The 57,338-nt window shown below is 70.3% G+C and carries 52 protein-coding genes (2 of these 52 cut by a window edge); 19 read left to right on the forward strand and 33 right to left on the reverse strand.

The genetic code is table 11. From position 1 onward, the window contains the following. The 12 genes from Pph01_RS18980 to Pph01_RS19035 all read right to left on the reverse strand — a co-directional run. Positions 1–50: the beginning of an HNH endonuclease family protein gene (locus Pph01_RS18980; protein WP_204074454.1), read on the reverse strand. 697 nt of this gene lie to the left of the window's left edge; the window shows 50 of its 747 coding nt (coding positions 1–50); the start codon lies at positions 48–50; its stop codon lies beyond the left edge, outside the window. Between the two features lie 391 nt (positions 51–441). Further along, entirely contained in the window at positions 442–1,386 is a 945-nt protein-coding gene (locus tag Pph01_RS18985) for an ABC transporter substrate-binding protein (RefSeq protein WP_204074455.1), read from the reverse strand. Between the two features lie 131 nt (positions 1,387–1,517). Then, a complete protein-coding gene (locus Pph01_RS18990; protein WP_204074456.1) occupies positions 1,518–2,498 on the reverse strand; it encodes an ABC transporter substrate-binding protein in 981 nt (326 codons plus the stop codon). Then, positions 2,495–4,420, reverse strand: coding sequence for an ABC transporter permease (locus Pph01_RS18995; RefSeq protein WP_239116834.1), 1,926 nt, complete (start codon positions 4,418–4,420; stop codon positions 2,495–2,497). The genes Pph01_RS18990 and Pph01_RS18995 overlap by 4 nt, the downstream gene beginning before the upstream one ends. After that, complete coding sequence (locus tag Pph01_RS19000; RefSeq protein ID WP_239116835.1) at positions 4,420–5,496, reverse strand: quaternary amine ABC transporter ATP-binding protein; 1,077 nt, start codon at positions 5,494–5,496, stop codon at positions 4,420–4,422. The genes Pph01_RS18995 and Pph01_RS19000 overlap by 1 nt, the downstream gene beginning before the upstream one ends. A gap of 555 nt (positions 5,497–6,051) precedes the next feature. Further along, the gene (locus Pph01_RS19005) at positions 6,052–6,813 is read right to left on the reverse strand and encodes an SDR family NAD(P)-dependent oxidoreductase (protein ID WP_239116836.1); all 762 of its coding nucleotides are present in this window, start codon (positions 6,811–6,813) and stop codon (positions 6,052–6,054) included. 78 nt (positions 6,814–6,891) lie between these two features. After that, a complete protein-coding gene (locus Pph01_RS19010) occupies positions 6,892–9,174 on the reverse strand; it encodes a tetratricopeptide repeat protein (protein ID WP_204074457.1) in 2,283 nt (760 codons plus the stop codon). A gap of 89 nt (positions 9,175–9,263) precedes the next feature. Beyond that, positions 9,264–10,031 (reverse strand): SCO6745 family protein, encoded by a 768-nt coding sequence (locus Pph01_RS19015; RefSeq protein WP_239116837.1) that lies wholly within the window; start codon positions 10,029–10,031, stop codon positions 9,264–9,266. A 159-nt stretch (positions 10,032–10,190) separates the two neighbouring features. Then, the gene (dapF, locus tag Pph01_RS19020) at positions 10,191–11,003 is read right to left on the reverse strand and encodes a diaminopimelate epimerase (protein ID WP_204074458.1); all 813 of its coding nucleotides are present in this window, start codon (positions 11,001–11,003) and stop codon (positions 10,191–10,193) included. 58 nt (positions 11,004–11,061) lie between these two features. Beyond that, the gene (gene miaA, locus Pph01_RS19025) at positions 11,062–11,967 is read right to left on the reverse strand and encodes a tRNA (adenosine(37)-N6)-dimethylallyltransferase MiaA (protein ID WP_239116838.1); all 906 of its coding nucleotides are present in this window, start codon (positions 11,965–11,967) and stop codon (positions 11,062–11,064) included. A 28-nt stretch (positions 11,968–11,995) separates the two neighbouring features. Beyond that, the gene (locus Pph01_RS19030) at positions 11,996–12,526 is read right to left on the reverse strand and encodes a methylated-DNA--[protein]-cysteine S-methyltransferase (protein WP_204074459.1); all 531 of its coding nucleotides are present in this window, start codon (positions 12,524–12,526) and stop codon (positions 11,996–11,998) included. A 50-nt stretch (positions 12,527–12,576) separates the two neighbouring features. After that, positions 12,577–12,816, reverse strand: coding sequence for a hypothetical protein (locus Pph01_RS19035; RefSeq protein ID WP_204074460.1), 240 nt, complete (start codon positions 12,814–12,816; stop codon positions 12,577–12,579). Between the two features lie 121 nt (positions 12,817–12,937). On the opposite strand from Pph01_RS19035, the gene Pph01_RS19040 reads away from it, so the two are divergent. Then, complete coding sequence (locus Pph01_RS19040) at positions 12,938–13,678, forward strand: TetR/AcrR family transcriptional regulator (RefSeq protein WP_204074461.1); 741 nt, start codon at positions 12,938–12,940, stop codon at positions 13,676–13,678. A gap of 35 nt (positions 13,679–13,713) precedes the next feature. Here the strand turns inward: Pph01_RS19040 and Pph01_RS19045 are convergent, their stop codons facing one another. Then, complete coding sequence (locus Pph01_RS19045; RefSeq protein ID WP_204074462.1) at positions 13,714–14,370, reverse strand: CGNR zinc finger domain-containing protein; 657 nt, start codon at positions 14,368–14,370, stop codon at positions 13,714–13,716. A 121-nt stretch (positions 14,371–14,491) separates the two neighbouring features. Between Pph01_RS19045 and Pph01_RS19050 the strand changes: the two genes are divergently transcribed. Further along, positions 14,492–15,196 carry an SDR family oxidoreductase gene (locus Pph01_RS19050; RefSeq protein ID WP_204074463.1) on the forward strand — a complete coding sequence of 235 codons (705 nt, stop codon included), beginning with the start codon at positions 14,492–14,494 and terminating at the stop codon, positions 15,194–15,196. A 619-nt stretch (positions 15,197–15,815) separates the two neighbouring features. On the opposite strand, the gene Pph01_RS19055 is transcribed toward Pph01_RS19050, so the two are convergent. Beyond that, a complete protein-coding gene (locus Pph01_RS19055; protein WP_204074464.1) occupies positions 15,816–16,460 on the reverse strand; it encodes a DUF4190 domain-containing protein in 645 nt (214 codons plus the stop codon). A gap of 152 nt (positions 16,461–16,612) precedes the next feature. Between Pph01_RS19055 and Pph01_RS19060 the strand changes: the two genes are divergently transcribed. Together Pph01_RS19060 and Pph01_RS19065 are read left to right on the forward strand one after the other, a co-directional pair. Continuing rightward, positions 16,613–16,978, forward strand: a complete 366-nt coding sequence (locus tag Pph01_RS19060; protein ID WP_204074465.1) for a hypothetical protein — start codon at positions 16,613–16,615, stop codon at positions 16,976–16,978. A 456-nt stretch (positions 16,979–17,434) separates the two neighbouring features. Then, positions 17,435–18,358: a ribonuclease Z gene (locus tag Pph01_RS19065; protein ID WP_204074466.1), complete on the forward strand. Its 924-nt coding sequence runs from the start codon at positions 17,435–17,437 to the stop codon at positions 18,356–18,358. Positions 18,359–18,372: 14 nt separating this feature from the next. Here the strand turns inward: Pph01_RS19065 and Pph01_RS19070 are convergent, their stop codons facing one another. Beyond that, entirely contained in the window at positions 18,373–19,377 is a 1,005-nt protein-coding gene (locus Pph01_RS19070) for a GlxA family transcriptional regulator (protein ID WP_204074467.1), read from the reverse strand. 98 nt (positions 19,378–19,475) lie between these two features. Here Pph01_RS19070 and Pph01_RS19075 point away from each other — a divergent pair, with 98 nt between their 5' ends. Further along, complete coding sequence (locus Pph01_RS19075) at positions 19,476–19,883, forward strand: hypothetical protein (protein WP_204074468.1); 408 nt, start codon at positions 19,476–19,478, stop codon at positions 19,881–19,883. Between the two features lie 12 nt (positions 19,884–19,895). On the opposite strand, the gene Pph01_RS19080 is transcribed toward Pph01_RS19075, so the two are convergent. Continuing rightward, positions 19,896–20,612, reverse strand: coding sequence for a class III extradiol dioxygenase subunit B-like domain-containing protein (locus Pph01_RS19080; protein ID WP_204074469.1), 717 nt, complete (start codon positions 20,610–20,612; stop codon positions 19,896–19,898). Between the two features lie 221 nt (positions 20,613–20,833). Between Pph01_RS19080 and Pph01_RS19085 the strand changes: the two genes are divergently transcribed. Then, positions 20,834–21,619 (forward strand): hypothetical protein, encoded by a 786-nt coding sequence (locus Pph01_RS19085; protein WP_204074470.1) that lies wholly within the window; start codon positions 20,834–20,836, stop codon positions 21,617–21,619. Positions 21,620–21,645: 26 nt separating this feature from the next. Here Pph01_RS19085 and miaB read toward each other — a convergent pair whose 3' ends face one another. Further along, positions 21,646–23,157 (reverse strand): tRNA (N6-isopentenyl adenosine(37)-C2)-methylthiotransferase MiaB, encoded by a 1,512-nt coding sequence (gene miaB, locus Pph01_RS19090; protein WP_204074471.1) that lies wholly within the window; start codon positions 23,155–23,157, stop codon positions 21,646–21,648. Between the two features lie 302 nt (positions 23,158–23,459). Between miaB and Pph01_RS19095 the strand changes: the two genes are divergently transcribed. The 6 genes from Pph01_RS19095 to Pph01_RS19120 all read left to right on the forward strand — a co-directional run bounded on the left by Pph01_RS19095 (position 23,460) and on the right by Pph01_RS19120 (position 29,586). After that, positions 23,460–24,215: an amino acid ABC transporter ATP-binding protein gene (locus Pph01_RS19095; RefSeq protein ID WP_204074472.1), complete on the forward strand. Its 756-nt coding sequence runs from the start codon at positions 23,460–23,462 to the stop codon at positions 24,213–24,215. Between the two features lie 55 nt (positions 24,216–24,270). Continuing rightward, complete coding sequence (locus Pph01_RS19100) at positions 24,271–25,143, forward strand: glutamate ABC transporter substrate-binding protein (protein ID WP_204074473.1); 873 nt, start codon at positions 24,271–24,273, stop codon at positions 25,141–25,143. Positions 25,144–25,208: 65 nt separating this feature from the next. Beyond that, a complete protein-coding gene (locus Pph01_RS19105) occupies positions 25,209–25,877 on the forward strand; it encodes an amino acid ABC transporter permease (protein WP_204074474.1) in 669 nt (222 codons plus the stop codon). Continuing rightward, positions 25,874–26,755: an amino acid ABC transporter permease gene (locus Pph01_RS19110; protein WP_204074475.1), complete on the forward strand. Its 882-nt coding sequence runs from the start codon at positions 25,874–25,876 to the stop codon at positions 26,753–26,755. The genes Pph01_RS19105 and Pph01_RS19110 overlap by 4 nt, the downstream gene beginning before the upstream one ends. A 101-nt stretch (positions 26,756–26,856) precedes the next feature. Next, positions 26,857–27,633: a type 2 periplasmic-binding domain-containing protein gene (locus tag Pph01_RS19115; RefSeq protein WP_204074476.1), complete on the forward strand. Its 777-nt coding sequence runs from the start codon at positions 26,857–26,859 to the stop codon at positions 27,631–27,633. 39 nt (positions 27,634–27,672) lie between these two features. Then, the gene (locus Pph01_RS19120; RefSeq protein ID WP_204074477.1) at positions 27,673–29,586 is read left to right on the forward strand and encodes a S9 family peptidase; all 1,914 of its coding nucleotides are present in this window, start codon (positions 27,673–27,675) and stop codon (positions 29,584–29,586) included. Positions 29,587–29,653: 67 nt separating this feature from the next. On the opposite strand, the gene rny is transcribed toward Pph01_RS19120, so the two are convergent. The 9 genes from rny to Pph01_RS19165 all read right to left on the reverse strand — a co-directional run bounded on the left by rny (position 29,654) and on the right by Pph01_RS19165 (position 37,259). Continuing rightward, on the reverse strand, positions 29,654–31,279 hold the full coding sequence (rny, locus tag Pph01_RS19125) for a ribonuclease Y (protein ID WP_275412847.1): 1,626 nt from the start codon (positions 31,277–31,279) through the stop codon (positions 29,654–29,656). A 288-nt stretch (positions 31,280–31,567) separates the two neighbouring features. Next, entirely contained in the window at positions 31,568–32,281 is a 714-nt protein-coding gene (gene recX / locus Pph01_RS19130) for a recombination regulator RecX (RefSeq protein WP_373315677.1), read from the reverse strand. Between the two features lie 146 nt (positions 32,282–32,427). Further along, positions 32,428–33,528, reverse strand: a complete 1,101-nt coding sequence (gene recA / locus Pph01_RS19135; RefSeq protein WP_204074479.1) for a recombinase RecA — start codon at positions 33,526–33,528, stop codon at positions 32,428–32,430. Between the two features lie 185 nt (positions 33,529–33,713). Then, entirely contained in the window at positions 33,714–34,796 is a 1,083-nt protein-coding gene (locus tag Pph01_RS19140) for an ABC transporter permease (protein WP_204074480.1), read from the reverse strand. Next, positions 34,793–35,668, reverse strand: a complete 876-nt coding sequence (locus Pph01_RS19145; RefSeq protein ID WP_204074481.1) for an ABC transporter ATP-binding protein — start codon at positions 35,666–35,668, stop codon at positions 34,793–34,795. The genes Pph01_RS19140 and Pph01_RS19145 overlap by 4 nt, the downstream gene beginning before the upstream one ends. Then, positions 35,661–35,969, reverse strand: a complete 309-nt coding sequence (locus Pph01_RS19150) for a winged helix-turn-helix domain-containing protein (protein WP_204074482.1) — start codon at positions 35,967–35,969, stop codon at positions 35,661–35,663. Before Pph01_RS19150 ends, Pph01_RS19145 begins: the two co-directional genes overlap by 8 nt. Further along, entirely contained in the window at positions 35,966–36,400 is a 435-nt protein-coding gene (locus tag Pph01_RS19155) for a hypothetical protein (RefSeq protein WP_204074483.1), read from the reverse strand. Before Pph01_RS19155 ends, Pph01_RS19150 begins: the two co-directional genes overlap by 4 nt. A gap of 102 nt (positions 36,401–36,502) precedes the next feature. Next, positions 36,503–36,697 (reverse strand): DUF3046 domain-containing protein, encoded by a 195-nt coding sequence (locus tag Pph01_RS19160; RefSeq protein WP_204074484.1) that lies wholly within the window; start codon positions 36,695–36,697, stop codon positions 36,503–36,505. Positions 36,698–36,770: 73 nt separating this feature from the next. Next, positions 36,771–37,259 (reverse strand): VOC family protein, encoded by a 489-nt coding sequence (locus tag Pph01_RS19165; RefSeq protein ID WP_204074485.1) that lies wholly within the window; start codon positions 37,257–37,259, stop codon positions 36,771–36,773. A gap of 134 nt (positions 37,260–37,393) precedes the next feature. Here Pph01_RS19165 and Pph01_RS19170 point away from each other — a divergent pair, with 134 nt between their 5' ends. Continuing rightward, the gene (locus Pph01_RS19170) at positions 37,394–42,286 is read left to right on the forward strand and encodes an ATP-dependent helicase (RefSeq protein ID WP_239116839.1); all 4,893 of its coding nucleotides are present in this window, start codon (positions 37,394–37,396) and stop codon (positions 42,284–42,286) included. A 128-nt stretch (positions 42,287–42,414) separates the two neighbouring features. On the opposite strand, the gene Pph01_RS19175 is transcribed toward Pph01_RS19170, so the two are convergent. Genes Pph01_RS19175 through Pph01_RS19195 form a run of 5 tightly spaced genes read right to left on the reverse strand, consistent with a single transcriptional unit; the run spans position 42,415 to position 48,655 of the window. Further along, entirely contained in the window at positions 42,415–43,665 is a 1,251-nt protein-coding gene (locus Pph01_RS19175) for a 2-oxo acid dehydrogenase subunit E2 (protein WP_204074487.1), read from the reverse strand. Then, positions 43,658–44,653, reverse strand: a complete 996-nt coding sequence (locus Pph01_RS19180) for an alpha-ketoacid dehydrogenase subunit beta (protein WP_204074488.1) — start codon at positions 44,651–44,653, stop codon at positions 43,658–43,660. The genes Pph01_RS19175 and Pph01_RS19180 overlap by 8 nt, the downstream gene beginning before the upstream one ends. Continuing rightward, entirely contained in the window at positions 44,650–45,570 is a 921-nt protein-coding gene (locus tag Pph01_RS19185; protein ID WP_204074489.1) for a thiamine pyrophosphate-dependent dehydrogenase E1 component subunit alpha, read from the reverse strand. Before Pph01_RS19185 ends, Pph01_RS19180 begins: the two co-directional genes overlap by 4 nt. Further along, complete coding sequence (locus tag Pph01_RS19190; RefSeq protein ID WP_204074490.1) at positions 45,567–47,156, reverse strand: condensation domain-containing protein; 1,590 nt, start codon at positions 47,154–47,156, stop codon at positions 45,567–45,569. The genes Pph01_RS19185 and Pph01_RS19190 overlap by 4 nt, the downstream gene beginning before the upstream one ends. Further along, entirely contained in the window at positions 47,153–48,655 is a 1,503-nt protein-coding gene (locus tag Pph01_RS19195) for a class I adenylate-forming enzyme family protein (protein ID WP_239116840.1), read from the reverse strand. Before Pph01_RS19195 ends, Pph01_RS19190 begins: the two co-directional genes overlap by 4 nt. Before the next feature lie 530 nt (positions 48,656–49,185). Here Pph01_RS19195 and Pph01_RS19200 point away from each other — a divergent pair. The 3 genes from Pph01_RS19200 to Pph01_RS19210 are packed head-to-tail and all read left to right on the forward strand — an operon-like array spanning position 49,186 to position 52,681. After that, a complete protein-coding gene (locus tag Pph01_RS19200; protein WP_204074491.1) occupies positions 49,186–49,422 on the forward strand; it encodes an acyl carrier protein in 237 nt (78 codons plus the stop codon). Next, entirely contained in the window at positions 49,419–50,693 is a 1,275-nt protein-coding gene (locus tag Pph01_RS19205; RefSeq protein WP_204074492.1) for a condensation domain-containing protein, read from the forward strand. The genes Pph01_RS19200 and Pph01_RS19205 overlap by 4 nt, the downstream gene beginning before the upstream one ends. Beyond that, positions 50,690–52,681, forward strand: coding sequence for a N,N-dimethylformamidase beta subunit family domain-containing protein (locus Pph01_RS19210; protein ID WP_204074493.1), 1,992 nt, complete (start codon positions 50,690–50,692; stop codon positions 52,679–52,681). The genes Pph01_RS19205 and Pph01_RS19210 overlap by 4 nt, the downstream gene beginning before the upstream one ends. A 54-nt stretch (positions 52,682–52,735) precedes the next feature. Here Pph01_RS19210 and Pph01_RS19215 read toward each other — a convergent pair whose 3' ends face one another. Continuing rightward, complete coding sequence (locus Pph01_RS19215) at positions 52,736–53,419, reverse strand: M15 family metallopeptidase (protein WP_204074494.1); 684 nt, start codon at positions 53,417–53,419, stop codon at positions 52,736–52,738. A gap of 16 nt (positions 53,420–53,435) precedes the next feature. Then, the gene (locus tag Pph01_RS19220) at positions 53,436–54,599 is read right to left on the reverse strand and encodes an ROK family transcriptional regulator (protein ID WP_204074495.1); all 1,164 of its coding nucleotides are present in this window, start codon (positions 54,597–54,599) and stop codon (positions 53,436–53,438) included. 213 nt (positions 54,600–54,812) lie between these two features. On the opposite strand from Pph01_RS19220, the gene Pph01_RS19225 reads away from it, so the two are divergent. The 3 genes in view from Pph01_RS19225 to Pph01_RS19235 are tightly spaced (at most 6 nt apart) and all read left to right on the forward strand, a layout consistent with a single transcriptional unit that may run on beyond the window. Beyond that, entirely contained in the window at positions 54,813–56,138 is a 1,326-nt protein-coding gene (locus Pph01_RS19225) for a sugar ABC transporter substrate-binding protein (protein ID WP_204074496.1), read from the forward strand. A 6-nt stretch (positions 56,139–56,144) separates the two neighbouring features. After that, positions 56,145–57,161 carry a carbohydrate ABC transporter permease gene (locus tag Pph01_RS19230; protein ID WP_204074497.1) on the forward strand — a complete coding sequence of 339 codons (1,017 nt, stop codon included), beginning with the start codon at positions 56,145–56,147 and terminating at the stop codon, positions 57,159–57,161. Then, a protein-coding gene (locus tag Pph01_RS19235) for a carbohydrate ABC transporter permease (protein WP_203882723.1) crosses the window boundary here: on the forward strand, positions 57,158–57,338 show its 5' end (the start). 671 nt of this gene lie beyond the right edge of the window; only the first 181 of its 852 coding nucleotides appear in the window; its start codon is at positions 57,158–57,160; its stop codon lies beyond the right edge, outside the window. Before Pph01_RS19230 ends, Pph01_RS19235 begins: the two co-directional genes overlap by 4 nt.

Below are 57,338 nucleotides of genomic sequence, written 5' to 3' on the forward strand. Positions count from 1 at the left end.
AGCCCCTCCGTGGGCCCGCATCCGGCGAGAACGGCGATCGCCACCGACATACCGACGAAGATCCGAGATCCGCGCCCGCCCACAGCCACCCCTAGGTCATGAAATTTGCCACCTAGGTATAGCAAATGCCCAAGGGAAGGCAAATAAACGCCCAATCCCCCTCGCCGTGATCATGCACACATTCGTGGAAGACGCCGATGACCCGCCCGCCCGCTGCCCGTGATCACGCACGGATTCGGCGATACGCCGCCTGAGCAGCGCGGACACATTTCGTGATCATGCACAGATTCGGCGCGACCCGCCGCGACCTCGAACGACGCCAACCGTGATCATGCAGTGGTGGCGCGCGGCCGATCGGCGACCTTCCCGCATGATCACGTACCGATAGCGACCAGGTCGTACGCCGTCTTTCCGAACCTGTGCATGATCACGGCCAAGCCGTCAGGCGGCGGGGATCCAGTCCTGCCAGACGATCTTGTTCTGCTCGACCCACTTCTGGGCCGCGGCCTGCGGGCTCAGCTTCTGGACGGCCATGTCGTACGCCACGGAGTTCTGGTCGTCGTTGGTCCATACGAAGTTCTTGATCAATTCGTATGCCTTGCCGCCCTCGGCCGCGAACTTCTTGCTGACGATCTTGTCCAGCAGGTAGGGCGGGTAGTCGCAGGCGACCTTGGCCGGGTTCGCGTCACAGCCGATCGCGTACGGCGGAAGGTTGATCTTCACCAGCTTGAGCTGGGAGAACAGCCACTGGGGCTCGTAGAAGTACATGAGCAGCGGCGTCTTGTTCTTGTCCGCGTCCTGCGCGGCCTTGATCAGTGCGTCCTCGCTGCCGGCGTAGACCACCTTGAACGGGAGGTTGAGGTTCTTGATCAGCGCCGCGTCGTTGGTGACATAGGAGGGGTCGCCTGCGAGGAACTGCCCCAAGTTGCCCGACTTCGCGGTCTGGAACAAGGACTTGTAGGTGGCGAGCTTGTGATAGTCCGTGATGTCCGGATACTGCTTCGCCATCCACTCGGGGACGTACCACCCGATGACGCCCTTGTTGCCGTCCTCGCCCGCCGTCAGGGCGACCTTCTTCTCGTCGATGTACTCCTTCTTCAGCTCCGGGTGGGCCCAGTTCTCGAGAATGGCGTCGACCTTGCCGTTCTCGAAGCCCTTCCAGGAGTCCGCCTCCGCGGCCTCCACGCGCTCGACCTTGTAACCCAGCTCGTGCACGAGCAGGTACTCGACCACGGCGGCGCTCGCCTCGTAGCCGATCCAGGGGTTGACGGCCAGGCGCACCGTCCCGGCGCCCCCGCCCGGGCCTCCCGCGTTGTCGGAACTCCCGCTGCACGCGGTCAACGCCAGCGCGATCGTGAGCACCCCGGCAAGAAGTCGGACCCTCATATTGACCTCATCAGAAATAGGACGGGCGGCGAACGCGGACGACGGGACCGCGGGCGACACCGGCAGAGTATTTCACAACCGAAAGCGATGAATCGGCCGCGATCCAAAGGGATCGCGGCCGATTCACTCGATCACTTCGCGATCCAGGCCTGCCACTTGGTGGGGTTGGCCTCGACCCACTTCTTGGCGGCGTCCTCGGCGGACATGCCGTTGTTGGTGATGTCGTCGGCGACCTGGTTCTGGTCGTCGTTCGTCCAGTTGAAGTTCTTGACCAGCTCGTAGGCGGGGCCGCCGGTCTCGGCGAACTTCTTGCTCACGATCTTGTCGAGGTCGTAGGGCGGGTAGTCACACGCGATCTTCTTGGGATCGGCGTCGCATCCCTCCGTGTACGGCGGGAGGTTGATCTTCACGAGCTTGAGCTGGTTGAACAGCCACTGCGGCTCGTAGAAGTACATGAGCAGCGGCTTCTGCTGCTGGGTGGCCTGCTGGGCGGCCTTGATGAGGGCCGCCTCGCTACCCGCGTACACGACCTTGTAGTCGAGCTTGAGGTTCTTGACCAGGGCCTCGTCATTGGTGACGAACGACGGGTCGCCGTCGAGCATCTGGCCCTTGCCGTCGGACTCGGACGTCTTGAACAGGTCGGCGTACTTGTTCAGGTTCTTGTAGTCCGTGATGTCCGGGTACTTCTGCGCCATCCACTCAGGGACGTACCACCCGATGACACCCTTGTTGCCGGTCGAGCCCGCCTCGACGGCGACGCCCTTCTCCTCGATGTACTTCTTCTTCAGGTCGTCGTGGCCCCAGTTCTCGATGACCACGTCGACGGAGCCCGACTCCATGCCCTGCCACGAGGGCTCTTCGGCGAGGGTGACCGTCTCGACCTTGTAGTTGAGCTTGTTCTCCAGCAGGTAGTCGACGACCGCCGCGCTGGCCTCGTACCCGACCCATCCGTTGATGGCCATCTTCACGGTGCCCACCGGAGCACTGCTCGCGCCTCCGGACGCGTTCGCGCTCGGCGCCGCCCCAGAGGTGTCGTCGACCTTCGCGCCACCACAGCCCGCTGCTGCGAGTCCAAGGACGAGAACACCTGCGACCAGGCGTAACTTGTTCATGCGATCCTCTTCTTTTCGGGGTTCAGGCGCCCGCTGGCGCCCTGTGTGATCCGGTCGAGCATGATTCCGAGCAGAACCAGGGCCACACCTGCGGCCAGGCCCTTCCCGTAGTCCTCCTGCTGCGAGATCCCGGCCACGACGTCATATCCGAGGGCGCCCGCCCCTACGAGCGCACCGATCACCACCATCGCCAGGGTCATCACGATGCCCTGGTTGGCGGCGAGGAGCAGCGAGCTCCTGGCCATCGGAAGCTGCACCTTCCATAGGAGCTGTCTGTCGGTCGAGCCGGCCGACCTGGCCGCCTCGAGCACCGTTCCCGGCACCGCCCGCAGGCCGTCCTCGACGAGGCGGGCGACCACGGGCACCGCGTAGATGAGCGAAGCGATGATCGCGGTGAACCGGCCGTTGCCGAACAACGCGACGGCGGGAAGCAGGTAGGAGAACGACGGCATGGTCTGCGCGGCGTCGAGCACCGGCCGCAGCACGGCGGCGAACCACCGCGACCTGGCCGCGCCGATACCGAGGGCAGCACCCGCCAGGATCGTGATCACCGCGGCGACCACCACGATCGTCAGCGTCTCCATGCTGTGCTCCCACAGGCTGAGCGCCGCGATCAAGACCAGGCACCCGGCCGCGATCAGGCCCGCGCGCAGTCCGCTGATCCTCCAGGCGAAGGCCAGCACGGCCAGCGTGATCAACCACCAGGGCGCGCTGGTCAGCAGGTCCTGGAGCGGGTTGAGCAGCCCGTACGCGACGGTGTCGTTGAGGAAGCCGGTGAAGCCGTACCAGTGGCCTTCGATCCAGCTCACGACGTCGTTGATCGGGCGGACGATCTGGATCTGCCACTGTTCGGGGAACTCCGGCGCCAGCACCGGCGTGAGCGCCACGCCCGCCACGACCAGCACCGCGAAGCCCGTCCAGCTCACGATCCTGGAACGCGCGCGCGAGACCGCCGCCGACCGGGTGATGCGGTCGAGCACGATGGCGATCAGGACGATCCCGATGCCCGGCACGAGCGCCGCGCCCACGTTGACCCGGGCGAGCGCCCGGATGAGGTCCACACCGAGTCCGGGAGCGGCGATCAGCGCGACGAGCGGCACCATCGACAACGCGGCCGCGATCGTCTGGTTCACGCCGAGGGCGATCGTGTTGAGCGCCATCGGGAGCCGCACCTTGCGCATGGTCTGCCAGCGGGTGGCGCCCAGCGATTCCGACGCCTCGACCACCGTGGGCGAGACGCGCTCGATGGCCAGCGCGGTGATCCGGATCGCCGGCGGAATCGCGTAGATCATGGTGGCGATCGTCGCCGAGGCGGGGCCGATGAGGAACAGCAGCACGATCGGCGACAGGTACGAGAACGTCGGCATGATCTGCATGACGTCGAGCACCGGCGACACGACGCGCCGCACCGACGGCGAGCGCCCGGCGAGCACGCCGATCGGGATGCCGATGATCAGCGAGAGCAGCACGGCCGACAGAGTCAGCGCGAGCGTGTCGACGCTGGCGTCCCACAGGCCGAGCACGCCGAGGCCGGCGAACCCGGCGACCGACACGACGGCGATCCGCCACCCGCCTGCCAGCCAGCCGAGGCCGGCCGCCACGCCGACGAGGCCGGGCCAGCCGAGACCGGTCAGGGCCGTCTGGAACAGGGTGAAGAGCTCGGCCACCCCGAGGCGCAGGTAGTTGATGAAGTACAGGAAGAACGGGCTCGTGTTGCGGTTCTCGTCGACCCAGTCGCGGGCGTCGTTGAGCCCGCGGAACAACGACGCGTCGTCATCGTGGGGCAGCACGGCGGTGTTCTTGAACACCACGTAGAGCACCACGACGAGCACGGCCACGGCGGCGGGCAGCCATCGCACGAGCCGCTGGGCGCGCGCCGTCACGGGGACGGGCGAGGCCATGTCGGCGGGGGCGGCCACCACTACGCCTCCTCGGCCGTCGAGCCTGCGAGGGCCGCGTGCTCGGCGTCCCCTCCGGCCTCGCCGAGGCGGACCGCGCCGAGCAGGTCGACCCGGTCGACCACGCCGACGAGTTCGCCGTCGGCGACCACCCGGATCGGCCGGGCCGACGCCATCGCGGCCGGGATCGCGTCGTGGATCACCGTGTCGGCCGGGAGCTCCGGTCCGTCCAGCGGCTCGTCCGCGTCGGGCTGCCGGGAGATCCAGCGCAGCGACAGCACGTGCGACTTGGGAACGTCGCGCACGAAGTCGGCCACGTAGTCGTCGGCGGGCGCACCCACCAGTTCCTCCGGCGTGCCGACCTGCACGATCGAACCGTTCCGCATGATCGCGATCCGCTCGCCGAGCTTGAGCGCCTCGGACAGGTCGTGGGTGATGAAGACCATCGTCTTGCCCACCTCACGGTGCAGGCGGACGACCTCGGCCTGCATGTCCCGCCTGATCAGCGGGTCGAGCGCGCTGAACGGCTCGTCGAACAGCAGCACCTCCGGGTCGACGGCGAGCGCCCGGGCCAGGCCCACGCGCTGCTGCATGCCGCCGGAGAGCTGGTCCGGATAGGAGTCCTCGTGCCCCTCCAGCCCGACGAGGGACAGGATCGCGCGCGCCTTCTCGTGCCGTGCGGCCTTCGCCACGCCCTGGATCTCCAGACCGTAGGCGACGTTGTCGAGGACCCGGCGGTGCGGGAGCAGCCCGAAGTGCTGGAAGACCATGCTGACCCGGTGGCGGCGCAGTTCGCGCAACTGCGCGGCGGACATGCCCCGCACGTCCTCGCCGCCGATGGCGACGTCGCCGCCCGTCGGCTCGATGAGCCGGGTGAGGCACCGGACGAGCGTGGACTTGCCGCTGCCCGACAACCCCATGACGACGAAGACCTCGCCCGGACGGACCTCGAAGCTGACGTCCCTCACGGCGGCGGTGCATCCGGTCTTGGCCCGGAGCGCGGCGGAGTCGAGCTCCGCGTCGGGGCTACCGATGATCCGATCGGCCTTGGGGCCGAAGATCTTCCAGAGCCCGCGAACCTCGATCGCGGCAGTGCCCACTCTGTTTCCCCTCACTCGGCTATCGCCCGAGAAGCGGCGTGAACGCCCGGGAACGCCACAGCACGGCGTGGAGATCGTCGCTCGCACGCCGTCGATGAAGAGCTGGGGGTCAACGACTCCTCATTGGGCATATGCACAGGAGTTGCGTGATGCGCAACTCATCGTGTTGAACAGTGATGAGGCTAGGCCCCATCAGCCCCACAGATGGGCAGAAATAACACGATAAGCTCCATATCGTGATCATTCAGTGATCTATCCGTGGGGGCCTCGAGTATGCGCCCGTCCGGGCGCGGGAACCACTGCAGGACAGGGAAAGCTGTCGCCCTGGAGGGGTGCCCGGCCCACCGGCGGCGAAGATCCCTGGTCACCATATGGGACGCGCAACCAGTAAATGGGACGGCACGGCACCCGCCGAGGACGGCGAGGCCACCGTCGTGAGAACGGCAGGACGCGTGCCGAGACCGGCAAGGCACCCGGCGAGAACGGCAGGGATCGGCAAGGCACCCGGTGGAAAAAGGCGGGAGGCCGGTCGAGGACTGCAGGTCACCGACCCGGTCAGGTGATCAGGATGCCGCCGTCCACGGGAAGGACGGCGCCGGTGATGTAGGAGCCCGCGTCGGAGGCCAGAAAGACAGCGGTGGTCACGAGTTCGACCGGCTCGCCCGCCCGCTTCATCAGCACACGCTGCTCCATCACCCGGTCCAGGTAGCCGGGCGGATACTGCTCGGTCATCTCGGAGTGGAAGAAGCCGGGCTCCAGGCAGTTGACGCGGATGCCGCGCCGGGAGGTCCACTGCTGCGCCAGGTCCCGCGTCAGCCCCGCGACGGCGGCCTTGGACGCGCTGTAGGCCGCCTGCGGCAACCCGGCGGTCGTCTCGCCGAGCACGCTGCCGATGTTGACGATCGCCGACCCGGGCCGCATGACCCGGGCGCACGCCTGCGCCATCCAGTAGGTGCCGTGCAGATTGACGTCGATCACCTGGCGGAACTGCTCGGGCGTCTCGCGCAGAGCCGGTACGGCCGTGCCGACGCCCGCATTGTTGATCAGGATGTCGACCTGGCCGAATTCGGCGACGGCGGCGTCGACGAGGGCCTGGCACTGCTCGGGGACGGCGACGTCGGTCGCCACGGCAAGGCAGCGGCGGCCGGTCTCCTCGACCAGCCGCCGCGTGTCCTCGAGCATGTCGAGACGGCGCGCCCCGATCACGACGTCGGCGCCCGCCTCCGCGAAGCCGCGGGCGAAGGCCACGCCCAGACCCGACGAGGCCCCGGTGACGATCACGACCCTGCCGTCCAGCCGGAAGCGTTCCAGCACCACGCCGACCTCCTTGGCCCCGGGGGATTCCCGTCCCCGGGATCGACCGAACGTGATCCTAGAACAGCGACCGGCGGAGGGTCACAGCCCGTATTCCTTGGCGATGCGCTCGTGCCGCTCGACCTCGACGCCGACTTCGCGGGCCAGGTCGACCCAGGTGATCGGGTGGGCCCACTGCTCGGTGGCGTCGTCGAGAACGGCGTCGAGCTCGGAGGGCTGGACGGTCGGCGGCACCGCGATCCAGCCGAACACCCCGGGCAGGCGCTCGCCGGTCGCCGGGTGGACGACGCCGTAGGTCTCGTCGCTGTAGACCCACATGGGCCATCCGCGCTCGGCGAGCACCTCGTTGAACTCGGTCCACTCGTGCTCGGTGGGCGCGACGCCGTCGAAGAACCAGCTCGTGAAGCCGCCGGGCCGCAACATCGTCACCGCCGCGAACGGGATGACGAACTCCTCCTGCGCCTTGGGGTCCTCGGGGATCGGCTCCAGCGGACTGGGGTCGAAGACGATCACGTCGCCCGCGTTGTACTCCATGCCGCGCGGCTGCGGGACGGCGAGGCGTGCCGTCGCGGGCCCGGTGCGCAGCGACAACACCTCGCGGCGGCTTCCGTCGGGCGCCGGGAGGACCGCGCGCATGAGGTGCCACTGCTCGTCGATGGGCCCCTCCTTCGTCTGCACCGGGAGGTTCAGCCTGGCGGAGGCGGCGTGAACGGTCGGCCAGTCCTCCGCGGCGGTGGCGACCACGATCAGCCGCCAGATGTCCTCCTCCTCGGCGTCCTCGGAGTCGAGCAACGGCCGCAGGATGTCAGCCGCGGCGGCGTTGTCGCCGAGGTGCTGCGTGGCCACCGACCACAGGCGGCGGCCCTCCGGCGTCTCGTGAGCGGTGACCGCCGCCTCGGCCTCCGCGGCGGTCTCCGCCCAGCGCTCGCGGGCGCGGTAGAGGCGTGCCAGGGCGAGGTGGGAGCCGGACTCGGGCAGTCGTGCCGCCAACTGCTCGACGCGATCGTCCTGCCCCGACTCGATGAGCAGGCCCGTCAGGTAGGCGACGTCCTCCTCGCTCGCCGCGGCGGGGTCCCGGTCCTCGACGATCGCCTTCCAGTAGATGCCGGCTCCGACCGAGGCGTATCCGAGGAAGCCGAGCGTGGTCGTGTAGCGGCGCGTGATCTCCAGGTCCTCGCCGGAGTGCGGCGCGAGCCAGCCGACCCACCGCTCCGGGTCGGCGCTCTGGCCGTCGGCGGCGTCGAAGAGGGCCACCAGCTCGTCCGTGCCTCCCGGCGCGGGGAGCTCGGCGGCGGCGTCGGCGGCGGCGCGCAGCCCGGCGATCCGCTCGGGCAGGCCCTCGGTGCTCCTGAGGTCGGCCAGCACCGCCTCCGCCTTGTCGGCCAGCAGCCGGGCCTGCCAGATCCCCTGACGGGCGACGGCGAGGTGACCGGCGGCCAGGGCCAGCTCGAACCGCGCGCGGTGGCCGCCCGTCGTCTCGAAGTAGGTGATCCACTGCTGGAGGATGCGGCCGAGCTGCCAGGTGTTGGCGATCGAGCCGCTCCCGGCCAGCAGGGTGATGGCACGGGACCATTCCACCCACTCGCGCGGGTGGTCGCCGACCACGTCGAGGTCGGGCAGGGCCTCGAAGGCCCCGTCCATGCGTCCGAGGGTGCCCAGGATCAGCGAGGTCAGCAACGCCTCACGACGGCCCTTCGCCACGGGGTCGTCCGGCTTGAAGCCGGTCGCGGACTGCAAAGCGGACAGGGCGGCCTCTCCGCGTCCGGCGGCGAGCAGCGCGCGGGCGGACTCGGCGCCGAGCTCCCAGCTCGCCTCCCGGCCCGCCTGCCCCAGCCGCTCGACCGCCGCCTCCGCGTAGGTCACGGCCTCCTCGGGACGTCCGGCGTCCAGCAGGGCGGCGACGTACTGAGTGGTCAGGCCGGAGAAGGCGAGCGAGCCGGGCTCGACCCCGTCCAGTGCCTCGCCGAGGGCCGCGAGCCGCTCCTCGGCGTACCCGGGGCCGTCGGTGTTCGCCTGCGCGATGGCCAGCGCCTCGACGGCCGCGGGCGCGGACGGGCAGTCGCGTACGTCATCACGCTTGGCGAACTCGGCCAGGTCGGCCGCGTCGCCGAGGGCGACGGCGCCGTTGGCCCGGTCGCCTACCCTGCCGAGAAGGTGCCAGTAGCGCACGAAGAGCTCCAGCCAGGGCAGGCCGAGCGTCCCCGCGTTCTCAGCGATGGCGGGCGCAACGACGTCCAGCTGCGCGTAACGCCCCTCCAGGGCCTGCCCGGGCACGTCGCTCAGCGCCATGGCCAGACCGGTGTTGCCGGCTTCGTGCAGTTCCCGCTGGGTGCCGCCGACCCAGGCCCAGATGTCCACGTCCATGGGCAGTCAGTCTGCCAGGTCGCCCAGCGTGTCCCAAACAGCCGCGAGGGCCGTCTCACCGGGGATGTCGCCGAGGGAAACCCTGGGTGTCACCGGGGGAAAGCGGTGGCGGCGGCCACGATCAGAAGATCGGCCAGTTCGGCGCGCTCGGCCTCGCCCAGCACGCCGAACGCGGGGGCCACGAGGTCGTCGGTGATCTCCTCCGCCCTGGCCCGCCGTTCTACGGCGTCACGCGACGGCGTGCCGTACGGCTCCGGCCACTCGAGGAAGCGGGCCACGGAGGCGTTGCCCGTCTGCGGATCCCACGCGCCGGCCCCCTGCGCGCCGATGAGGGTGGCCTCCAGGGGGCCGACCCCACACGCGACGACGGCCGTCGTGTGCTGGGCCCCGCGATGTTCCCGCATGACGTGGAGCATGTGGGCCGCGCGCTCGACGTCGGCCGCCGGGCGCGGCATGGCACGCCAGCCCGCGAACAGGGGCGCGCAGAACACGTTCGAGCCGTCGGCGACCGCGGCCAGCAGCTCGGCGAGGCGTCCCGCGCCCTCGAAGCCGGCCAGCCGGCGCCGCCCCCACTGGTGGCAGGCGGAGGCGTACAGGCTCGCCGCCTCATCGGCGGGGAGCTTCCTGCCGCCCTCCCACCACTCGCGCACGCGGTCGGCGGGGAAGAAGATCGACGCCGCGACCACCACGTCGGGATGGACCTCCCCGAGGACGCCGCACCGCCCGCGGAAGTACATCTCCCTGCTGCTCAGGGCGTAGCGGTCGCAGAGAGCCTTGACCTCCCTGGACATCATGAACCCCCCGCCCAGGGCCCAGATCGCCGCCTTCGTCGCCGCCACCGTGCCACGCGGGTCCATGCGTCCTCCTTCTCGGTCTACTTAGTGAACCGAGCATGAGGCAGCAGAACAACATTCTGCAACCCACCGCCGCAGTGGGGATCGAGACTCAGAGGGCCAGGTCCGGAAGACGCAGCCGGAAACACGCCGCCTGGGAGACACGGACGAGGAGACCGCGGTCTAGATGACGGCGGGGAACTCTCCCGACGCGACGAGCACGGCGGGCCCGGCCAGGTGGCTGGTCCGGTCGTCGAGCGTGACCGTCACCGTTCCGCCGAGGACGCGAACGGCCCAGGTGCCCGTGGTCTCGCCCGCCGCGTGCGCCGCGGCCACGGCGGTGGCCACCGATCCGGTGCCGCAGGAACGGGTCTCGCCGGAGCCCCGCTCGTGGACGCGCATGGAGACCGCGTGGTCACCGACGTGGTTGAGCAGCTCCACGTTCACGCCCGCGGGATAGACCTCGTGGTCGTAGTCCGGCTCCCTGGTCAGGTCGAGGCCGGCGATCGGGTCGTCGATGACGCAGGCCAGGTGCGGATTGCCGACGTTCACGTTCAGGCCCTGGTATTCACGGCCATTGACCTTCGCGCTGCTCACCCCGAGCACGCGCGGCATGCCCATGTCGACGGAGACGTCCCCCGTCGTGCCGAGCCGTGCCCGCTTGATGCCACCGCGGGTGGCGACGGCCAACTCCCCCGCACCGGCCAGCCCCGAGTCGACCAGGTAGCGTGCGAATACCCGCACGCCGTTGCCGCACATCTCGGCGATGCTGCCGTCGGCGTTGCGGTAGTCCATGAACCACTCGGCCTCGTCCGCCTGATCGGCCACCTCGGCGCAGAGCTTGGTCCGCACGACGCGCAGCACGCCGTCGGCCCCGATGCCCGCCCGCCGGTCGCACAGCGCGGTGACCAGCGCCGGGCCCAGATCGAGACGGCCGTCGGCGTCCGGCAGGATGACGAAGTCGTTCTCGGTGCCATGACCCTTCACGAATCGCATGTGAACGAATTCTAGGCGGCCCGGCCGCACCCGCCGGTGGCCGGATCCGCCTCCGGGTTCACCCGGTGACCAGGGCGAGAGCCCGGGCGGTCAGGTCGGGCGCGTCGTACGGCAGCCACACGACCCGAGGGTCCCGGCGGAACCAGGACTCCTGTCTCCTGGCGAACCGCCTGGTGGCCCGCACGGTCTCCGCACGCGCCTCCTCCTCGGTCCACTCGCCGTCGAGGAAACGCAGCACCTGGGCGTACCCGAGCGCCCTGCTCGCCGTCCTGCCCCCGGCCAGGCCCTGCGCCGCGAGCGCGCGGACCTCCTCGACCAGGCCCGCCTCCCACATGCGGCCGACTCGCAGCTCGATCCGCTCGTCCAGGACCGGCCGCGGCACCTCCACTCCGATCTGCACGCTGTCGTAGACCGCGTCGAACGACGGCATGGTGGCGGAGAACGGGCGGCCGGACAGCTCGATGACCTCGAGTGCCCGGACGATCCTGCGGCCGTTGCTCGGCAGGATGTTCTCCGCGGCGGCCGGGTCGAGACTCCTGAGCCGCTCGTAGAGGGGAGCCGGGCCGGTCGCCGACAGCTCCTCCTCGAGCCGGGCCCGGATCCCCGGGTCGGTTCCGGGGAACTCCAGGTCGTCAATGGCCGCTCGGACGTACAGACCCGAGCCGCCGGCCAGGATGGGCACATGGCCGCGGCCGCGGATCTCCTCGATCAGCGGGCGCGCGAGTCCCTGGTACTCGGCGACGCTGGCCGTCCGGGTCACCGGCCAGATGTCCAGCAGATGGTGGGGCACTCCCCGGCGCTCGGAAAGGGAGAGCTTGGCCGTGCCGATGTCCATGCCGCGGTAGAGCTGCATGGAGTCGGTGTTGACGACCTCGCCGCCGAGTTCGAGCGCCAGCTCGACCGCCAGGTCCGATTTGCCTGCCGCCGTGGCGCCCACGACGGCGATCACTGGTAGTTGCCCCACGCCACCAGTCTCCCAGCGCCGGGAGTGCTCACAGGTCCCAGTCGAGCGTGGGGGGAAGACTGCCTTCCAGGGTCAGCAGCCAGCGTTTGGACTCCACCCCTTCACCGCCGCTGAATCCGCCGAGCCCGTTGCCCGCCACGACGCGGTGGCACGGCACGATGATCGGAATCGGGTTGCTGCCCATGATCGACCCGATTCCCCTGGCCGGAACGCCGGTCCCGCTCCTGGCCGCCAGCTCGCCGTAGGTCACGACCTGTCCGTACGGAACCGTCGTGTAGAGGGTGCCGAGGACCCGGCGCTGAAGGTCCGACATGAGCCGCCAGTCGATGGTGACGGCGAACTCCTTGAGGTCTCCCCCGAAGTACGCCCGCAGTTCGTCGCGGGCGACAGCCGTACGAGCGGGGTCGTCGGCGACGGCGAGGCCGACGCGGCCGGCGATGTGCGCCCGGACGTCCGGATCGTCGTTGAAGGACGTGGCCACCACGCCCGTCTCGGTTACGGCCGCGAGCACGTCGCCGAGCCGGGTGGGCACGCTCCCGAATGCCACGGTTCCTGCCATCGGCCCATTCTCCCGCATCGTCCGCTTCTCTCCCACCGGGCCGCAGAGGTCTACCGCGCGCGCCCGATCGCCCGCTTGTGCCCGGCGTCCAGCACCACGATGACGGCCAGGGCGGCGATCGTCGCACCTGCGGCCGCGACGTAGCACCAGGGGGTGGGCAGGTAGTCGGCCGCGGTCAGCACCGTGGGCGCCTTGTCGGTGAACAGCCGGAAGACGATCGCCACGGGCCCTTCCCAGACCCCCGCCGCGAGCGTCAGAAGCATGCCCAGGCGGTACCAGGCCTCACCCATCGCCGTCTCCCTCCATCGCGTGCCGACGTTACGAATGTATCCATCGGTCAACGGACGGATAAGCGATGTGCACGTGATTCCTCGGATTACCTCACGGTTCTCATGGAATTAGACTGCGTAGGTGCGTGACGAAAAGATTGGGGCGTGCCGGATCTGCGGCGCAGCCCTGCCCGCGCCGGCGCGGGGGCGACCCCGGGCGTACTGCTCACGCGGTTGCCAGGCCAAGGCGTACCGGCGGCGGAGGAATCCCCCGACGGCCCCGAGCGAGGCGCCGGCGGCCCCCTCGCCCAGGCGCCGCCAGATAGCGGAGGCGGTCTGGCGCATCGCCGCCGAACGCGGGCTGGAGGCGGCGAGCATGCGGGAGGTCGCCGCCGAGGCCGGCGTGTCCCTGCGCGCGGTGCAGTATCACTTCAACAGCAAGCACCGGCTTCTCGTCGCCGCGCTCCGGCTCCTGAACGAGGACGACGACCGGCACGCGAGGGCGCGCCTCAGTGCCCTGAGCGACCCCGCCGACCCTCGCACCCTGCTGCACGCGATCATGCGCGAGTTCCTGCCGCTGGACGGCCGCAGGCGCATGGCCCTGCGGGTGTTCGCCGCCTACTACGCGCGCAGCTTGACCGACCCCGCGCTCGCCTCGGTCTTCCTCGCCGACTCCCGCCCCCTGGAGCTGCTGGTCGCCGGCATCCTCCGGGAGGCTCAGCGCACCGGAGCGGCCGCGCCGGGACTCGATCCCGACCACGAGGCCGACCTCCTCGTCTCCGGCGTTTCCGGGCTGGGCATGGACGTCCTCCACGGCAGGCGCACGATGGCCGAGGTCCAGCGCGTGGTGGACTACCACCTCGGCCGGATCTTCACCGTGTGATCACCTCGCCGTAGGCCGGCGCCGGGCCGAGCCGGTTACGCCGGTAGAGCGCCCCGCGGATTCGCCGGCTTCGGGCCACTGCCGGCGCCGTCGTCGGCCTGGGCCGGAATCTTCCTGCGACTGCGGGACGCGCGAAGGTTCGCCATGTTCCCGCAGGTGCGGACGTTGTGCCAGACGCCGCTGCCGTTGCGGGACGTGTCATAGAAGGCGGACCGGCATCCGGGCTCGCGGCACAGTTTGAGCTTGGACCACTCGCCGGTCCACTGCGCGAGCAGGATCTCCGACCAGACGGCCGATTCCAGCCAGGCGCCGCCCACGCCGAAGGGGACCATCGCGACCCGCCCCTCGTCGTCGGAGACGAGGACCGCCTGGGCGCGCCGCCTGACGCTCACCCGTGTGCCGGTCGCGGTGGCGGGCCGCTCGCCGACGGGAACGGAGAGCATCTCGTCGACGGTGGCCCTGAGGTTCCGCAGCGCCTCCCAGTCCTCCGGGGAGAGCGACAGGTCCGGGGCGTCGAGCCCCCGGCCACGGGCCCACTCCCGGGCGGCGCCCCGCAGCCACTCCTCCGCCGACGCGCGGTCGGCCAGCAGGTCCGTGCCGCCGCCACGTTCGACGGCATGCGTATTGACCAGCTCCTGCACCAGCGTGAGGCCGGCGGGGGCGATGCGGGCCCCGAATCTTTCAGTCGCCACCCATGACATAGGTAAGAGTCTATTTGACTACGTCACCCAAGACGGGCATCGTTTCGACAGAGGCTAAATGCATTACATCTATGTCGCATGCGATGGAGCCTCACCGTTGAAGGAGTGCGAAATGACCACTGTCAGTGGAGCGACCGCCCTGGTCACGGGCGGGCAGCGGGGCCTGGGCAAGGAAATCGTCCAGGAGCTCCTACGGGCCGGGGCCTCGAAGGTGTACGTCACCTCGCGCAGGCCCACGGCCGAGGACGACCCGAGGATCGTCCCGCTCGAGTTCGAGCTGGAAGACCGGCGTTCCGCCGCCGCGCTCGCGCGAACCGCCGGCGACGTCACCGTCGTCGTCAACAACGCCGGGATCATGACCTTCGGGCCACTCCTCGAGGACGACGACGAGGAGGTCGGTCGCGTCTTCGAGATCGTGGCCTTCGGCCCGCTGCGTGTCGCCAAGGCGTTCGCCCCCGTGCTGGCGGCCAACGGGGGCGGCGCGTTGGTCAACCTGCACTCGCTCACGTCGTGGATCGCCGGATTCCCCGGCTCCGGCACCTACGGCGCCGCGAAGGCCGCTCTTATCTCGATGACCAACACGCTCCGGGTGGAACTCGCCGCGCGGGGCACCCAGGTCCTCGGCGTACAGCTGGGCCTGACCGACACGGACCTGGTCAGGCAGCTGGACGGGCCCAAGAACGATCCGCGCGCGGTGGCCGCGGACATCGTCTCAGCCCTCCAGAAGGGAGAGTCGGAACTGCTCGCGGACGACTTCAGCCGTCACTTCAAGGCCGCGCTCTCGGGCCCGGTCGAAGGATTGGCCGTATCCGGCTGATGCTCGGCGGCCGGTGCGGGAGCAGGACCGACGCCCGCACCGGCCAACGGCCACACCGCACAGGCCGTACGGCAGGCGGTATTTTGACGCGCATGACGCGCGAGCTTGTGGTCCTCGGCACGGCGAGCGCCGTGCCCACGCGACATCGGAACCACAGCGGGTTGAGCTTTCATGGTGCGACGACTCGCCTGGCGATGGGCGGTCCGTGGAGCACACCAGCATGTGTGTGATGACGGTCTACGAGCTGATGTCATACAGCGGGATCTACAGACTCAGACGGACGACTTAACGACACGACGGCCACTCCGTGTCGTATGCCGGCGGATGGCGGCGGGCTGACGCGTATGTCTGGTGGTCACGTTTGCCGGCGGGTCTCGCACGTTAGCGATCACAGATTCGGTGCTACGGCCCGCGCTGCACCTTTCCGGGGTAGCGGCGGAGCGCGTGGCGGCGGCGGGCGCGTACGGCCCCCAAGGCCGCATGCGCAAGCCCGCCAGGCCGCCGAATGCGCGGGCCGCCAGGAGCGCAGCAATGCTCGGAGATTACATCGCCCTGGGCCTTCGTCCGTGTAGCGGGAAAGAAAACGAAACGCACTGTCAGTTTGCGAAGTCTTTCAACTTCATGGTTTCAGACCTACAGGAACGCCGACCAGATTCACATGGGGGGGTGACCATGAGCTCGCCGGCTGGTCCCTTCGCTCACATGCACCGTTTATAACGCCGCACAAAGGGATGCCTGGAGCCGGAAGATGAGCAAGCGCCCACCTCAATGCGTTGAGCAGTTGCACGAGGACGAGGAAACCGATCTCACTGCCCATCGTCAGCCCGGTTACGGCAATCCACTTGCCGCGCTTCCTCCCCTTCGTATCTCTCAACCCGAGAATTCCGGTGATTATCGCGATGACGGGCGGCACCACGAGCACCGCAGTGAAGATGCCGGCCAACCCGCAGACAAAGCTGGCGATCGCCATGCCAGAGAAGCGCGCTTGCACAGGCTGCATGTGCGGCGGATACCCGTACGCGCCGGGTGGCGGCGGCGGATACGGCTGGCAGGGCGAACCGCTGGGCTGGTGGCCATGCGGCCGTGCGGGGTCGTCGGGGAAGAAGGGCAAGGCGATATTGCAGGCATTTGGATGCACAAAAATGCGACATAATGATATTCTCGAATAAAACGGATAACGTTGACCGACTTTATCAATAAAGCGATAAGTAGCAGGGCAAGAGGCGCTGAGCTCCGTTTGCTGCTCTAACGGCGTGGAAACCATTCCGAAGCAAGATGATCCGCGACCGGCGTCCAAGTCGACATTTCCGATCAATTTGGTTGATGCCAGACGTTTAGGGCGGAATTCCTTCCAAGGGGGAATGAAGTTTGCTCAAGCCCTGCAAACCACTCGGGGTCCTCGCCATAAGTACCCTGTTGATCACAGGTGCCATCGCCCTGGCCAGCGCCATCACCACCACTTCCGCCGGCGCCGCAACCGAAGACGTCACTGGCTCAGCCTTTCGCCACGATGCCCTCCTCTCCAATTCCAATCCAGGACCCACCAGGAATAAGAACAGGAACAACAACAGACACAAGCAGCGTCAGCACGAACACCAACACGGGCACCAACGCCAGCACCTGCTGCGCGACTTCACCCACGTCGTGACCCCGTTCCAGAAGACCGACAACCAGTCCAATCCGGTGCAGAAGCAGGACACCGAATCTAAGGCGAAGGCGGCCTACCCGCCCGCTCCGGCGAGGCCTGCGCCGTTCGTCACCCCGCACAAGATCCCGACTTGACGTCGTGATCGATGCCTCCCCGGTGGCTGCCGGGGAGGCCTCGTCATCCGTTCGAACGGCAGGAACGGCTAGCTGTACTGCCGCCTGTGATGGTGAACCGCCGGCAGAGGCGACCCGCTGAGTTTCGGCTACGGCTCGGCGGTCCAGGTCGTGGCCGACCCCGCGGGCCGGCTCGCCGTAGTACTTGGCGGCTGTTCCAGCTCAGCTCGGCGCCCCTGTGCGCGCGGACTTGTATTGTCGCCTGGCGGCCCATCGCCTTGTCCGCGCCAGCCGTCCGGCGTTCCTTGCGCGCTGTCCACCGGGAGCGCCAGCGGTAGGCGGCGGCGTGCGCCGTGACGGCGGCGTGTGCGGCGCGGTCAGGCCGTCTCGGCCTTGTGCCTCATCCGCCTGAGGGCCACGCAGGTGGGCGCTTAATTGATGTGAAAACCAACACCCTGCGACGGTAGCTTGGCGCGCATGACGCGCGAGCTTGTGGTCCTCGGCACGGCGAGCGCCGTGCCCACGCGACATCGGAACCACAACGGATACCTGCTGATGTGGGACGGCCAGGGCTTCCTGTTCGACCCCGGCGAGGGCACCCAGCGGCAGATGACGATGGCGGGGGTCAGCGCGCACGACGTGACCTGGATCTGCGTCACGCATTTCCACGGAGACCACTGCCTGGGTGTGCCCGGCGTCGTGCAGCGCATCGCGCGCGACAAGGTGGGCCATGCCGTACAGGCGGCCTATCCCGCGAGCGGCGAGGAGTACTGGCGGAGGCTGCGCCACGCCGCCGTGTTCGCCGACACGTCCGTGATCACGCGGCGCCCGGTCGCCGGTGACGTCACGCGATTTCCGGCGGGGCCCGTGACCCTCACCGCGCGGCCCCTCTCCCATCCCGTCGAGTCGTACGGCTACCGCGTCGACGAGCCCGACGGCCGGCGGATGGTGCCCGGCGAACTGACCAGGCACGGGATCGCCGGGCCCATGATCGGCGAGTTGCAGCGGGAGGGCTCGGTGACGCTGGACGACGGCTCTGTCGTGTCGCTGGAGGACTGCAGCGTGCCGAGGCCGGGGCAGAGCGCGGCCTTCGTCATGGACACCCGCCTCTGCGACGGCGTGTACGCGCTGGCCGAGGGGGTCGACCTCCTGGTGATCGAGTCGACGTTCCTGTCGGAGGAGGCGGCGCTGGCGGCCGAGTACGGCCATCTGACGGCGGCCCAGGCGGGCCAGGTCGCGCAGGCCTGCGGAGTGCGGCGCCTCGTGCTGACCCACTTCTCCGAGCGGTACTCCTTCGCGGACGAGCCGCGCTTCATCGGGGAGGCCGCCAAGGAGTTCGACGGCGAGATCGTCACCGCTCGCGACCTGACGCGGGTTCCGGTCCCCCGCCGGCGTCCCTGAGCAGGCCGTCCCGCTCAGGCGCGAGCCGTGGGCGCGTCCGCTGACGTGGACACAGCCGACGTCGACGCGTTGGCGGACCGGTAGCGCGAGGGCGGGATGCCGTACCGGTCGACGAACGCCTGGCGCAGAGTCTCCGCGGTGCCGAAACCGCAGCGCGCAGCCACGACGGCCACGGGGAGCGACGTGGAGGCCAGCAGGTTCGCCGCGGCCTCGATGCGCGCCTGCCGTACGAACCGGCCCGGGGTACGTCCCACGTGCCGCAGGAACAGCCGGGTCAGATGCCGCTCGCTCACCCCGGCGGCGGCCGCCAGCGTGGCCGTGGTCAGGTCCGCCGACGGATCGCCCTTGATGCGGTCGACGATCCTCTTGACCAGGCCGTCCGCGACCGGCGGCGCGGCCGTGAACACGCTCATCTGGGCCTGGTTGCCCGGCCGCTGCATGTAGGTCACCAGGGTCCGGGCCACGCGGCGGGCGAGTTCGGGGCCGTGGTCCTCCTCGATGAGGGCGAGCGTGAGGTCCAGCGCGCAGGTGACCCCCGCCGAGGTGATCGTGTTCCCGTCCCTGATGAAGATCGGGCCCGGATCGAACAGGACGGCCGGATTGCGGGCGGCGAGCTCGTCCGCCCACTCCCAGTGAGTCGTGGCCCTCCGGCCGTCGAGGAGTCCCGCCGCCGCCAGGATGCCGGCTCCGGTGCACACCGACGCCACGCGCCGGCTCTCGCGTGCGAGGCGGCGGACATGACCGAGGATCGACCGGTCGCCGGCCGCGGCCTCGTGCCCGATTCCGCCGACCACGATGAGCGTGTCGAGGGGACCGGTGACCCGTTCGAGCGACTCCTGGACCTGGAGCGTCAGGCCCGTGCCGCAGGTGACGGGCCGGCCTCCCGGCGCGGCCAGGCGGACGCCGTAACGGGTCGTGGCGCCCTGCCAGTTCGCCGCCTCGAGCGCGGTGGTCACACACGCGATGTCGAGCAACTCCGCCGCGTCATACCCGATGACGATCACGCGCCGTTCCGTCATCCGGCGAGACTATGCCGGAAAGACAGGGTGCCCAAGTATTCGGACGGGCACATCTCGCTTCCTTGGCCGCCGCCCCGCGGGGAAAACACAGTGGGGGCATGACTTCGACGACGTCGAAACCCCGCTCCCACTGGCTGCGATTCACCTGGCACTACATCGAGATGCTCATCACCATGTTCGCCGGGATGATCCTGCTCGGACTGCTCCTGGGCGCCGCCGGGCTGGGATTCTCACACGAACGGGATCCCGAGCTCGCCTACCTGCTCATGGCGTTCGAGATGTCCGCGGGCATGGCCGCATGGATGCGGTATCGCGGGCACCGCTGGGCGCCGACCCTGGAGATGTGCGGCGCCATGTTCGCTCCCGCGCTGCCGGTCTTCCCGCTGTTGTGGCTCGACGTGATCGACGGCGAGTCGCTGATGGTCGTCGCGCACATGGCGATGTTCCCGCTCATGCTCGCCGCGATGTTGTGGCGCCGCGACGAGTACATCGGGCACGCGCACTGACCTGTGACGTCCTCACGACGGCGTCCCTTCGAAGGACCACCGGGCGACGAAGTAGCCGACGCCGTACGGGGCGTCGTCGTAGAGCGGCGCGCAGACGCACCTGCCCGCCGCTTCGGCGGCGGCCGCGAGGACCTGGAACGACGCCCTTCCGCCGACCCACAGCTCCTCGGCCTCCGCCGGGTCCAGGCCGGCGAGCGGGCCCGCCTCCCCCGACGCGATCGCCCTGCCGATCATGTCGTTGTACGCCACGGCGCCGGGATGCAGGTAACCGGGGGACTTCTCGGTGAGCCTGGCCGAGCCGTCCCCCATGGCCAGGATCGCGACCCGATCGGCGGACCGGGCGATCTCCCCGCCCAAAGCGGCGCAGTCTGCGGGAGACGCGTCCGCCGCGACGGCCTCCACGCGCAGCACGGGCAGAGCATCGGGGTCGGGGGCGTACCTGTCGAGCAGCCATCGGCCGACGGTCAGCGAGAGCGGGAGGACGGGCTCGCCTCGACCAGTGCGTACGTCCGCTCCCCAGGGCCTCATGGTCCCGGCCGCGTCGCCGGGATATGCGGCGGACCTCTCGGCGGGCCCGACGACCACGAGCAGATCGGGATCACACCCGACCAGGGAACGGATCACTTCCGCACAGGCGGCGCGGAGATCGTCGAGCTCTGACGCCGCGGCCCCGGCAAGCTCCGGCACGATCAGCGGAGGATGCGGGCAGACACCCGCTGCGACCAGCACCCGCCCAGCCTACCCACCCCCTCCCGCGTGATCATGCACAAGTTCGCGCGAATGCCCGCCGACCACCACACCCCTGTTCGTGATCATGCACAGGTTCGTTTATGGCGGCACTCACCTGGAGGGGCTTGAGTCTTGGGAATTCTGGGGCGCGGGCGGAGATGGGCCACCACACTGGGGAGATAACAAAACAGTCACTGGATAATTACGGAAGAATCACGACATTGTCGAACTTTTCTCCCCCGCCACGTCCCGGGCCTCCCCAACGAGCTCGTACGGCTCTCGCCCTGGCGGGTGTCACCACCATCATCGGCCTCGCCGGCCTGGGCATCGTCCTTGCCCTGTCGTCGAGCGCCGGTGTCGTCCGCGGACAGACGACGCCGGCGGCCGCCCCGGCGTCCTTCGTCGTCCCAGGGCCGGCCACACCTCCGGAGACCCCGGAAGCCCCGGACGTCCCGGAGGCGACATGGGCGCCCGGCGTGATCGCCGGGGAGGCGCCCGGCGCGCAGGACGCCGCCGAACTGCCTCCCGGCGCGGTCAACCTGGCACCGGACGACCCCGCGAGACAGCAGGGCGACCCGGCGAAGCGACGGCGGGGCTCCGGCCATCCCGGTCACGGCGAGTTCACCCCGAGCCGGACACCCGTCCCGGTGGTGCCCCCGCGCATGCCCGGCAAGAAGCCCGCCCGGCCGACTCCAGCGGCCCCGGCCGCGCCAGGCGCGGGAGCGCCCCCAGGAGCGTCCCGGGGCGTGGCTCAGGGAGTGACCCAGGCTCCGCCCGGCGCCGCGAGATCGTCGGCACCACGGCCGGTTCCCGGCGAGCCGGGGCCGCAACCCGGAGCGCCTCAACTCCGGCCAAGCTCGACCGCATCCGGACCGGCCACCGCCGCGCGTCAGCCTGAAGCACCTCAGCCCGGTCCGAGCCGTCTTCCCGACCCGTGCGCGACCTACCACGACGCCCGCCGCGACTACTGCTATCGCGTCGTCGCCCAACTGACGACCGGCGGCTAGTTCCCGATAGTTCCCGAGCGAGCGGGTCAGTGCCCGAGCGGTGACAACACGGAGCAGCCGTCCGACGCCTCGGGAGAGACTGCGGGACGCCCGATGGTGGGCATGCCCAGGCTCACCGCGTTGCCCGTCGCGGGCCGTCCCTGCCGCGCCTCCCAGGCGTCGCCCGCACGGGTACGGCGCACGCCCAGGACCTTGTCGGCCACGAGGTGGTGGGGCGCGGCGTAGGTGACCTCGACCGTCACCATGTCGCCGGGACGCGCGTCGACGGCGGCCAGGTGCACGAGGCGGCTGTCGGCGGCGCGGCCGGACAGTCGCCGGGTCGCGTCGTCCTTGCGGCCCTCGCCCTCGGCGACGAGCACCTCGAGCGTGCGGCCCATCTGCTTCTTGTTCTCCTCCCAGGAGATCTCCTCCTGGAGGGCGACGAGACGCTCGTAGCGCTCCTGGACGACCGCCTTCGGCACCTGGCCGTCCATGGTGGCCGCCGGAGTGCCGGGGCGGATGGAGTACTGGAACGTGAACGCGTTGGCGAACCGCGACTGCCGCACGATGTCGAGCGTCTGCTGGAAGTCCTCCTCGGTCTCGCCGGGGAAGCCGACGATGATGTCGGTGGAGATGGCCGCGTCCGGCATGGCGGCGCGGACCCGCTCGATGATCCCGAGGTAGCGGTCCGAGCGGTACGACCGGCGCATGGCCTTCAGCACCCGGTCGGAGCCCGACTGGAGCGGCATGTGGAGCTGGTGCATGACGTTCGGCGTCTCGGCCATGGCCGCGATCACGTCGTCGGTGAAGGCCGCCGGGTGCGGCGAGGTGAAGCGGACCCGCTCCAGGCCGTCGACGTCTCCGCACGCCCGCAGCAGCTTCCCGAACGCCAGCCGGTCGCCGAACTCGACGCCGTAGGTGTTGACGTTCTGCCCGAGCAGGGTGACCTCCAGGACGCCCTGGTCGACCAGCGTGCGGATCTCGCCGAGCACGTCGCCGGGGCGGCGGTCCTTCTCCTTGCCCCGCAGCGACGGCACGATGCAGAAGGTGCAGGTGTTGTTGCAGCCGACCGAGATCGCCACCCAGGCGGCGTAGGGCGACTCCCGCTTGGTCGGCAGCGTGGAGGGGAAGGTCTCCAGGGACTCCTTGATCTCGACCTGGGCCTCTTCGGCGATGCGGGCCCGCTCCAGCAGCACCGGAAGCGAGCCGATGTTGTGCGTGCCGAAGACCACGTCGACCCAGGGCGCCCTGCGGACGATCTCGCCCTGGTCCTTCTGCGCGAGGCATCCGCCGACGGCGATCTGCATGCCCTCGCGGGCCATCTTGATCGGCCTCAGGTGACCGAGGTTTCCGTAGAGCCTGTTGTCGGCGTTCTCACGCACGGCGCAGGTGTTGAACACGACCACGTCCGCCGTCTCGCCGTCGGGGGCGCGGACGTACCCGGCGTCCTCCAGCATCCCGGCCAGTCGCTCGGAGTCGTGCACGTTCATCTGGCAGCCGTAGGTCCGCACCTCGTACGTCCGGGTCGCGCCCTCGGGGCCCTGAGTGGTCACAGTCATCGCAGTACAAGGTTAGGCTCTCCCCCGCCCATCCCGTACGGGAGGCGAAGCCCGCCCCGCTGAACGGTTCCTGAGCGGTGGCCGCAAGTCCGATGTGGGCGGCCCGAAATCCCCGGTTCCCCGCATGGGAACGGTCCTGACAAGCGCCGCGGCACCTCGGGGGCCGCCCGTCGCCCCGCCCGGCCCCACCCCGTCAGCCGCGAGGACAACCGCCCGGATCCCCCGCAAGTGCGCTGGCTGTGATCGGATCGGTACCGAGGGATTAGTGACTTGGCGATATTTACGCCCCTACGTTGTTGACCATGACCGAGGCCGGTGGCTCTTCCCCTCTAGTCAAGCTTGAGGCAGTGAACAAACACTTCGGCACCTTGCATGTGCTGAGGGACATCGAGCTGAGCGTGGCGCGCGGCGAGGTCGTCGTCGTGATCGGCCCCTCGGGCGGCGGCAAGTCGACCTTATGCAGGGTGATCAACCGGCTTGAGACGATCGACTCGGGCGGCATCACGTTCGACGGGCAGGCGCTCCCCGCGGAGGGCAAGGCCCTCGCGAAGCTGAGGTCCGAGGTCGGCATGGTGTTCCAGTCGTTCAACCTCTTCTCCCACAAGACGATCCTCGAGAACGTCACCCTCGGCCCGATCAAGGTCCGGGGCATCGCCCGGCAGCAGGCCGAGCAGCGCGGCCTCGAACTGCTCGAGCGGGTCGGCATCGCCTCGCAGGCCGCCAAGTACCCGGCGCAGCTGTCCGGCGGTCAGCAGCAGCGCGTCGCCATCGCCCGGGCGCTCGCGATGGACCCCAAGATGATCCTCTTCGACGAGCCCACGTCGGCGCTCGACCCCGAGATGGTCCAGGAGGTCCTGGACGTCATGGTCGGCCTCGCGAGCGACGGCATGACGATGCTCGTCGTCACCCACGAGATGGGCTTCGCCCGGCGGGCCGCCGACCGGGTCGTCTTCATGGCCGACGGCCAGATCGTCGAGGAGAGCGCGCCCGAAGAGTTCTTCACCCAGCCCAAGTCAGACCGGGCCAGGGACTTCCTGTCCAAGATCCTTACGCACTGACCACATATGTGTCGGCCCTGAACGGCCAGGCGCAGGGAAGAGATGAGGGGAAGGTATGCGACTACGCCGAATCGGGGCGGTGCTCGCCGTCACGGCCATGTCCGCGAGCCTTGCGGCGTGCGGAGGTGACAAGACGTACGCCACCGTCGCCGAGAAGGTCAAGGACGGCAAGACGGTGGTCGTCGGCACCAAGTGGGACCAGCCGAACCTGGGTCTGAAGAAGGGTGCCGAGCCGGAGGGCTACGACGTCGACGTCGCCAAGTACGTCATCAAGGAGCTCGCCGGAGGCGCCGACGACGTCGACATCACCTGGAAGGAGTCGGCCTCCTCCAACCGTGAGGCGTTCCTCGCCAACGGCACGGTCGACATCATCTTCGCGAGCTACTCCATCACCGACAGCCGCAAGGAGAAGGTCACCTTCGGCGGGCCCTACGTCGTGGCGCACCAGGACGTGATGGTCCGCGGTGACGACACCGCCATCACCAAGCCCACCGACCTGGCCGGCAAGCGGATCTGCCAGGCCGCGGGCTCCAACTCCTACAAGCGGATCACCGACCCGCCGCCGGACGGCGAGCTCGACCTCGACGCCCAGCTCGTGGGCGCCGCGAACTACTCCGAGTGCGTGGCCAAGCTCACCGGCAACAACCTGGACGCGGTCACGACCGACGACCTGATCCTGGCCGGGTTCGCCACCCAGGCCGCGGAGCAGGGCGGCGGCAACTTCAAGATCCTCGGCCAGCCGTTCACCGACGAGAAGTACGGCGTGGGCCTCAAGAAGGGCGACACCGCGACCTGTGAGGCCGTCAACAAGGCCATCACCAAGATGTACTCGGACGGCACCGCGCAGCAGCTGTTCACCAAGTGGTTCGGCAAGGCTCAGGGTCTGACGGCCCCGACCAGTGCCCCCACATTCGAGCCCTGCGCCTGAGCACGTCGCCTCATGGCGGCCGGTGACCCGGTCACCGGCCGCCGCCGTACCCGTGGTGGAGCACGATGGATGATCTGATCGAATACGCGCCCGACCTGGCCGCGGGCTTCCTGGTGAACGTGAAGATCGCCCTCGTGTGCGCGGTGATCTCCCTGGTCCTCGGCACGGTCCTCGTGTCGTTCCGGGTCTCGCCGACGCCGGTCCTGCGCGCCGCCGGAACCGTCTACGTCAACGTCGTGCGGAACACGCCGCTGACGCTGGTGCTGGCCTTCTCGGCACTCGGCCTGAGCGACACCATCGGGCTCACCTTCTCCGACGAGCCCTCGACCAACGGGTTCTGGCTGGTGGTCCTGGGCCTGTCCGCCTATACCGCGACCTTCGTCGGGGAGGCGCTGCGCTCCGGCATCAACACCGTGCCGCTGGGGCAGGCCGAGGCGGCACGCGCGATCGGGCTGACCTTCCTGCAGTCGCTGCGGCTGATCATCCTGCCGCAGGCCTTCCGGGCGGTCGTCGCCCCCCTCGGCAGCGTGATGATCGCGATGATCAAGAACACCACGGTGGCCCTCGCGGCCGGTTATCTCGCGGACTCCGCGTTCGTGATGAAGGACACCTTCGACGACACCGGGGTGTCGATCCCCATCTTCATCGGGCTCGTCCTGGCCTTCATGGCCGTCACCCTCCCGGTCGGCTTCTTCACCGGCTGGCTGTCGCGTCGCCTGGCGGTGGTCCGATGAGCTCGACTGTCCTTTTCGACGCGCCCGGCCCGCGCGCGCGGCTGCGCAACAACGCGCTGACCCTGGTCGCCGTCATCGCGCTCGCCGCGGTGGCCTACTTCGTCTACGTCAAGTTCGACCAGAAGGGCCAGTGGCAGGGCAAGATCTGGAAGCCGTTCACCGAGGCCACGACCTGGACCGAGTTCATCATCCCGGGTCTGCTCGGCACGTTGGAGGCCGCCGGTCTCGGCGCCGTGTGCGCACTGGCCTTCGGTGCGGTCTTCGGCCTCGCGAGGCTCTCCGACCATCGCTGGATCAGGATTCCGGCCGGCACGGTCGTCGAGACCTTCCGCGCGATCCCGCTGCTGCTGCTGATCTTCTTCCTCGCCTATCTGGCGCCCAGTGTCCTCGGCAGCGGCGACTACACCCTCCCGGCCCTGGTGCTGGGCCTGACCCTCTACAACGGGTCGGTTCTCGCCGAGGTCGTCCGGGCCGGCGTCCTGGCCGTGCCGAGGGGGCAGTCGGAGGCGGCGTACGCCATCGGGCTCCGCAAGGGCGGGGTGATGCGGCTGGTCCTGCTCCCCCAGGCCGTGACGGCGATGATGCCGGCCATCGTGAGCCAGTTGGTCGTCCTGCTCAAGGACACCGCGCTCGGCTACATCATCGCGTACGTGGACCTGCTGAACTACGGCTTCAAGATCATCCCAGCGGTCTTCTTCGGCTCTCTCGTGCCCGCGGCCATTGTCATCGGCGTCATCTACATCGGCCTCAACATGGCGCTCAGCGCCCTGGCCACCTGGCTGGAGAAGCGCAGCAGGCGCAGCCGGAAGACCGGCGCCAAGCCGATCGCCGCACCTGGAGTCATCGGGATGGGCGCCGGAGCCGGCCTGCCCCAATGAAGCGACGCAGTGATCGGGTGGGACGGACCGCACCTCTCCATTAGAGGAACTTGCCGTGTCGCTGGTTGGCGCCTGCCGTACGGGACCTCGATATTGAGCAGGTGTGGCGTGGCGTCAGCCTGGTGAACTGCCTGGTGGCCGTGTTTCTCGCAGGGTTTCTCACCGGGAGTCTCACCGGATGCGGGATCGGCGGCGGCCCCCTGGTCATCGGCGTGCGCCAGGGAGAGCCGGGACTGGTGACCCGGCTCCCGGACGGAAGGTACTCCGGCTTCGACATCGCCGTCGCGACCTACGTCGCCCGTGAGCTCGGATATCGCGACGACCAGATCAGCTACACCTACGATCCCGCCCAGGCCGACATCGTGATCGGCCCACAGGGTCCCGGCCCCACGGCGGGTCCGTATCTCGTGACGAGCACCGACATCCTCGTCCGCGCCGGCGACCTGTCGATCAACGGTGCCGGGGACCTCTCCCGCAAGCGGGTGTGCGCCACCCGGGCGTCGGCCAAGCCGCTCGTCGCCCGTTTCGGCACGAAATGGCGGGACGTCTTCCTCGCCCAGGCCAACGTCCCGGCGGCCTGCGCGCCTCTGCTCGCCGACGGCAGGACCGACGCCATCGTGGCCGACGCCCCCGTGCTGGCCGGTCTGGTGGCCCAGTACCCGGGCCGGTTCCGGTTCAGCGGAAGGCCGCTGACCGCCCAGCGGTACGGCATCGCCACCGGGTCAGTCGCCCTCCGCGACCAGGTCGACGACGCGTTGCGCCACATGTTCGACGACGGCACCTGGAAACAGGCGGTCATCGACTATCTCGGCGTCCTGGCCACCCGATACACCGCTCCCCCTGCCCTTGAATCTCCCTCCGCTCCCGAAAAGGGATAACCGGCCTCGCGTGGACCCGGTTTCCGGCAGGATGCGGTCATGCCCCCCGAGTCCCAGGCGCCCTTCGCTCCCTGGCAGTCACCGATCTCCACGACCGACGTCGCCCGTTCCGGTCTGGGTCTCGGCTTCCCCACGGTCCTGGGCGAGGAGGTCTGGTGGGAGGAGAGCAGGCCCGCCGAGGGCGGACGGCGCACGGTCGTGCACCGCGCCGCCGACGGAACACGCAGGGAGTTGCTCGCCGCGCCGTGGGACGCGCGCACCCGCGTGCACGAGTACGGCGGGCGTTCCTACGCCGTCGTCCCGGGCCGCGGCATCGTCTTCACCCACCATGCCGACCAGCGGCTCTATTTCCTGGAGGAGGGCGCCGAGCCCCGCGCCCTGACCCCCGAGCCCGAACTGCCGACCGGCCTGCGCTACGCCGACCTGCTGGTCCACGAGTTCCCCCACGGAACCGAGGTGTGGTGCGTCCAGGAGCGGCATCATCCGGACGCCAAGGTCAGCCGCTCGATCGTGTCCGTCGCGCTGCCACCGGCCGCTCAGCCGGACGCGGTGCCGGACGGCAGGCCCTCCGCGATCGTCGAACGGGCGAGCGGCAGCGACTTCTACGCCTCCCCCACGATCTCCCCCGACGGGGAACACGTCGCCTACATCTGCTGGAACCACCCGCGCATGCCGTGGGTCGGCACCGAGCTGCGTATCACCAGCGTCGCCGACGGCCGGTCGTGGACCATCAAGGGCGGCGTCACCGAGTCGGTACTGGCCCCGCGGTGGCGCGACGACCGCAATCTGTACCTGATCTCCGACTGGTCGGGTTGGTGGAACCTCTACCAGATCGGCATCTTCGGCACCTCGCCGCTGGCCCTGTTCCCCGCCGAGGAGGAGTTCGCGGGGCCGCTGTGGCAACTCGGCGGTCTGCCGTACCTCGTGCTGGAGGACGGACGGCTCGCCGTCGTCCACGGGCGGGGAGACCTGCGCCTGGGCGTCCTCGACCCCCACACCGGTGTCCTCACCGACGTCGACGTGCCCTACCAGGGGTGGATGCCCGCGTTCAGCGCCGACGGCACGGTCCTCGCGGGGATCGCGTACGGCCCGGACACGCCTCGTTCGGTCGTCCGGATCGACATGGTGACCGGCAGGGTCGAGGGACTGCGCCGCGACATCCCCGAACTGCCCGATGTCGCCTACCTGCCCCGCCCACGGGCCGTCGAGATCGAGGGCGGTCTCGGCCGCCGCGTCCACGGCCACCTCTACCCGCCGGCCAATCCGGGCCACACCGCGGACGGGCCCTCGCCGTACGTCGTCTTCGTGCACGGCGGGCCGACGGCGCACGCGACCACCGCGCTGAGCCTGGACAAGGCGTTCTTCACCAGCCGCGGCATCGGGGTGCTGGACGTCAACTACGGCGGCTCCACCGGGTACGGCAGGGCCTACCGTGAGCGGCTGCGCGGCCAGTGGGGCATCGCCGACGTCGAGGACACCGTCGCGGCGGCCAGGTGGCTCGCGTCCGAGGGTCTCGCCGACCCCGCGCGCATCGCCATCCGCGGTGAGAGCGCCGGAGGCTGGACGGTCATGGCGGCCTGCTGCGCCTCCGGCGTCTTCGCGGGAGGGGTCTCGGTCGCGGGCGTCAGCGCCCTCGGGCCGTTCGTGGACGCCACGCACGACTTCGAGTCCCGTTACGTGGAATGGCTGGTCGGACCGGAGTCCCTGTACGGCTCCCGCGAGCCGTTGTCCCGCGCCGACGAGGTCGCCTGCCCGATGCTGCTCATGCAGGGGCTCGCCGACCCGGTCGTGCCGCCGTCCCAGTCGCAGGCCTTCGCCGACCGCCTCACCGCCCGCGACATCCCCTGCACCTATCTCACCTTCGAAGGCGAGGCTCACGGGTTCCGCCGGCTGGAGACCAGGACCGCCGCTCTGGCCGCCGAGTTGTCGTTCTACCTGCAGATCTTCCAGTAGACCGGCTGTCGGGGGGCTTCGGGGGCTTCGGGCCGGGATTTCACGAGCTCCCGGGGGCTTCGAGGGGTCAGCGGGCGAACTCGGTCGCCCGGGACTCGCGCACCACGGTGATCCGGATCTGACCGGGATACGTCAGCTCCTCTTCGACCTGCTTGGCCACGTCCCTGGCGATGACCTGGGCCTGGATGTCGTCCACGGAGTCGGGACGGACCATCACCCTGATCTCCCTGCCGGCCTGCATGGCGAAGACCTTGTCCACGCCCTCGTAGGACTGGGCGATCTCCTCCAGGCGCTCCAGCCGCTTCACGTACGCCTCCAGCGACTCCCTCCGGGCCCCGGGGCGGCTGCCGCTGATCGCGTCGGCGGCCTGGGTGAGGACCGCCTCGACCGTGCGGACCTCCACCTCGTTGTGATGCGCCTCGATCGCGTGCACGACGTCCTCGTGCTCGCCGTACCGCCGGGCGATCTCGGCGCCGATCAGGGCGTGGCTGCCCTCGACCTCGTGGGTGAGCGCCTTGCCGATGTCGTGGAGCAGCGCGCCCCGCTTCACCAGCTCGCGGTCGAGTCCCAGCTCCGACGCCATGATCCCGGCGAGGTGCGCCGACTCGATCAGGTGCTTCAGCACGTTCTGACCGTAGGAGGTGCGGTAACGGAGCTGGCCGAGCAGGGTGACGAGCTCGGGGTGCATCTCGGTGATGCCGAGCTCCACCAGGGCGTCCTCACCGGCCCGCACGCACAGCTCCCGCACCTCCTCGCGGCTGCGCTCGTAGGCCTCCTCGATCCGCTGCGGATGGATGCGGCCGTCGAGCACGAGGCGTTCCAGCGTCAGCCGGGCGGTCTCCCGCCGCACCGGGTCGAAGCAGGACAGGAGCACGGCCTCGGGGGTGTCGTCGATGATGAGGTTGACGCCCGTCGTGGACTCGAAGGCCCTGATGTTGCGGCCCTCGCGGCCGATGATGCGGCCCTTCATCTCGTCGCCCGGCAGATGGAGCACGCTGACCACCGACTCGGCGGTCTGCTCCGTGGCGACCCGCTGGACGGCCAGGGTCACAATCTTGCAGGCGCGCTTCTCGCCCTCCTTGCGGGCCTCGCCCTCGATCTCCCTGACGATGAGCGCGGCCTCCCGCTTGGCCTGGTTCTCGATCTCCTTGACCAGCTCCGTCTTGGCCTGTTCCGCGGTGAGCCCGGCGACCCGCTCCAGGATCTGCCGGCGCTTGTCCGCGACCCGGTCGAGTTCTTCGCGACGGTCGGCGAGCTCGGTCTCCGTCTCGGCCAGTTTGCGCGCCCGATCGGCCTGCCGCCTGGCCTCCTCGTCGAGCCGCTGCTCGCGCTCGCCGAGCCGGTTCTCGCGGCGTTCGAGATCGGAGCGCAGCTCCTTGAGCTCGTTCTTGAGGAGGCGGGACTCCTCCTCGACCTCCTTGCGCGACAGCGCGGCGCCCTCGGCCAGGGACTCCGATCGTTTGAGGATCTCCCCCGCGTCCCGCTCGGCCTTCGTGCGGATCTCCTCCGCCTCCTGCCTCGCCCGCTCGAGCTCCTCGTTCATCTCGGCCTTGGCCTCGGCGAGTTGCTCGGGTGAGGGGCCTGACAGTTTGCCGGAGGCGGCGGTTCGGCGGACGACGACGAGGAGCGCGGCTATCGCCACGAGAGCCAGCAAGACCACCGCAACCGCCAGAACGATCACGATCGTGTTCATGCTCGCTCACCCCTCTCGCCTCAGGACTTCCCGGCAAGCGAAGGGTCACACGCGCAGCACAGCTCCACCCGGTGGCGTCACCAGGACAAATATCGTCACGATATCCGGACGGCCGGCAGGCCACCCGATATGACCCGAAGGCCCGTCTAACTCTCTTGTCCGTCGTTCACCGTTATGGCAAATCCGCGCTGTGCGGAGTAACTCCTCACTGCGGTCGAGATTAAGCGTCAGAGAGGTAACGGGCAAGCAAAGACGGTCTGTCAAGTCACTTTGGCCGGGCGTTCTTGGTCAACCGAATTCCCCGGGAAGGTCGTCCGTGTCCATGCCTTCCGCCTCCAAAGCCTCCCGGACCACGCGAAACGCCAGGCCCGGGGAGTAGCCCTTGCGGGCGAGCATCCCGGCCAGCCGGCGCGTGCGGGTTTTCGGATCCGCTCCGCGTGTGGCGGCCAGCTTCCGGGCCACCAGGGCGCGGGCCGTCTCGACCTCCTGATCCGGATCGAGCCGGGCGACCGCCTCCTTGACGGTCTCCTCCTCCACTCCCCGGTGACGCAGCTCCTGGGCGAGCGCCCGGCGGGCCAGTCCCCGCCCGATGTGCCGGGAGATGACCCACGCCGCGGCGAACGCCTCGTCGTCGATGAGCCCCACCTCGGAGAACCGCTCGAGCACGGCCTGCGCCGCCTCCTCGGGCACCTCCCGCTTGCGCAGCGCCTCGGCCAGCTGAGCTCTCGTCTTCGGCGCCATGGTCAGCAGGCGCAGGCAGATCGCCCTGGCCACCGCCTCGGGGTCCGCATCGGGCCCCTGGCTCGCCGCAGAGCCCTCCTGAGGGCCGTCGGGCGACCATCCCCGCCGACGTCCCTGCCTGCGGTCACGGCGGGCGCCACCGCCACGCCGTTCATCCGAGGCGCGAGCGGATCGGCGGCCGCCGGCTTCGAAGAAATCGTCACCGGCGTATCCGTCAGGCCCGCCGGCGCCACCGGACCTGACGCCCTCACCCTGCCGGATCCGCTCACGGAGGCCGTCGAGCGTCGCAGCGGTGTCACGCGGGCGGTCGTCGCCGGAGGAGCCGTCCCACGGACCTGAGTTCCAGTCCCCCGGCCTGATCTCGTCGGCCGGGCCGGGGGTTGTTTCGTCAGGCCTCATCGCGGAGCTCAGACATCACCCGGCTTGGGCGCGGCGGCGGCCTTGGCGCCCCGCCCGGTCGACGGAGCCGCCGCGGGGGCGGCGGCCGCCGCCGGCTCGCTGGGCGTGTCCAGACGCGGCCCGACCCCGAGCTTCTCCTTGATCTTCTTCTCGATCTCGTTGGCGATGTCGGGGTTGTTCTTCAGGAAGTTGCGGGCGTTCTCCTTGCCCTGCCCGAGCTGGTCGCCCTCGTAGGTGTACCAGGCGCCCGCCTTGCGGACGAACCCGTGCTCGACGCCCATGTCGATGAGACCGCCCTCGCGCGAGATGCCGAGGCCGTACAGGATGTCGAAGTCGGCCTGGCGGAAGGGCGGGGCCATCTTGTTCTTGACGACCTTGACCCGGGTCCGGTTGCCGACGGGCTCGGTGCCGTCCTTGAGCGTCTCGATCCGCCGCACGTCCAGCCGGACCGAGGCGTAGAACTTGAGCGCCTTGCCACCCGTGGTGGTCTCCGGCGATCCGAACATGACGCCGATCTTCTCGCGCAGCTGGTTGATGAAGATGGCGGTCGTCTTGGTCTGGTTGAGCGCGCCCGCGATCTTGCGGAGGGCCTGCGACATCAGGCGGGCCTGGAGGCCCACGTGGCTGTCGCCCATCTCGCCCTCGATCTCGGCCTTGGGCACCAGCGCCGCCACCGAGTCGATCACGATGATGTCGACCGCGCCCGAACGGATCAGCATGTCGGCGATCTCAAGGGCCTGCTCGCCGGTGTCGGGCTGCGAGACGAGCAGCGCGTCCACGTCCACGCCGAGCTTCTTCGCGTATTCGGGGTCGAGGGCGTGCTCTGCGTCGATGAACGCCGCGATCCCGCCGCCCTTCTGGGCGTTGGCCACCGCGTGCAGCGAGACCGTGGTCTTGCCGCTGCTCTCCGGACCGTAGACCTCCACGATCCGGCCGCGGGGGTAGCCGCCGATGCCGAGGGCGACGTCGAGGGCGATCGCCCCGGTCGGGACCACCTCGACCGGGGCGCGCGCGTCGTCACCGAGGCGCATGACGGAGCCCTTGCCGAACTGCCGCTCGATTTGCGCGAGGGCGGTCTCAAGGGCCTTCTCGCGGTCGTTGATTGCCATTGGTGCCCCCTGGAAGGGTCGTCGTCTGCTCGGTCACCGGAAAGCTACGGGGTGCCGCCGACATTTTCCCGGGCTTTCGTGTCACGCCTCGGGATGAGGTCTCCGGTCGCCGCACCCCGGCGGCGGTTCCAAATATAGCCGAACGACTGTTCGATCACATCCGGAACGCGCCGCCGGCCACTGGTCTACCGCAGGACCTCCGCCAGTTTGACCCGCGCCCCGGTGCGGACGACGGCCCTGTTGTAGACGCGGGCGCCCGCGAACAGCACCGCGACGACCGCCACCACCATGAGCCCCGCCGACAACACGATCTCCACGATCGGCACGTCGGCCGCGGCCGTGCGGACCGGCATCACCATCGAGGAGAAGGGCGGCACCACCGACAGGATCCTGGCGAGCGTGCCCTCGGGCTCGACGGCCGCGAAGTAGGCCACCAGGTAGGTGAGGGTCATCAGCATCGTCATCGGCGTCAGCACGCTGTTGACCTCCTCCTGGCGGGACACCAGCGATCCGAAGGCCGCGGCGAGCGCCGAGAAGAAGGCGTAGCCGAGCACGAACCACACCACGGTGCTGATCACGATGCCGCCCATGCCGGGCGGGAAGTCCGCGGCGAGCCCCGTCGCCGAGGCGGCGATCAGACCGCCGCCGATGACGACCGCCAGGTTGAGCAGCCCCAGCAGCCCCAGGCCGACGATCTTCCCGCCGAGCAGCTGCCAGGGCCGTACGGCGGCGAGCAGGATCTCCACGATCCGGCTGCCCTTCTCCTCGACGACCCCCATCGCGACGTACATGGACGAGTAGATGAGCAGGAAGAACAGCACCATAACCAGCAGCGTCGCGATGCCGGTGCGCACGCTCTGGTACTGCGCCGTCGCCCCGGTCTCGACCTGCAACGGAGTGATCACCAGGCCGGAGGCCTTGATCTTCCCCTCGCGGTGCGCGCTCTCGAGGAGCAGCCCGAGGCGCTGGTCGAGCTCCCCCTCGCTGACGACCTTCTGGTCGTCGATGAGGGCCGCGTCGGCCTTCCCGCCGGAGACGGCCTTGCGGGCCGCGGCCTCGTCGGGATACTTCGTGTACGTGACGTCCTGGGCGGCCACGGGGACCGCGCCGACGACCGCCACCTCGTAGGCGTCCTTCCCGCCCAGGAGCTTCGGCACGAAGGCCAGGGCGACCACGAGCAGCGCGCTGAGCCCGAGGCTGATGAGGAAGCCCCTCGTCCGGATGCGCGTGCGGATCTCGCGATCCGCGACCAGCCACAGCCCGTTCATGCGACGGCCTCCCTGAAGATCTCGGCGAGTGTGGGCCGCTGCCGGCCGAAGTGCTCGACCTCCCCGGCCCGCATGGCCGAGCGGAGGATCTCCTGATCGTCGCCGCTCTCCACGAGCAGCACCTGCCGGTCGCCGTCGGTGGTGACCTCGCCGAGGCCGTCCGCCCACCCCGGGGACGCGCCGCGTACGACGAGCTTGAGAAGCGTGCGCCCCTCGGTGTCCCGCAGCTCGTCGACCGCGCCGGAGGCGACCATGCGGCCGCCCGCGATGATGCCGACGGAGTCGCAGAGCCGCTCGACGAGCTCGAGCTGGTGACTGGAGAAGACCACCGGCACCCCCGAGGAGCAGCGGTCCTTGAGCACCTCGGCCAGCGCGTCGACCGCGATCGGGTCCAGGCCGGAGAACGGCTCGTCGAGCACCAGGACCGCGGGACTGTGGACCAGCGCCACCGCGAGCTGGACCCGCTGCTGGTTGCCCAGCGACAACACCTCCACCGCGTCGTCGCGCCGCGCGGCAAGGCCCAGCCGTTCGAGCAGTTCGCCCGCGGCGTCGCGGGCGGCGGCCCGGCCCAGGCCGTGGAGCCTGCCGAAGTACTCGACCTGCTCGGCGACCTTCATCTTCTGATACAGGCCGCGCTCCTCCGGCATGTAGCCGAACCGGCGGCGGGCGTCGTACGTCAGGGGCGTCCCGTCGAGGCGCACCTCGCCCGAGTCGGCGTCGAGCACGCCCATGACGATCCGCATCGTGGTCGTCTTCCCAGCGCCGTTCGCCCCGACGAAGCCGAACATCTCGCCCGGCCGCACGGCGAAGCCGACACCGTCGAGGGCGACCTTGTCGCCGAAGCGTTTGCGCAGATCCTGGACCTCAAGCATGGGGGATTCCTTCGGTGATCCGTCGGAGCACATCGGTGTAGGCGTTGAACGCCGCTCGCCCGCGCTCGGTCAGCGACAGCCACGTGCGGGCCCGCTTCCCGACGAACGTCTTCTCGACGCGGACGTATCCGGCCTCTTCGAGGGTGAGGATGTGTTTGGACAGCAGGGAGTCGCTGACCTCGATCGTGTCGCGCAGGAACCGGAAGTCGGCCTTCTCCGACACGGCCAGAGCCGCCATGATCGACAGCCTGACCGGGGCGTGGATGACCTCGTCCAACTCGTGGCGAGGATGAGTGGTCATCGCACTTCCCGGATCCGCCAGGCGGCGTACACCAGGGAGGACCCGGCGAGCACGGAGAGCGCGACGAGCGCGGCGATCCAGCCGAGACCGCGGTCGTCGGGGAGGACGAGCGCGACGAAGGCGAACACCACGACGGTGGCCAGGACGTACATCGCGCTCACCCGGCTGTTGATCCGCATCGTGTAGCTGTCGCGCACGCGCATCCGCGACCAGTAGACGCAGGACGCGATCGTCAGCACGATCCAGCCCGCACCCGCCAGACCCGCGACCAGACCGCGGCCGAGGGACACCGCGGGCCAGTAGACCATGGTGCACAGCCCCAGGATCAGGAACAGGCGGGCCACTCCGCGCGCGGATCGCCGCACCTCCTGGTCCACCCGGTCGATCTCTTCAAGCGCCTGGCCGGGCGACAGCCCTTCCTCTGCGTTCATGGGCTTCCTCCCCACTCAACCCATCAACAAGGTAACAAGTACTCAACCGCCATTCAAGTGATAGCGCGCGAGGAAAGAAGGGTTCCAGGAAGAAAGAAGTGGTCAGCGCAGCCGGGAGTCGACGTCCACGACCTGGCAGACGGCGTGCCAGACCTGCTTGGCGGACACGCCCTCGGCGAGTGCCTGCTCGACGGTCCGCCCGCCCAGGCCGGAGATGACGTAGTCCTTCGCCCACGACTCCGCGTACACCTCGCCGAAGTGGCGGTGCATGCGGTTCCAGAAGTCCGTGAGGCGCATGGGTCCCAGTATGGCCCCGTCCGGGGGCGGCCCAGGCCCCGCGCGGGACCCGGGGCACGCCTCCGGGCGAGCGTCACATCACGCGGGTGCCGTACATCTCACCGAGCGGGTCCGCGAGCAGCTCCAGCCGCGCGCCGTCGGGGTCGAGGAAGTAGATCGAGGCGTCGCTCTCGACGTGGTACTGCACGCCGGCCGCGTCGAGCTTGCCGCGCAGCCGCTCCCACGTGGGCCGCTCGACCGAGATGGCGATGTGGTGGAGCCCGCCGAGGACCTCCTGGTACGGCCCCAGGTCGAGCCCTGGCAGGTCGAAGAAGGCCAGCAGGTTGCCGTTGCCGATGTCGAAGAAGAAGTGGTTGGAGCCCTTGTAGTCGCGGTTCTCGAAGATCTCCGTGAGGGGGAACTCCAGCAGCTCGTGGTAGAAGCGGATCGTGCGCTCGACGTCGGATGAGATCAGCGCGAAGTGGTGCAGGCCCCTCGCGCTGCTCGGGGGACGGTTCTCGCTGATGTAGCGCTCGCGGATGCTCACGCGCTCCGCCTCGATGGCCGCGTAGTCGATTTCCATAGATAGATGATGATTCAACCAAGCGCGGGCATACAGACCGGGTTGGAAGTAAATCAGAGCGAATCCGCCGGTAGATCGCTTCGGTGGGTGGGTGCACGGAGGAATCGGGCGCGGCGCATTCTGTCGGAGGCCGGATGCATGATGGGCGGGTGAGTGCGCTCGACGGCTTCAGCCCGGTGACCAGACAGTGGTTCACCGGAGCGTTCGCGGCGCCGACGGCCGCGCAGGAGGGCGCCTGGTCGTCCATCGCCCGCGGAGACAACACGCTGGTGGTCGCGCCGACCGGGTCGGGCAAGACGCTGGCCGCGTTCCTGTGGGCGATCGACCGGCTCGCGATCGAGCACGCGGCGGCGCCGGAGGCGGCCGCCGAAAGGCCGGCGCGCGGAGGCCGCGGGAAGCCCGCGGGACCGGCTCGCCCGTGCCGGGTCCTCTACGTGTCGCCGCTCAAGGCCCTCGCCGTCGACGTGGAGCGGAACCTCCGGGCCCCGCTCGCCGGAATCAAGCAGACCGCCCGGCTCATGGGGAGCCCCGCGCCCGAGATCTCCGTGGCCATCAGGTCGGGCGACACGACCGCCGACGACCGCCGGCGGTTCGCCGCCCGGCCGTCCGACATCCTGATCACCACGCCGGAGTCGCTGTTCCTGCTGCTGACCTCGCAGGCGCGGGAGGCGCTGCGCGGCGTCGAGACCGTCGTCATCGACGAGGTGCACGCGGTCGCGGCCACGAAACGCGGCGCCCATCTGGCGCTGAGCCTGGAACGGCTCGACGCCCTGCTGCCGCGGCCCGCCCAGCGCATCGGCCTTTCCGCGACCGTCCGTCCCGTCGGCGAGGTCGCGGCGTTCCTCGGCGGGGCCCGTCCCGCCATGGTGGTGCAGCCGCCCTCGGAGAAGGTCATCGAGGTCGAGGTCGTGGTCCCGGTTGAGGACATGACCGAGCTCGCGCCGACGGCCCCGGGCGCGGAGGGCCAGCCCGCGGAGCACAGGCGCAGCATCTGGCCGCACGTGGAGCAGCACCTGCTCGACCTCATCGAGGCGCACGACTCGACCATCGTGTTCGCCAACTCCCGCCGCCTCTCCGAGCGCCTGTGCACCCGGCTCAACGAGCTCGCCTGGGAGCGAAGGTCGGCCCCCGCGGCCCCGGACGAGTCCGGCGGAGCGCGTCCCGGGGGGTCCACGGCGACGCCCGCCGAGTTGATGGCGCAGGCCGGGGCCTCGGCCGGGGTGATCCCGGAGATCGTGCGCGCCCACCACGGGTCGGTCTCCAAGGAGGAGCGGTCGCAGATCGAGGAGGCGCTCAAGTCCGGGCGCCTGCCCGCCGTCGTGGCCACGTCCAGCCTGGAGCTCGGCATCGACATGGGCGCGGTCGACCTGGTCGCGTGCGTCGAGGCGCCGCCGAGCGTGGCGAGCGGGCTGCAGCGGATCGGCCGGGCCGGCCACCAGGTCGGCGCGGTGTCCCGGGGCGTGATCTTCCCGAAGTATCGCGGCGACCTCGTGCAGACGGCCGTCGTCGCCGAGCGGATGAAGAGCGGGCAGATCGAGGAGCTGCGCTACCCGCGCAACCCCCTCGATGTGCTCGCCCAGCAGATCGTTGCCATGACCGCGCTCGACGAGTGGACGGTCGACACGCTGGAGGCCGTCGTCAAGAGGGCCGCGCCGTACGCGACGCTGCCGCGCAGCGCCCTCGAGGCGACGCTGGACATGCTGGCCGGACGCTACCCGAGTGAGGAGTTCGCAGAGCTGCGGCCGCGCATCGTGTGGGACCGGGTGACCGGGACGCTCCAGGGCCGTCCCGGGGCTCAGCGGCTGGCCGTGACCAACGGCGGCACGATCCCCGACCGCGGCCTGTTCGGCGTCTTCCTCGTCGGCGACAAGGCCTCACGCGTGGGTGAGCTCGACGAGGAGATGGTCTACGAGTCACGCGTGGGCGACGTGTTCGTGCTCGGGGCGACGTCCTGGCGGATCGAGGACATCACCGCCGACCGGGTGCTGGTCTCCCCCGCACCCGGACAGCCGGGCAAGCTGCCGTTCTGGCACGGCGACTCCGCCGGGCGGCCGGCCGAGCTGGGCCGCGCCATCGGTGCCTTCCTGCGCGAGCTGTCCGGCGCCGCGGCCGCCGGAGCGGGCGACCGGGTGCGCGCGGCCGGGCTCGACGAGTTCGCCGGGGGCAACCTGCTCTCCTACCTCGCGGAGCAGCGGGAGGCGACCGGCTACGTGCCCGACGACCGCACCCTCCTGGTGGAGCGGTTCCACGACGAGCTCGGCGACTGGCGGGTGGTGATCCACTCCCCGTACGGCGCCCGCGTGCACGCCCCGTGGGCACTGGCCGTAGGGCGGCGGCTGCGCGAGCGGTACGGCATGGACGTTCAGGCCGTCCACTCCGACGACGGCATCGTCCTGCGCATCCCCGACACCCTCGACGAGGCGCCGTCCGACCTGGCGGCCTTCGATCCGGAGGAGATCGAGCAGATCGTCACCGAGGAGCTGGGGGGATCGGCGATGTTCGCCTCCCGGTTCCGCGAGTGCGCCGGGCGGTCCCTGCTGCTTCCGCGCCGCAGCCCCGGCAAGCGGACCCCCCTGTGGCAGCAGCGTCAGCGCGCGGCGCACCTGCTGGGCGTTGCCAGCCAGTACGCCACGTTCCCCGTCGTCCTGGAGACGATGCGCGAGTGCCTCCAGGACGTCTTCGACGTGCCCGGGCTCGTCCAGCTGATGCGGGACATCGCCGCCCGCCGGGTCAGGATCGTCGAGGTGGAGACCTCCCAGGCCTCCCCGTTCGCGGCGTCGCTGCTGTTCAACTACGTCGGCGCGTTCATGTACGAGGGCGACGCGCCGCTGGCCGAGCGGCGGGCGCAGGCGCTCGCCCTCGACACGGCGCTGCTGGCCGAACTGCTCGGCCAGGCCGACCTGCGGGAGCTGCTCGACGCGGACGTGATCGCCGAGGCCGAGCGCGAGCTGGCCCGGCTGGACAGGCCGCTTCGCGACGCCGAGGACCTGGCCGACCTGCTGCGGTCGCACGGCCCGCTGCTGGCCGAGGACGTGTCGATCCGGCAGGGCGATCCGACCTGGCTGACAGGCCTCGAGAAGGCGCACCGGGCGATCCGCGTGCGGGTCGCGGGCCACGAGCAGTGGGCGGCCGTCGAGGACGCGTGGCGGCTGCGCGACGCGCTCGGCGTGCCGCTCCCGGTCGGCGTGCCCCACGAGTTCCTGGAGGCTCCCGCCACAGGAGGCCAGGCGAGATCAGGCCCCGCGCCCGATCCGCTGGGCGACCTCGTCTCCCGCCACGCGCGTACGCGCGGCCCGTTCGCGTCCGGTACGGCCGCGACGCGTTTCGGCGTGGGCGTCGCCGTGGTCGACGACACGTTGCGCCGGCTCGCCGCGGCGGGGCGGGTGGTCTCCGGCGAGTTCCAGCCGGGCGGACGTGGCGAGGAGTGGTGCGACGCCGGTGTGCTGCGCCTGCTCCGCCGCAGGTCGCTCGCGCGGCTGCGCAAGGAGGTCGAGCCGGTCCCGCCTGAGGCGCTGGCCGCGTTCCTGCCCGCCTGGCACGGCATCACCCCGGCCCGCACGCCGGCTCCCGGCCTCTCCCCGGGGCGGGGATGGGCGGAGGGCACGGACAGAGCCCACGCCAGACCTGGTCCGGGGCGCTCGATGGACGCGCTGGTCAGCGCCATCGAACGACTCCAGGGGGCGGCGGTCCCCGCCTCCGCGCTCGAGACGCTGATCCTGCCGGGGCGGGTGCCGGGCTACTCCCCCGCGCTTCTCGACGAGCTGACGGCGTCCGGTGAGGTCGTCTGGGCCGGTCAGGGATCCCTGCCCGGCGGCGACGGCTGGGTGTCGCTCTACTTCGCCGACACCGCCCCCCTGCTGCTCCCGGTGCCCGGCGAGATCACCATGACCCCCCTGCACGAGCAGGTGCTGGAGATCCTCAGCGGCGGCGGGGCGCTGTTCTTCCGCGAGTTGTCCAACCGGGTGGCCTCGGCGGCGATCGGCGCGGGACACGAAGCGGGCCCAGGGGACGGATTCGGCACGGGCCCACGCCACGGACGAGTGATCGGCACGAGCCCTGGCGACCGGCCAGGGATCGGCGCGAGCGCGGCCGACAGCGCCGGGAGCATCCCGGCCCCGCACGCGCCGCGCGGCGAGGGAGTCATGGGAGCCGTCCCGGACGACATGGTGCTGGCCGCCGCGTTGTGGGATCTCGTCTGGTCGGGCCGGGTGACGGGAGACACCCTCGCCCCCCTGCGCTCAACGCTCGGCACCGGGCGGCCCGCTCATCGACCGGCGACGACCCGCCGGCGCAGGGCCGTGCTGCCGACCAGAAGCGGACCGCCGACGGTGAGCGGCCGCTGGTGGCTGCTGCCGTCCCCGTTGGAGAACGGCACCCAGCGGGCCCAGGCCCAGGCCGAGGTGCTGCTGGAACGGCACGGCGTGATCACGAGGGGCGGCGTCGCCGCCGAACGCCTTCCTGGCGGTTTCTCATCCGTCTACCAGGTGTTGCGGGCCTACGAGGAGAGCGGCCGCTGCCGGCGCGGCTACTTCGTGGAGGGACTGGGAGGGGCACAGTTCGCCCTGCCCGGTGCGGTCGACCGCATGAGGGCGATGTCGTCGCGGACGGCCGCCCCCTCCGATGAGGAGGATCTGTGGGCGACACCGGCGCCCCAGGCGCCGCCCCGCACGGTCGTGCTCGCCGCCGCCGACCCCGCCAATCCCTACGGCGCGGCGCTGCCGTGGCCGGACCGGTCCGGAGAGGTGACGCACAAGCCGGGCCGCAAGGCCGGCGCGCTCGTGGCGCTGGTGGAGGGACGGCTCGTGCTCTACGTCGAGCGAGGCGGCAAGACCCTCCTGTCCTTCGGGGCCGAGGACGACCTGCAACCGGCCGTGGACGCGCTGGCCCTGGCCGTACGGGAGGGCGCGTTGGGCAAGCTCACCGTCGAACGGGCGGACGGCGCCGCCATCATCGACTCACCCCTCGCCTCGGCGCTGGAGGCGGCCGGATTCCATCCGACGCCACGCGGGCTCCGCATCCGCGGTTAGCACGTGTCGTGCGAGACAGACAGGCCGGCCGCCGCCCGGGAGGCCGTTGCGCCGCCGCTGACGGCGCACGCGTGAATTCGCCACCAACGGGCGACGGCATCCGGGACAGGCTGCCGCAGGTGACCTGCCTACGCGAAGGTCTCCCCTGGCGACTCCAGCAGTGCCTTGAGCGCCCGCAGGAACAGCGCCGCGTCGCGGCCGTTGATGAGCCGGTGGTCGTAGGCCATGCCGATGTTGACGACGGTCCGGGTGACGACCTCACCCCCGTCGAGCCGGAGCTCGGCCTGGGGGGACGTCACCGCGAGCGCACACGCGTGGCCTGGGAAGATCAGCGGGACGGCCAGCGTCACGTCGCCGTCGTGATGCAGGGTGACCGCGATGTTGGCCCCGGTCAGGTCGTCCTCCCGGAAGTCCCCGGTCAGGGCGGCCAGCCGATACTCCATCAGACGGGTCGCGATCTGCTTCACCGAGCGGCGGGCGGCGTCGTGGACGACGGGCACGTACAGCCCCTCGCCCGCGTCGATCGTCACGCCCACGTGCGGGGCGTCGGAGAGTACCGCCGACGTGTCGTCCACCAGGGTGGCGAAGCACAGCGGGAAGTCGGCGTGCAGCCGGGCGACGGCGGACGTCACCAGTTCGGGCAGGCCCACCGGCCGCCTGACCTCCCGGGTCATCCGCGCCGCGAGCTCCAGCAGCGGCCCCGCGTCGGCCTTGACCACCGTGTACGCGGCCGGAATGGTCGCGTGCGAGACGCGCACGACCTTCGCCACGGCCCGCTGCACCCTCGTGAGCTCGTACGGCCGGCCGGTCACGGCCTGCCCGGACTCTCCGGGCTCCGCGACCTCCTCCCGGGGCGCCGGTACGGAACGGGAGGCGAGCCTTTCGATGTCGGCGCGCCGCACCACGGCCACACCCAGGGCGCGCACCTGGGCCGGGTCGACGCCGAGCTCGTCGATCAGCGCCTGCGCGGGAGCCGTGATCAGCGGACCGGTGCCGGCTCCGTCCGCGGAGCCGTCTGTCGCACCACCGGCCGAGGAGCCCCCGGCCGTCGCACCACCCGCCGAGGAGTCACCGGCCGAAGCTCCGCCGCCCGCCGAGTCACCGGCGGCAGGAGACGCTCCGGGAGACGGCGCGACGGGCCGGCTCTCGTCGGCGGTGAGGCGGGCCAGCACGGCCCCGGGGGCGCAGTCGGCGTTCAGCGCGAGGACATGCCAGACGAAACCGTCCTCCTCGCTCTCCAGCTCTTCGGTGGCCTTCGAGGTCTCCAGGACCACGATCGGGTCTCCGGCCTTCACCTGCTGCCCGTCGTCGACCAGCCAGTCGACCAGGACATACGTGGAGTCGTTGTTGTTGAGCTTGGGCACGCGGATGTCAGTCACGCAGGGCCTCCAGCACCGCGTCGTGAATCGTGGAGTCCTGGACGAGCACGGCGCGCTCGAGGTGCGCGGCCGTAGGGATCACGCTGTCGGCCGAGCTGACCAGCGCCACCGGGCGCCGCAGGTCGTTCCATATCAGCCGGTGGATCCGGTGGGCCACCTCGCTTCCCCACGTGCCGCCCGCGGTGCCCTCCTCGGCCACCAGTACGGCTCTCGCACCGCGGAGCACCGGCAGCAACGGCTCCGCGTCGAACGGATACAGCCGTGAGGGGACGAGCAGGCAGCAGGTGACCTCCTGCTCCAGCAGCAGGCCGCGCATGGCCCGGACCGCCCGGTCGACCATCCCGCCGGGAGCGATGATCACGCAGTCGGCCTTCTCGGGGTCGTCCAGGAAGACCCTGGCCACGTCTTCGGCTCCCGGCATGACGTCGTGCCGGAACAGATCGCCGACGTCGTTCATGTGCCGCGTGTAGAGGATCTTGTCCTCGAAGAACACGCAGGGCCCGCCGGACGCCAGCATCGCGTCGAACACCTGCCGGTTGTCGTGCAGGGGGGACATCTCGTAGACCGACAGGCCCGGCACGCCCACGAAGTGTTTCTGCAGGCTCTGGCTGTGCGTGGGCCCGTATCCGCGTCCGCCGCCGGTCGGGCACCGGACGACCATCCGGATCGGCACGCGGGAGCCGTACATCGTGACGGACTTGGCGGCGAAGTTGACGATCTGGTCGAACGCGAGCGCCACGAAGTCGCCGAACATGATCTCGACGACGGCCGCGTCGCCGCACAGCGCGAGCCCGGCGGCCAGGCCGGTGATGCCGGACTCGCTGATCGGGGTGCCGAGCACCCGTTCGGGGAAGCGGCTGGACAGCCCTTTTGTGATCTTGAAGGCTCCGCCGTACGGGTCGAGGATGTCCTCGCCGATCACGTAGGCCGACGGGTCCGACTCCAGCAGCCCGTGGAGGGCGGCGTTGAGGTTCTCCCCCACCCTCATGGTCGCCACCTCGACGGCGGGCGGGCGGAGACCTCACGCACGATCGCGTCGACGCGGGCGCGCTGGGCCTCGTCGGCGCGGGCGAACCGCTCGGGGTCGGCCTCGGCGTACAGGCGGTACCAGTCGTTGTCGCGGGCCTGCCGTACGGTCTCCGGATCGCGGGTGTCGTCGCCCTTGCTGTGCGGGCCGAGGCGGTGGGTGGCGAACTCCACGACCAGCGGCCCGCCTCCGGACCGCACCCCGGCGACAAGCGGCGCGAGCTCGTCCCTGATGGCGCTCAGATCGGAGGACTCGATGCCGTGGTGGCGCACGCCGAACGCCTCTGCGCGGGCGCGGACGGTACCGGCCATCTGACGGGTGGTGGGTGTCGACTGGGCGATCCCGTTGTTCTCGACGATCACGAGCAGCGGGAGACGCCAGAGCGAGGACAGGTTGAGCGCCTCGTAGACCGCGCCCTCGCCCCACGTGCCGTCGCCGATGAAGACGCAGGCGAGCGCGCCGGGCTCGGTGCGCTTGAGGTGCAGCGCGACGCCCGCGGCCACCGGGAGGCTCTCCCCCTGCACGCCGGTGGAGACGTATCGGTCGCGCAGGATGTGCTGGCTGCCGCCCACCCCGCCGCAGACCGCGCCCTCCCGCCCCATGATCTCGGCGAGGAGCCCCGCCGGGTCGTCGAACCTGGCCAGGTAGTGGCCGTGCCCCCGGTGGTTGCCGAAGACGTGGTCGGCGTCGGCGAGCAGCCGCCGGAGCGCGACGGGGACGTACTCCTGCCCGAGGCAGGTGTGCGTCGTGCCGTTGAGCTCGCCGCGCCCGAACAGGTCGAGCAGCGCCAGTTCGAAGTGCCGGATCAGGAGCAGCAGGGCGAGGTCGTCGTCATCGGCCCGCCGCGCGTGGAGGACGGCCGCGCCCGTCTCGGTCACCGGCGGCTGCCCGACGCGTCGGGCAGTCCCGGCTCGGTTCCGGCCGCCGCGATGGACTCAAGGACACCCGCGATGGTCGGCGCGTCGAAGAAGACGTCGAGCGGGACCTCGATGTCCAGGCGCTTGCGCATCCGCGCGATGATCTGGGTGATGGTCAGCGAATGGCCGCCGAGATCGAAGAGGTCCTCCTCGTCGCCGATCTCGTCGATGCCGAGCACCTCTTGCCAGATGGCCCTGATCTCCTCGGCGAGGTCCGTCTGGCCGGTACGGCCCGCCGCGATGTCCTCGATGACAGTGTCCGGATTTTTCATGATTGAAGTGAGGTCCTTCGCTATGAGAGTGACATCCGGAAGCGTGCGCGAGCTGTACTGCATGATCACGTCGAGCCCGTCGGGTCCGTCGACGGCCTGGAGGTGCAGGGTGCTGCGGACCGCGTGGTTGAACGCCGTCCAGTCCACGGTCGTGTCCACTCCGGCGAACTCGGGCGCCTCCCGCCTCCGGCGATAGCTGACCGAGACGGGCGCCAGAGCCGTACGGGGCCGCAGCCCACGGACGGCGCGGGCGAGCGGCACCTGGCGGAACCGGTACATGAGCCGCAGGTCGTCGTGGAACCGCCCGGCGAGCCCGGCGACGGTCATGCCGGGGGCGGGCGCCGACCACACGGGAAGCTCGTTGACGAACAGGCCGATGTGGTCGCGTACCTCCGGCGTGCGTGTGGACATGTCGACGGCGCACACCGGCTCGGCGTTGCCGTACGAGAAGAGCAGGGCGTGCACCGACGCGAGGAAGACCTCGAACCGGGAGACGCCCGGAACGTCGCGCAACTCGGCGCGGAAGGCGTGGACGCCGCCTTCCGCGGCCCCACGTGACCGTGCCGCTCCGGCGGACCCGCCAGACGCCCCAGGCCGTCCGGACAAGCTGGATGCATCAGGCCGTCCGGGCAGACCGGACCCCGGGCCTGACGCCCCGGACCCGCCGGATCCCCCTGGCGCCCCGGGAAGGACCGGAAGCACGACCTCGCCTGGCTCCCGCCAACGCCCGCGCCAGTAGTCGCCGGCCTCGCCGAGAACGGCCTGGACCCGTTCCCGCTCCGCCGCCGCGTGGTCCGCGTACGACATCGTGAGGCGGGTGAGCGGTCGCCCGTCGTAGAAGGCGGCCAGATCGCGGACGAGCACGTCCTTGGACTCGCCGTCGAAGACCAGATGGTGCGCCACGATCAGCAGCACGTGGCGGGAGGACGACACCCGGACGAGCGTGAACCGGGCGAGCGGCCCCTTCTCCACGTCGAAGGGCAGCAGGGTCTGCGCGCGCACCAGCGGGCCGAGGTCCTCCGCGGCCGTGACGACGACCTGGGGACGCTCCGCGGGCACCTCGACCGGTATGCCGTCCCGCTCCTCGATGGCGGTGGCCAGGACCGGGTGGCGCCGCACCAGCGCCTCGCACGCCTGGATCAGCGCGCAGGCGTCCAGCGGTCCGTCGAAGGTGATCAGCAGCGGCATGTGATAGGCGGATCCCGCCCGGCCCATCCGCTCGGTGAGCCACATCCCCACCTGGGCGAACGAGGCCTGCCTCAGGTCGGCGCTCATGCCCGGGCCCGCAGCGCGCGCTTGTCGACCTTGCCCCCGCGATTGCGTGGAAGGGACTCCATCCTGACGATCTCCGAGGGGATCTCGTGCTGGGCCAGCCGGTCGCGCAGGAAGGCCCGGATGTCGGCGTCGGGCACCTCGGTCCGCAGGACGACGGCCGCGGCTACGGTCGTGCCGAGGACGTGATGGGGAAGGCCGTAGGCCGCGGCCTCGACCACCGCGGGATGCTCGTACAGCGCGTTCTCGACCTTCAGGGTTGAAACCTTGAAAGCGCCCGACTTGACGACGTCGCCGTCGCGGTCGACCAGGTAGAGGTAGCCGTCGTCGTCGAGATACCCGAGGTCGCCCATGCGGATCCAGCCGCCTCGGAAGACCTCGGTGCTGGCCGCGGGATCGTCGTAGTACGAGCGGGGCGCGGCCGGTGAGCGCATCCACACCTCGCCGGTCTGGCCGGGCGGGAGGTCCGCGCCCTCCGGCGAGGCGATGCGGACGTCGCCGCCCGCCGCCGACCTGCCGACGGAATCGGGCCGGTCCGGGTCGAAGAGCATGATCGTCTGCGCCGGGGCCGCCTCGGTCGAGGTGTAGTAGTTGGTGATCGTCGCCTTCGGGAACATCCGGGTCAGGCCGGACGCGACCGCCGGCGGAAGCGGCGCGGCGGCCGAGCCGAGCAGCAGCACGCTCGACAGGTCCGGGCCCTCCTGGAGGTTGAGCAACTCGACGGCCATGGCCGGCACGAGGAAGACCGTTCCGGCCCGGTGCCTTTCGATGAGCGCGGCGAACCGTCCCGGTGTGAAGCGGGGCAGGGTGACGACGGCGGGGTGCGCGGTCAGCGCGTTGACGAGCATCATCTGCCCGGCGTTGGTGCCGATGGGGAACGCGTGGACCAGATGCCGGGAGTGGGCGAACGCCCGGCGTCGCGGCTGGGTCCGCGCGCCGAAGGCCAGGTTGGCGTGCGTGGCCGCGACGCCCTTCGCCTTGCCGGTCGTGCCGGACGTGTAGAGGATCTGCGCCATGTCGGCGGGCCTGAGCGTCACCTCAGGCGGCGACATGGAGCCCTCGAGCGGCGGCCTGGAGCCCTCGGGCGGCGACGTGGAGCTGCCCGCCCTACCCTCGGGCGGCGACGTGGAGCTGCCCGCCCCGCCCTCGGGCGGCGGGCCGTCCCGGCCGGTGAGGATCACGGACGCCGAGCAGTGTGCGGCGATCTGCTCGATCTCCGCGGCGGGCATGCGGTCCGACATCGGGACGGCCACCGCGCCCGCCTTCAGCACCCCGAGGAACGCCACCGCGTAGTCGATCCAGCCGGAACCGGGGTACACCAGTCCGACCCGGTCGCCGCGGCGCACGCCGCGATTCAGCAGGTCGTGGGCCACGGCGTTCGACCGCGCCTGCCATCGCCCGAAGGTGAGTTCTCCGGACCCGTGCACGATCATCGCAACGGTTTCCGGCTCGGAAGCCGCCCGCGCGGCCAAAATGTCGGGAAGGGTTGGCGTTTCGAGCACGCTTCTCAATTGGCTGCCCCCCGAATGGTTCGGATGATTATCGGACGACCGACGCGCTAGACCATGCCTTACTGAAAAGGTTGTTTCCAGTTTCCCCAGAGAGCCAGTCTTACATGGGGCACCAACTGGAGACAAGCGATTCCGCACTTCGCGAGGACGCCGCCGCAGGCTTCACGGATTGACCAGCGGGTCTTGAGACTGCGACGGAGCCGTGCAAGACTTACGGCCATCCACTAATTGCAAACCTTCTTTTCAGTTAGTAACCGACAAGGCCTTCGGCCTGGCCATTTCGTCTGCATTCATCCGACCACATGGGGGATCATCCCGGAAATGCATGCCATCTCAGAGATTCGCGCCCTTATGCGCAGGAACGGTCTTCTTCCCGCGTGAACACCGCCCAGATGAGACCGATCCCCCATGGTCTGGCGAAATCGACCAGCGGTCCCGCGGCCCGGCGATCTCTCCGATCCCCCGACGCCGGGACCCGAGGACGGACCCGCTGAGAACGGATCCCTGAGAGCGGAGGCGGAATGCTCAAGGAACGACTGGCGCAACTGGTGTCGGAGGCCTGCGACGGGGAGATCACGGCGGCCGAGGCCCTGGGCGCCACCGTCCCCCTGTCCTACCTCGGCGTCACCTCACTGGCCCAGATGCGCCTGATCGACGCGCTCGAGCGCGAGTACGACATCGAGATCGACCTCGCCGACGACGTCTCGTTCCTCGACAGCGTCGACGGCCTCGCCGCGTGGGTGTCGGCGGCCCGATGATCACTTTCACGGGGGCACGCAAGGGCACGGCGCCCCTGACCTGGGGCCAGCGGGCCATCTGGGACGCCATCCAGCGGACCGCGCCCGACGACCACTACTTCAACTTCGGGCGGATCCTCGAGACGCCGCGGGGGGCGCGGCCCGCCTCGATCGCCCACGTGGCGCGGAGCGTCGGCCTGCTCGTCGAGCGGCACGAGGCGCTGCGCACGCTGATCGGGCCCGGCCCGGTCCAGGACCTGCGCGAGCGCGGCGAACTGCCCCTCCGGATCGCGGTGGACGCGGAGCCCCGCGCCGTCCTCGCAGAGTTGTCCGCGACCGCCTTCGACTACGCCGCCGAGTGGCCGGTCCGGGTCGCCTTCGTGACCAGTGGCGACGAGGTCACGCACGTCGTGCTCGTGTTCTGCCACCTGGCCGCCGACGGGATCGGCGCGGAGGAGGTCGTCCGCGATCTGCGACTGCTCCTTCTGCGCGGAGGCCTGGGCGGCGGCCCTCCCCCGCAGCCGTTCGACCTCGCCGAGTGGCAGGCGTCGCCCGCGGGCCGGCGGCAGGCGGCGGGCGCGGCCGCGTTCTGGGAGCGCGAACACCGCAGGATGCCGCCCACGATGTTCCACGTCCCCTCGGGAGCGGCGGAGCACCCGCCCGTCTGGCGGGCCACGCTCAGCTCGCCGGCGGCCGACCTGGCCGCCCAGCGCCTTGCCGTACGGCATGGCACGAGCACCTCGACCGTGGTGCTCACCGCCGTCGGGACGCTGGTCGCGGAGGTCACGGGACACGAGACCGTCACCGTGCTGCCCATCGTCAGCAACCGCTTCCGTGCCACGACGCGCACGGCGGTGACCACGCTGTCGCAGGAAGGGCTGTTCGTCCTCGAAGCGGGCAAGTCCCGGTTCACCGACCTGCTTGCCGCGTCGGGCCCCGCGGTGTTGCGGGCCTACCGCAGCGCCTACCACGACCCGGCCGACCGTGAGCGGGTCGTCGCGGGGGCGGCCCGCGAGCGCGGCACCCCGATCCACCCGTACTGCTGTTTCAACGACATGCGCTTCGTCGAGCAGGCGGTCTACCGCGACGAGGAGCTGATCCGCCGGGCGCTGCCCGAGACCTCCCTGTCCTGGCCGCTCAGCCAGGACAAGCTGAACTGCCGTTTCTGCGTGCACCTCGCGGGCGCCGGGCAGATCTCGCTCACCGCCGACACCCGGTGGTTGTCCCGGCCGGACATCGAGCGGTTCCTGCTCGGCCTGGAGAGGATGCTCGTCGAGGCGGCTCTCCGGTGACGGTCCGCGCCCACGCCACCGCCACCTCCTGCGCGCAGGGCGGGGAACTGGGCTTCCGCCTGGACACCGCCGAGCCGGTGGGCGTGACCGTCCACGACGCGACCAGCGACCGGCTCGTCCTGGCGGCCACGGTCCGCGGCCCGTCCTGGACGTTGCGCGTGCCCGGGGACTGGCCGAGCTCGCTCTACCGGGCGCGGTTCGTCGCCGGCCCTCCGGAGCCGGACGTGCTCGTCCCCCGGCCCACGGGCGACCTGCCCGGTGTCGGCACGTCGCCCGACGACGAGGTCTACTTCGTCGTACGGCAGGCCACTCCGGGGTCGACCTCGCCCATCCTGGTGTCCGTCCCGTTCACCACGTGGCAGGCGTACAACCGGGCGGGCGTCCCCGGGGAGAGCCTCTACTGGACCGAGCAGCCCGACCGCGCGTCCCGTGTGACGTTCGACCGGCCCGGCGGCGGGCCGCCTCCCGAGCGGTGGGAGGACGGGCTGCTGCGCTGGCTCGCGCCGGCCGGGTACACCGTCGAGTACTGCTCCGGCCTCGACCTGGAGCCCGGCCTGCTCGCCGCGTACCGCCTGCTGATCGTCAACGGGCACGACGAGTACTGGTCGGCGGGCATGCGCGACGCCTGTGAGGGGTTCGCCAGACGCGGCGGGAACATCGCCTTCTTCTCCGGGAACACGTGCTGGTGGCAGATCCGCGTCGAGGGCCGCACCATGGTGTGCCATCGCGATCCGCTGACCGATCCCGTGGACGACCCCGCCCTGACCACGGTCGAGTGGTCGAGCGCGCCCGTCTCCCGGCCGGAGAACTCGCTGACCGGGGTCAGCTTCCGTAACGGCGCGGGCACCTGGGGGCCGTCCATGACGCTGATGCGGGAGGAGTCGTACACCGCGCGGTTCGCCGCGCACTGGGTGTTCGAGGGGACGGGCCTGACAGACGGCGACAAGTTCGGGCAGGGCTCGCTCGGCTACGAGACCGACGCCGCCGAGTTCGCCGAGGTGATGGGGATCCCCCGGGTGACCTGCCGGGACGGCACGCCCTCGACGTTCGTCGTGCTCGCGACGGCCGACCTGCGGCACTGGAGCTCCGGCGGGCAAGGCGGCTGGGCCACGATGGGCGTCTTCTCCCTCGGCCGCGGCACGGTCTTCAACGCGGCCACCGTCAACTGGGGGAACACCATCCACGATCCAGTTGTGGAGCGGATCACGCGGAACGTCATAGACCGGCTGTCCCGGCCGCCCGCACCCGGCTGGGAGGTCATCGGCCCGGTCGCCGACGTCCGCGCGCTGGCCGGCTGCGGCTCGGCGCTGTACGCCGTGAGCGCCGACGGCGTGCTGCTCGCCCGCGAGTTGTGCGGCCAGAACATGCAGTGGATGCCGACCGGCCGTGCGGGGGGCGTTCTGTGCCTGGACGCCCCGCGCGAGGCAGGCTCCGGCTTCGGCACCGGCCTGTACGGTGTGACCGCCGAGGGCGTGCTCCGCTACCGCGAGGCCGCGCCGAGCCCGGCGGGCACAGCGATGGACACGGCGACGGGCATGTTGACGGGCATGTTGACGGGCACGTTGACGGGCACGGCCGGATCACCGGGGTGGGCCGGGGGCACGGGCGAGTGGACCGACCTGGGCACGGCGCCCGACGGCACGATCGCCCTCGCGGTGCAGGACGGGACGTTCTTCGCGGCCACCTCGGCGGGACGCCTGTGGGCGGTGACCTTCGCCGAGCTCGCCGCGTCCCCGCGAGCCGATTGGCACGACGCCGGGGACTCGGCCGGCGCCGTCTGCCTGAGCGGGAGCAACGGCCGGGTCTACTCCCTGGGAGCCGACCACCTGATCCGCGCCCGGCTGCCCGTCCCCGTCCCCGCCGCGTGGTCGCTCGTCGGCGAAGCCCCCGGAGCGGCGGTCCTGACCGCCCACGCGGGGCTGCTCGTCACGGCCGCGAGCGGCCAGCCGTTGCGGTGGCGGCCCGCCGCGACCTTCATCGCCCGCTAGCCCTTCACCGGGCTAAGCCGTGTCCGCCCGTGAATCACGGGACCGGGAAGACGTTCAGAGAATCACGGGACCGTAGAGGGCGGAGCCCGCGCGCCGGGTCATGGCCCAGTAGCGGTCGCCGTACGACCAGTGCCACCACTCCGTGGGATAGTTCACGAGCCCGGCCGCCTCCAGCGCCACCCCGAGGACCTTGCGGTTCTGCCGGGCGTCCGGGCTGATGCCCGGCGCGGCGGTGTAGCAGGCGCCGTCGCTCTGCTCCGGGTTGGCGTTGACGGCCGTGCCCATGTCGAGCTCGACCCCGTCGTCGTCGCACATGGTGAGGTCGACGGCCGCGCCCGCCGTGTGGGGGGCCACCTCTATCGGAGAGACGTACCGGCTCGCCGCGACATGCAACTCCTCTTCCGACATATCCGGAAAAGTCATGCGCAGTTCGGCCTTGTAGTCCTCGAAGTACCGCCGTTGCAGGAAGACCGGCCGATACCCCTCGACCACCACGATGTGGAATCCGCCGGGAAGCCTGCTCTGCGCGTCCTCGAGCCTGGTCAGCACGCCCTGCCTCAGGTGGGCGTAGGCGCCCTCGGGGTCGGCGAGGCGCGCGTCCACCCGGAGCCGTCCGCGGACGTCGGCCAGCGGCTCCCCGCATTCACGGACCGGTATCGACGTCACCCGGGTGTCCGAGATCAGGGTGATTCCAGCGGCGTCCGCCGCCCGCGCGGGACCGTGCGATGAGTCAGGCATGAGGAGCAACCTACCGTCAGACGGTGTCGGAGAAGACCTCCTCCCTGGCTCGCGCCAGGGCCGCGACCATCGCGCCGCGGAGGACGGGATTGCCCTCGACCTGCGTCACCGCGACCGTCGGCCGGCTGGGGCACACCCGCGCGACGGCCTCCTCGACCCGGGCCGCGAGCTCCCGCCCTCCGGCCCGGCCGACGTCCCCGCTCAGCACGACGAGACCGGGATCGAGCACGACGGACACAGCGGCGACCCCGACGGCCAGGCGATCGGCCAGGTCGTCGACGAAGGCGTCATTGCCGGTGGCGAGAGCCGTACGGACCAGGTCCGCGACGTCGGCTCCGGACGACAGGCCGTGGGTCTCCGCGAGGCCGGTGAGGGCGTCGCCGCCGACCAGGCGCTGGAAGGAGCCCGACTGCGGCTCGGTGACGTCGGTCGGGAGCGGCTCCCCGGGAACGGGCAGCCAGCCGATCTCGCCGGCGCCCCCGGTGATGCCCCGGTGCAGCCGGCCGCCGAGCATGACGCCGAGCCCCTGGCCGATCCCGGCCCACAGGATGGCGAAGTCGTCGACGCCCCGGGCCGCGCCGTGCTCCTGCTCGGCCAGGGCCGCGAGGTTGACGTCGTTCTCGATGATCACGTACTCGCCGAGCAGGGTCCGCAGCCCGGCGAGCACGCCGACGTGCCACGCGGGCAGGTCGAAGGAGTAGCGGATCTCGCCGCTCACGGGGTCCACCACGCCACGGGTGCCGATGACGAAGCAGCGCAGCCGGGTCAGCGCGACGTCCGCGGTCTCACAGGCCCGCAGGACCGCGCCGTACACCGTCCGGACCGGGTCCCCCGCGTCGGTCGGATCGACGGTGATCTCGGCGACGACCTTCCCCGTGATGTCGGCCACGGCCGCGGTGACGCTGTCCGGCAGCACCTCGAGACCCGCCACGTAGGCGCTCGCGGGGTTCACGCCGTACAGGGCGGCGTTGGGGCCGCGCCCTCCCGGCCGCTCCCCCGCCGTGGTCACCAGGCCGCGCGTCTCGAGGCGGGACAACAACTGACCGGAGGTCACCTTCGACAGGCCGGTGAGCTCTCCCAGCTCCGCCCTGGTCAGCGGGCCGCGGGAGAGCAGCAGTTCCAGCGCCGCCCGGTCGTTGATCTGACGGAGCAGCCGAGGTGTTCCCGGTCGTAGAGGCACTGGCTGGCTCCCTCTCGTCACGATCCGCTAACACGGGTTTTTTTAAAGAAACTTTCTTGTTAGTTTAACGGCAGCCACCCCGGAGGCAAGCGATCAGCCCTCGGGATGCCACGAGCGCCGACCGGACGGAATGCGTCATCCAGCAGGTGGAGGTCCGCCGACACCCCGCATGAGCGCACCCCCGACGTGAAGCCGGGAAGGGAGAAACCCATCGTGAAGATCGTGAAGATCGCGGTCGCGACAAGCGTCACCGCCGCACTGGCCCTGGGTCTCGCCGCATGCGGCAGCGACTCAGGAACGACCGAGCCGACCGGCGCGCCGGCGGCCTCGGGTCCCAAGTTCGCTGGTCAGACCCTCACGGTCTGGCGGCTCGGCGCGCCCACGGACGTAGCCGACAAGTACATGAACGACCTCAACGCGAAGTTCAAAGAGGTGACCGGCGCCGACGCCAAGGTGCAGTGGATCCCCTGGCCTGACGCGCAGAAGAAGTGGACCGCGGCGCTCGCCGGCGGCGAGGGCCCGGACGTCACCGAGTTCGGCAACGACCAGGTCGCGGCCTGGGTCGCGCAGGACGCGCTGACGGACATCACCGACGTCGTCAAGGGCGACAGCGAGCTCCAGCAGATCCCGCAGAACCTGTGGAGCTACGAGACGATCGACGGCAAGGTCTACGCGGCCCCGTGGGGCGGCGGCACCCGGGCCGTCCTCTACCGCAAGGACTGGTTCGACAAGCTCGGCATCCAGGCGCCCAAGACCTGGGACGAGCTGGTCGCCGCGGGCAAGACGATCGTCGACAAGGAGGGCAAGGACGTCGACGGCTTCGCCTTCAACGGCGGGTCCGACGCGAACATGTCCCTGTCCCCCTTCGTCTGGTCGGCGGGCGGCGACTTCGCCGCCTTCGAGGGCGGCAAGTGGGTGGGCAAGCTCACCCAGCCCGGCTTCAAGGAGGGCTTCCAGTTCTACACGGACCTGGTCGCCAAGGACGGCGTCTCCGGTAAGGGCCGCCTGACGCAGAACTCCGTCGACATCGCCCAGCGCTTCGCCGCCGGCAAGGTCGGCATGTACGTCACCGGTGGCTGGGACATCGCGGCCATCAAGGAGCAGAGCAAGGGCAAGATCGACGAGTCCAAGATGGGCTTCTTCTCGCTCCCCAACAAGGACGGCAGCGGCCCGGCTCCGGCCTTCCAGGGTGGCAACGACATCGCCATCTGGAAGGACACCAAGAACGTCGAGCTCGCGGCCGAGTACCTGAAGCTGGCCTCCGGCAAGGAGTTCGGCGTCCGGTACGCCAAGGAGGGCGGCCTGCTCCCGCTCTACCCGGACGCGCTCACCGAGATGGGCACCGACCCGGCGCAGAAGCCCTTCACCGACACCTTCGCGGTGGCCAAGGGCTTCCCGGCCAGCCCCAACTGGGCGGAGGCCAACGACACCAAGGCGGTGCTGCAGAACGCCGCCCGCTCGGTGATCGACGGCAAGAAGACGGTCGACCAGGCTCTGGCGGACGCCAACGGCGAGCTTGAGACCATCCTCAACCAGTAGGCATTGATGGCTCAGACGTCAACCGTCGCCCGGGGCGGAGGAGACCCCTCCGCCCCGGCGCGCCGGCACAGCCCCCGGCCAAGACGCAGGACCGGCCTGCCCAACTGGCTGGTCCCCTACGCCCTGCTCCTGCCCGGACTCCTGGTCATCGCGGCGCTGTTGCTCTACCCGCTGTACCAGATGGTCGACATGTCCTTCCATCAGGTCGGGCTCCGGCAGATCAGGGCGATCAACCCCACCCCTGCCGAGTTCGTCGGGCTCGACAACTACAACAGCATCTTCGAATCCGACCTCTTCTGGACCTCGCTGCGCAACACCGTGGTCTTCGCGGTCGTCACCGTGGCGCTCACCCTGCTCCTCGGGACGCTCGTCGGCCTGCTGCTCAACAAGCTCGGCCCGAAGATGTCGACGTTCGTCGTCGTCGGCATCATGGCAGCCTGGGCCACCCCGCCCACGGCGCAGGCGGTCGTCTGGAAATGGTTGTTCGACTCCGACGCGGGCGTGGTCAACTGGACGCTGAACCTGCTGCCCGACTGGCTGTCGAACCTGGTTTTCGGCCGGTCGGACTGGAGCGGGCAGCCCTGGTTCAACGACACGATCACGCTCTATCTCGTGCTCATCGTCGCCGTCGTGTGGGCGTCGTTCCCGTTCATCGCGGTGTCGGTGCTCGCGGGACTCAAGAGCATCCCCTCGGAGCTGTACGAGGCGGCGCGGATGGACGGCGCGACCGCGTTGTCCACGTTCAGGAAGATCACCTTCCCGCTGCTCAAGCCGGTCTTCTCGGTGCTGGTCGTCCTGTCGACCATCTGGGACTTCAAGGTCTTCACCCAGCTCTACCTGCTGGCGGGCGGCACGGTGAATCGTGACGCGTTCAACCTCTCGTTGTGGAGCTACGCCGAGGCCTTCAGCAGCCCGCCGAAGATGGGACTCGGCGCCGCGATCGCCGTCGTGCTGACAGGCATCCTGCTGGTCATCACCTTCGTTTACGTCCGCAACATCATCAAGACGGAGGACGTGCGATGAGCCCGCTCGCCAGGAAGAGGCTCGGCCGGGTCGCGCTCAACGCGGCCGGCGTCGCGGTGTTCCTGTTCGCCGTCTTCCCCGTCTACTGGATGGTCGCCACGGCCTTCAAGCCGAACGACCAGATCTTCACCACCAGCTTCATCCCGTTCCCCGACCCTCCGTCGATGGACCACGTGT

Origin of the sequence: Planotetraspora phitsanulokensis (assembly GCF_016863295.1) — a bacterium.
Lineage (GTDB): Bacteria > Actinomycetota > Actinomycetes > Streptosporangiales > Streptosporangiaceae > Planotetraspora > Planotetraspora phitsanulokensis.

Coding starts and splice junctions, on each gene's coding strand:
- dapF (WP_204074458.1), bottom strand. CDS start 11,003: ATGCGATTCGTGAAGGGTCATGGCACCGAGAACGACTTCGTCATCCTG.
- Pph01_RS19190 (WP_204074490.1), bottom strand. CDS start 47,156: ATGAGCGCCGACCTGAGGCAGGCCTCGTTCGCCCAGGTGGGGATGTGG.
- Pph01_RS19030 (WP_204074459.1), bottom strand. CDS start 12,526: ATGGCAGGAACCGTGGCATTCGGGAGCGTGCCCACCCGGCTCGGCGAC.
- Pph01_RS19215 (WP_204074494.1), bottom strand. CDS start 53,419: ATGCCTGACTCATCGCACGGTCCCGCGCGGGCGGCGGACGCCGCTGGA.
- Pph01_RS18985 (WP_204074455.1), bottom strand. CDS start 1,386: ATGAGGGTCCGACTTCTTGCCGGGGTGCTCACGATCGCGCTGGCGTTG.
- Pph01_RS19150 (WP_204074482.1), bottom strand. CDS start 35,969: ATGACCACTCATCCTCGCCACGAGTTGGACGAGGTCATCCACGCCCCG.
- Pph01_RS19075 (WP_204074468.1), top strand. CDS start 19,476: ATGACTTCGACGACGTCGAAACCCCGCTCCCACTGGCTGCGATTCACC.
- Pph01_RS19100 (WP_204074473.1), top strand. CDS start 24,271: ATGCGACTACGCCGAATCGGGGCGGTGCTCGCCGTCACGGCCATGTCC.
- Pph01_RS19180 (WP_204074488.1), bottom strand. CDS start 44,653: ATGAGGGTGGGGGAGAACCTCAACGCCGCCCTCCACGGGCTGCTGGAG.
- Pph01_RS19065 (WP_204074466.1), top strand. CDS start 17,435: ATGACGCGCGAGCTTGTGGTCCTCGGCACGGCGAGCGCCGTGCCCACG.
- Pph01_RS19165 (WP_204074485.1), bottom strand. CDS start 37,259: ATGGAAATCGACTACGCGGCCATCGAGGCGGAGCGCGTGAGCATCCGC.
- Pph01_RS19170 (WP_239116839.1), top strand. CDS start 37,394: ATGCATGATGGGCGGGTGAGTGCGCTCGACGGCTTCAGCCCGGTGACC.
- Pph01_RS19010 (WP_204074457.1), bottom strand. CDS start 9,174: ATGGACGTGGACATCTGGGCCTGGGTCGGCGGCACCCAGCGGGAACTG.
- Pph01_RS19110 (WP_204074475.1), top strand. CDS start 25,874: ATGAGCTCGACTGTCCTTTTCGACGCGCCCGGCCCGCGCGCGCGGCTG.
- Pph01_RS19050 (WP_204074463.1), top strand. CDS start 14,492: ATGACCACTGTCAGTGGAGCGACCGCCCTGGTCACGGGCGGGCAGCGG.
- Pph01_RS19160 (WP_204074484.1), bottom strand. CDS start 36,697: ATGCGCCTCACGGACTTCTGGAACCGCATGCACCGCCACTTCGGCGAG.
- Pph01_RS19055 (WP_204074464.1), bottom strand. CDS start 16,460: ATGGTTTCCACGCCGTTAGAGCAGCAAACGGAGCTCAGCGCCTCTTGC.
- Pph01_RS19095 (WP_204074472.1), top strand. CDS start 23,460: ATGACCGAGGCCGGTGGCTCTTCCCCTCTAGTCAAGCTTGAGGCAGTG.
- miaB (WP_204074471.1), bottom strand. CDS start 23,157: ATGACTGTGACCACTCAGGGCCCCGAGGGCGCGACCCGGACGTACGAG.
- Pph01_RS19145 (WP_204074481.1), bottom strand. CDS start 35,668: ATGCTTGAGGTCCAGGATCTGCGCAAACGCTTCGGCGACAAGGTCGCC.
- Pph01_RS19230 (WP_204074497.1), top strand. CDS start 56,145: ATGGCTCAGACGTCAACCGTCGCCCGGGGCGGAGGAGACCCCTCCGCC.
- Pph01_RS19200 (WP_204074491.1), top strand. CDS start 49,186: ATGCTCAAGGAACGACTGGCGCAACTGGTGTCGGAGGCCTGCGACGGG.
- Pph01_RS19140 (WP_204074480.1), bottom strand. CDS start 34,796: ATGAACGGGCTGTGGCTGGTCGCGGATCGCGAGATCCGCACGCGCATC.
- Pph01_RS19105 (WP_204074474.1), top strand. CDS start 25,209: ATGGATGATCTGATCGAATACGCGCCCGACCTGGCCGCGGGCTTCCTG.
- rny (WP_275412847.1), bottom strand. CDS start 31,279: ATGAACACGATCGTGATCGTTCTGGCGGTTGCGGTGGTCTTGCTGGCT.
- Pph01_RS19035 (WP_204074460.1), bottom strand. CDS start 12,816: ATGGGTGAGGCCTGGTACCGCCTGGGCATGCTTCTGACGCTCGCGGCG.
- recA (WP_204074479.1), bottom strand. CDS start 33,528: ATGGCAATCAACGACCGCGAGAAGGCCCTTGAGACCGCCCTCGCGCAA.
- Pph01_RS19015 (WP_239116837.1), bottom strand. CDS start 10,031: ATGGACCCGCGTGGCACGGTGGCGGCGACGAAGGCGGCGATCTGGGCC.
- Pph01_RS19205 (WP_204074492.1), top strand. CDS start 49,419: ATGATCACTTTCACGGGGGCACGCAAGGGCACGGCGCCCCTGACCTGG.
- Pph01_RS19070 (WP_204074467.1), bottom strand. CDS start 19,377: ATGACGGAACGGCGCGTGATCGTCATCGGGTATGACGCGGCGGAGTTG.
- Pph01_RS19155 (WP_204074483.1), bottom strand. CDS start 36,400: ATGAACGCAGAGGAAGGGCTGTCGCCCGGCCAGGCGCTTGAAGAGATC.
- Pph01_RS19120 (WP_204074477.1), top strand. CDS start 27,673: ATGCCCCCCGAGTCCCAGGCGCCCTTCGCTCCCTGGCAGTCACCGATC.
- Pph01_RS18990 (WP_204074456.1), bottom strand. CDS start 2,498: ATGAACAAGTTACGCCTGGTCGCAGGTGTTCTCGTCCTTGGACTCGCA.